The following is a 43,944-nucleotide window of genomic DNA, read 5'->3' as shown; positions in this document are numbered from 1 at the left end:
GGGGGGGGGGGGGGGGGGGGGGGGGGGGGGCGGGGGGGGGGGGGGGGGGGGGGGGGGGGGGGGGGGGGGGGGGGGGGCCCGGGCCGTACCGGGCGGGGCCGGAAAACCTGGCGGGTACTGTTCCGCGAGGAGCCCGCCGCCGGGCTCCCCGGACCACTCCCCGTATCGACCCGCGAGGCAGACCCCCGTGAATCTGGACGACTTCTCCGACCTGATCGAACGCCCCGACGGTGGCGTACGGCGCGACGCCGAGGAACGCCGGGAGCGGCTCGTCGTGCCCCCGGGCGCCCTCGGCCGGCTGGACGAGCTGGCCGAGTGGCTGTCGACCGCCCAGCAGGCCTCGCCGGTGCGGACGGTCGAGCAGCCGCGCGTGGTGCTGTTCGCGGGCGACCACGGGGTCGCCGGGCTCGGCGTGTCCGGCCGCGCGGCCTCCACCGCGCACGAGCTGGTCCGGGCCACGCTGGACGGCTCGACCCCGCTGGCGGTCCTGGCCCGCCGGTTCTCCGTTCCGGTGCGGATCGTGGACGCCGGTCTGGACTGCGACCCGGAGCTGCTGCCGGAGGCCGTCGTACGGACCCGGGTGCGGCGCGGCAGCGGCCGGATCGACGTCGAGGACGCGCTGACGGCCGAGGAGGCCGAGGCCGCGGTGCGGCTCGGGATCGCGGTGGCGGACGAGGAGGCCGACTCGGGCACCGATCTGGTGGTGCTCGGCGACCTGAGCGTGGGCGGCACGACGGCGGCGGCCACGCTGATCGCGGCGCTCTGCGGCACGGACGCCTCGGTGGTGACCGGGCGCGGCGGTGCCGGGATCGACGATCTGGCCTGGATGCGCAAGTGCGCGGCGATCCGCGACGCGCTGCGCCGGGCCCGGCCGGTCCTGGGCGACCAGCTGGAGCTGCTGGCCACCGTGGGCGGCGCGGACCTGGCGGCGATGACCGGCTTCCTGCTCCAGTGCGCGGTGCGGCGGCTGCCCGTGGTCCTGGACGGGGTGGTCGGCGCGGCAGCCGCGCTGGTCGGCCAGCGGGCCGCGTTCCGGGCGCCCGACTGGTGGCTGGCGGGCCAGCTGAGCGGTGAGCCGGCGCAGGCGAAGGCCCTCGACCGGATGGCCCTCAATCCGCTGCTCGACCACGGCGTCGTGGTGGGCGAGGGTTGCGGGGCGCTGCTCGCCCTTCCCTTCGTCCAGGCCGCCGCCGCGCTGGCCGCCGAGCTGCCCGAGCGGGAGCCGGAGGCGGCGGAGGACGGCGCGGACGGTGCGGACGGCGAGAAGGACGGCGCGACGGACTGACGCCGCCGCGCCGCGCGGGCCGCGGCGCGGTGGTCACGGCTTGGACGGCGGGAGCGGGACCCGGTCCGGCGCCCCGCCGATCAGGTCCTGGAATTTGCGGCGCGGGCCGACCCAGCGCACGTCGTGGTGGTAGGCCCGCAGCACCGCCCGGGAGCGGGCGCGGTGCCGGCCGCGGTAGAACCGCCTGGCCCACAGCGAGGCCGGCCGGGCCAGCCGGACCGCGCCGATCAGGGCCACGAACGGGACGAGCGTGCCGACCACCGCCATCCGGGCCTTGCCCTTGCAGAGGGCGATCAGCACGAAGCAGAAGTTGATGACGACGGTGAGCACGGCCCCCAGCCGGCCCTGCTCCTGATCGTCGCTCAGGTTGTCCACGCCCAGCGGTGAGAACCCGGCGAGCACCAGCAGCACCAGGGCCGCGGTGAGCACCACGGCCTCCACGCTCCGGCGCCCCTCCTCGGTCCAGTACACGTCGTCCAGGTAGAGGATCAGGGCGAACTCGTCCAGCACCAGGCCCGCACCGATGCCGAAGACGACCGCGCAGATCCCGGCCGTGACCCCGTGCCGCCCGCCGGCCACCGCGCCGAAGCCGCCGACGACGCTCAGCACCACGCCGGGCACCACGTGGTGGATGTGGACGCCGCCGGGCGTGATGTTGCGGAACGGCCCCTTCCCGGCCCGGATCATCCTGGTCACGATCCGGGTGATCGCGAAGGTCAGCACGAAGGCGGAGAGCGCCAGGAGCAGGGGGAGCTTGCCCGGCTCCACGAAGTTGCGATCGAACCAGTGACCCATGCCACCCACTCCCGCTCGTCCGCCTGTGCCCCGTTATGCGGCATTCGGTCAATCTAACGGTCGTCCCCACCGATTAGCCTGCGCGCCGTGACCTCCCTGAACAGCCACGGCCTGCGCTTCGCCTTCGGCACCCTGACCGTGCTCCCCGTCCGCGTCACCCGCTGGGACCGGGAGGCCGCCCGGGCCGGGATGCTGTGCGCCCCGGTGGCCGGGCTGGCCGTCGGCGTCCTCGCGGCGGTGCCGGGCAGCCTGCTGCTGTGGGGCGGGGCGGGCCCGCTGCTCGCCGCGGTCGCCTCGGCCGCCGTGCCCGCCGCGCTGACCCGGGGCCTCCACCTGGACGGTCTCGCGGACACCGCCGACGGCCTGGGCAGCGGCAAGCCGGCCGACGACGCGCTGCGGATCATGAAGCGGTCGGACATCGGCCCGTTCGGCGTGGTCACCCTGCTCTTCGTGCTGCTGGCCCAGGTGGCGGCCCTGCAGCGGCTGTACGCGGACGGCTGGGCGCAGGGCGCGGTGGCGGCCGTCGCCTCCGCCGTCGTCGCCCGGCTCGCGCTCACCCTGGCCTCCCGGCGCGGCGTCCCGGCGGCCCGCCCGGAGGGCCTGGGCGCGGCCGTCGCCGGTACGGTCCCGGTGGCCGGTGCCCGGGCGGTGGGGCTCGTGGTGGTGGCGGGGTGCGCGGGGGCGGGGGCGCTGCTGGGCGGGTACGGGGCGCTGCGCTACGCCCTGGCCGCCGTGGCCGCGCCGGTGGCGGCCGGGCTGCTGCTGCGGCACTGCGTGCGGCGGTTCGGCGGGGTGACCGGCGACGTGTTCGGGGCGCTGGCGGAGACGGCCGCGACGGTGACGCTGGTGGGCCTGGCGCTGGGCTGAGAAGCCCCTAGGCGCAGCTCTCGCGCTCCGCGCCCAACTCGTACTCCTTGCGCAGCGAGCTGAGCCCCAGCTCCCTGGACCGCGCGCAGAACTTCGCCGCCGGCAGCTCGTACTCCACGTGGAAGACCGCCTTGCCGGCCTTCACGAACGGGGTCAGCTCCTCGCACTCCTCGTACTGCGCGCACTGCTCGTTGACCGCGAAGTCGAAGTCCGCGACCAGTTCCGGGATCTGCGGGAGGTCGTTCTTGAGGCCGACGGACATGCCGTGCCGGTGGACCAGGCGGGCGATCAGGCGGTTGTAGCGCAGCTGGTCGGCCGCGGTGAGGGGGAAGCCGCTCCGGTTGCGGTAGCCGTCCATGTTGTCCGGTTCGACCGCGTCGAAGCCCTTCTTCGCGCACATCGCGATCCGGGTCTCCATCAGCGGTTCCAGGACCTCGGTGCGCCGGATGTCGAGCCAGCGCTCGCCCTTCCAGCCGTTGCCCTTCCCGAGGACGGCGGCGGGGAAACGGGACGCGTCCGGACGGAAGTCCTCCCAGGCGCCGGTGGACAGGTAGCAGATGACCTTGCGGCCCCGGCGGTGCAGCGCGGCCACCTCGGCCGCCGTCCGGTCGAAGCCGTCGATGTCGTACACCGGCGCGTCCACGGAGGTGTCGAGCTTCCCGGACAGCTGCCACTGCCAGTCCGTGCCCGGCGCCGGCCGCCAGCGCGCCGGCGAGGGCGGCGCGGAGCCGCCGGCCTTCCCCGCCGGGGCCTCGGCCCCCTCGGCGCATCCCGCCAGCATCGTGATCAGCGTCAGTGCGGTGGCGGCGAGAGCGCCGCGCGCTCCGCTCACCCGTGCGGCCGTGCGGTCGCGCATCGTTCTCCCATGTCCCCGGGCCCTCGCCAACAGCCCCGCGTCCGGGCCCCGTTCCCCCGGGCCGGTCCGCCCGGGGCCACTACCGTACGACGGCCGGGGCCCTCCGGAAGGCGCTACGGGCCCGCCGCCGTGAGCGGGCAGCAAAGGCGCGCGTAGGCTCATTCCCGGCACATTGCGGCCGCATTCACGATGCGCCGGGCCCGGTCGGCCACCCCTTCCGACCGGCACAGGCCGAACAGAACTCAAACGGAAGCGAGATTTCACCACCGTGACTGCTCTCACTCTCAGCACTGCCGGTGCGGCGACGCTGCGCGCCGACGCCCTTGTCGTGGGCGTCGCCAAGGGCGCTGGATCCAAGCCTGGGGACCTGGTCCTCGCACCGGGCGCCGAGGCCGTGGACAAGGCGTTCGGCGGGAAGCTCGCCGCCGTCCTGGCGACCCTGGGCGCCTCGGGTGCCGAGGGCGAGCTGACGAAGGTCCCCGCCCCGGAGGGGCTGAAGGCCCCCGTCGTGATCGCGGCCGGTCTCGGCAAGGCGCCCGGGAAGGACGGCGCGTACGACGCCGAGACGCTGCGCCGGGCCGCCGGTGCCGCCGCCCGTTCGCTGGCCGGGTCGAAGAAGGCCGGCTTCGCGCTGCCCGTCGGCTCCGTCGAGGACGCCGAGGCGATCGCGGAGGGCGCCCTGCTCGGCGCGTACGCCTTCACCGCCTACCAGGCCGGTGAGAACAAGCTGGCGCCGAAGGACGCGAAGCCCGCCGCCGCGAAGCAGGCGCTGGCCGAGGTCGCCGTGCTCGGCGCCAAGCCGCGCGACAAGGCGTTCAAGGCCGCCGCCGAGCGCGCGATCGCCCTCGCCGAGGAGATCAACCGCGCCCGCGACCTGGTCAACACCCCGCCCAACGACCTGTACCCCGAGTCCTTCGCCGCCGTGGCCACCGCCGCCGGCAAGGAGCACGGCATCAAGGTGCAGGTGCTGGACGAGAAGGCGCTCGTCAAGGGCGGCTACGGCGGCATCCTGGGCGTCGGCCAGGGCGCGGAGCGCGGTCCGCGCCTGGTGAAGCTCGCCTACACGCACCCGAAGGCGGAGAAGACCCTGGCCCTCGTCGGCAAGGGCATCACCTACGACTCGGGCGGCATCTCGCTGAAGCCGGCCGGTCACAACGAGACGATGAAGTGCGACATGGCCGGCGCCGCCGCCGTGTTCGCGACCGTCGTCTCGGCCGCCCGTCTGGGCCTGCGCGTCAACGTCACCGGCTGGCTGGCGCTCGCCGAGAACATGCCGTCGGGCAGCGCCACCCGCCCGGGTGACGTCCTGCGCATGTACAGCGGCAAGACCGTCGAGGTCCTGAACACCGACGCCGAGGGCCGGCTCGTCATGGCCGACGCGCTGACCCGCGCCTCGGAGGAGAACCCGGACGCGATCGTCGACGTGGCGACCCTGACCGGCGCGATGGTGCTGGCCCTGGGCAACCGCACCTTCGGCATCATGTCCAACGACGACGCCTTCCGCACCTCGATCCACGAGATCGCGGAGGAGGTCGGCGAGGCGTCCTGGCCGATGCCGCTCCCGGCCGACCTGCGCAAGGGCATGGACTCCTCGACCGCCGACATCGCCAACATGGGCGAGCGGATGGGCGGCGGCCTGGTGGCCGGCCTCTTCCTGAAGGAGTTCGTGGGCGAGGGCATCGCCTGGGCCCACCTGGACATCGCGGGCCCCGCCTTCCACGAGGGCGCCCCGTACGGCTACACGCCCAAGGGCGGCACCGGCTCCGCCGTCCGTACGCTGGTGAAGCTGGCGGAGCGCACCGCCGCCGGCGACCTCGGCTGACCGGCCGGAAACGGCCTCCTCCACGGCCCCGGGCATACGTCCGGGGCCGTAGGTGTTCCCCACCGGGACGGATGACCGACCGTCCCGGACACGGGCCCCGCGTCCCGCCCACCGTCAACAAGTGCGAAGATGGGTTCTCGGCAGGACAGGGCCCCCACCACAGGGCCGAAGACAAAGCGGCCGCACACCAGCCGACCGGCCGGTAACACCCCGAGGACGGGGCCCGGCGTACGGCGCACATGCATGGAGGACGTGACGTGGCGAACGACGCCAGCACCGTTTTCGACCTAGTGATCCTCGGCGGTGGTAGCGGCGGGTACGCCGCGGCCCTGCGCGGAGCGCAGCTGGGCCTGGACGTCGCTCTGATCGAGAAGGGCAAGGTCGGCGGCACCTGCCTGCACAACGGCTGTATTCCCACGAAGGCCCTGCTGCACGCCGGCGAGATCGCGGACCAGGCCCGCGAGTCCGCGCAGTTCGGCGTCAAGGCCACCTTCGAGGGCATCGACATGGCGGCCGTCCACAAGTACAAGGACGACGTGATCTCCGGCCTCTACAAGGGCCTGCAGGGTCTCGTCGCCTCCCGCAAGGTGCACTACATCGAGGGCGAGGGCCGGCTCTCCTCCCCCACCTCGGTGGACGTGAACGGCCAGCGCATCCAGGGCCGCCACGTGCTCCTCGCGACCGGCTCCGTGCCGAAGTCGCTGCCGGGCCTGGAGATCGACGGCAACCGCATCATCTCCTCGGACCACGCGCTGAAGCTGGACCGGGTCCCGAAGTCCGCGATCGTGCTGGGCGGCGGCGTCATCGGCGTCGAGTTCGCCTCGGCGTGGACCTCCTTCGGCACCGATGTGACGATCATCGAGGGCCTGAAGCACCTCGTCCCGGTCGAGGACGAGAACAGCTCGAAGCTTCTTGAGCGCGCCTTCCGCAAGCGCGGCATCAAGTTCAACCTCGGCACGTTCTTCCAGAGCGCCGAGTACACGCAGGACGGCGTCCGCGTGACCCTCGCCGACGGCAAGACCTTCGAGGCGGAGGTGCTGCTGGTCGCGATCGGCCGCGGCCCGGTCTCGCAGGGCCTCGGTTACGAGGAGGCCGGGGTCGCCATGGACCGCGGCTACGTCCTGGTGGACGAGTACATGCGCACCAACGTTCCGACGATCTCGGCCGTGGGCGACCTGGTCCCGACGCTCCAGCTGGCGCACGTCGGCTTCGCCGAGGGCATCCTCGTCGCGGAGCGGCTGGCCGGTCTCAAGACCGTCCCGATCGACTACGACGGTGTGCCCCGGGTCACGTACTGCCACCCGGAGGTCGCCTCCGTCGGCATCACCGAGGCCAAGGCCAAGGAGCTCTACGGCGCGGACAAGGTCGTCGCGCTGAAGTACAACCTCGCGGGCAACGGCAAGAGCAAGATCCTCAAGACCGCGGGCGAGATCAAGCTCGTCCAGGTCAAGGACGGTGCCGTGGTCGGCGTCCACATGGTCGGTGACCGTATGGGCGAGCAGGTCGGCGAAGCCCAGCTGATCTACAACTGGGAGGCGCTGCCCGCCGAGGTCGCGCAGCTCATCCACGCCCACCCGACGCAGAACGAGGCGATGGGCGAGGCGCACCTGGCGCTCGCCGGCAAGCCGCTGCACTCCCACGACTGACCCGTCGACCGGGCGCGACGACCGACCACTTCCGCATTTTCGTAAGGAGCAACTGAAACCATGTCGGTTTCCGTAACCCTTCCGGCGCTCGGCGAGAGCGTCACCGAGGGCACTGTCACCCGCTGGCTGAAGGCCGAGGGCGAGCGCGTCGAGGCCGACGAGCCGCTGCTCGAGGTCTCGACCGACAAGGTCGACACCGAGATCCCCGCCCCCGCCTCCGGCGTCCTGTCGTCCATCAAGGTCGCCGAGGACGAGACCGTCGAGGGCGGCGCCGAGCTGGCCGTCATCGACGACGGCGCGGGCGCCCCGGCCGCCGAGGCCGCTCCGGCCGCCGAGCCGGCCGCCACCCCGGCCCCGGCCGCCGCCGAGGCCCCGACCGCCCCGTCGACCGAGACCGAGGCCCCGGCCGAGGCGCCGAGCGCCGAGGCCGCCACCGGCGCCTCCTCCGCCTCCGGCACCGACGTCACCCTGCCGGCGCTCGGCGAGAGCGTCACCGAGGGCACCGTCACCCGCTGGCTGAAGGAGGTCGGCGAGGAGGTCGCGGAGGACGAGCCGCTGCTCGAGGTCTCCACGGACAAGGTCGACACCGAGATCCCCGCCCCGGTCGCCGGTGTGCTGCTGGAGATCGTGGTCGGCGAGGACGAGACCGCCGAGGTCGGCGCCAAGCTCGCCGTCATCGGCGCGCCCGGTGCCGCTCCGGCCCAGGCCCCGGCCCCGGCGGCGCCCGCCCCGGCCGCAGCCCCCGCGCCGGAACCGGCTCCGGCCGCCCCGGCGCAGGCTCCGGCCCCCGCCCCGGCCGCGACCTCCGGTGACGACGGCGCGTACGTCACGCCGCTGGTCCGCAAGCTCGCCGCCGAGAACGGCGTCGACCTGGGCGCGGTCAAGGGCACCGGCGTCGGTGGCCGCATCCGCAAGCAGGACGTCGTCGCCGCCGCGGAGGCCGCCAAGGCCGCCGCCGCTGCCCCGGCGCCCGCCGCCGCCGCTCCGGCCGCCGCCAAGGCGCCGAAGCTGGAGGCCAGCCCGCTGCGCGGCCAGACCGTCAAGATGACCCGCATGCGCAAGGTCATCGGCGACAACATGATGAAGGCGCTGCACTCGCAGGCCCAGCTGACCTCGGTCGTCGAGGTCGACGTCACCAAGCTGATGAAGCTGCGTGCCCGCGCGAAGGACGCCTTCGCGGCCCGGGAGGGCGTCAAGCTCTCCCCGATGCCGTTCTACGTGAAGGCCGCCGCCCAGGCGCTGAAGGCCCACCCGGTCATCAACGCCCGGATCAACGAGGACGAAGGCACCATCACGTACTTCGACTCGGAGAACATCGGCATCGCCGTGGACGCCGAGAAGGGCCTGATGACCCCGGTCATCAAGGGCGCGGGCGACCTCAACATCGCCGGCATCTCGAAGAAGACCGCCGAGCTGGCCGGCAAGGCCCGCGGTGGCGGCCTGACCCCGGACGACATGTCCGGTGCCACCTTCACCATCAGCAACACCGGCTCGCGCGGCGCGCTGTTCGACACCGTCATCGTGCCGCCGAACCAGGCGGCCATCCTGGGCATCGGTGCCACCGTGAAGCGTCCCGCGGTCATCGAGACCGAGGAGGGCACCGTGATCGGTGTCCGCGACATGACGTACCTGTCGCTCTCCTACGACCACCGTCTGGTGGACGGCGCGGACGCCGCCCGCTACCTGACCGCGGTCAAGGCGATCCTGGAGGCCGGCGAGTTCGAGGTCGAGCTCGGCCTGTAACCAGCCTCACGATCGGCGCCCCCGTCCGGAACACTTCCGGGCGGGGGCGCCGCCGTATTGTCTAGACACCACCGGTCGCCCCGGCCACCGTGCCCGGTGCAGGCGTACCGGTCTGTCCGAAGGAGCCCGTCATGACCCCGCCCGTCGTCCACTCGCTGCGCGAACAGATCCGCGAGCACATCGTGGAGGGGATCGTCAGCGGGCGCTGGAAGCCGGGCGAGCGGATCGTGGAGCGGCGCATCGCCACCGAGCTGGAGGTCAGCCAGACGCCCGTGCGCGAGGCGCTGCGGGAGCTGGAGACGCTGCGGCTGATCGAGTCGGCGCCCAACAAGGGCGTCCGGGTCCGCAACCTCACCGCCGCCGACCTGGAGGAGAGCTACCCCGTACGGGCGGGCCTGGAGCAGATCGCGGCCGAGCTGGCGGCCCCGGGGCTCGGCGAGGACTGCTCGCTCCTCGCCCCGCACGTGGCGGCGCTGTACGAGGCGGACCGGCTGGCGGACGGCGAGGCCCAGGTCCGGCACACGGTCGCCTTCCACCGCGCCATGGTGCGGGCGGCCGGGAACGCGGTGCTGCTGCACACCTGGGAGGGGCTGGGCATCGAGGTGTTCACGGCCCTGTCGATCCGCTGGCTGGGCACCGTCCAGAAGTCGTACGCGGAGGAGCACGAGGCCCTCATCGACGCCTTCCTGCGCAAGGACCCGGACATCGGGACGCTGGTCAAGGCCCACGTCCTGGGGTGCGCGCCGCGCGCCTGAGACGCCGCGCACGTGTCGCCCCCGCTGCTCTTACGTGCAGGTCGGCGCCCGTTTTGAGCGGGTAAATCCCGTCACTCGGTGCCCCATTTCATGGCACCGCATGCCACTTTCTTCATATCGAGAAGTTTTGCCGTTCATCCTTTGATCGATCATCGATCGGCGATTTACAGTTCACCTCGCGGGCCCACCGGCCCCATCGCCCTGTCCTGCCAGTCAGGGACTTCTCCACCCCCCTCCTCACCGGAAGGCGGCGATCATGACCGACCCCGTAGGAAAGCTTCCGAGCGAGCTCGACCAGCTCCCGGACCGCGACCCGGAGGAGACCGCTGAATGGGCGGCCTCCCTGGACGCCGTCACCAAGGCCGCGGGCCCGCACCGTGCCGCGTACCTGATGCGGCGCTCGCTCCAGCATGCCGAGGGCGCCGGTCTCGCGCTGCCCAAGCTGCTGGAGACCGACTACGTCAACTCCATCCCGACCGCCGCGGAGCCCGACTTCGCCGGTGACCTGGAGATGGAGTCGAAGATCACCGCGTGGAACCGCTGGAACGCGGCCGCGATGGTCACCCGTGGCGCGCGCTACGGCGTCGGCGGTCACATCGCCACCTTCGCCTCGGCGGCCTGGCTGTACGAGACCGGCTTCAACCACTTCTTCCGCGGCAAGGAGGGGGACGGCTCCGGCGACCAGCTGTACGTGCAGGGCCACGCCTCCCCCGGCATCTACGCCCGCGCCTTCCTCGACGGCCGGCTCAGCGAGCAGCAGCTCGACAACTTCCGCCAGGAGGCGGGCGGCAACGGCCTCCCGTCCTACCCGCACCCGCGGCGGCTGCCCTGGCTGTGGGAGTTCCCCACGGTCTCCATGGGCCTCGGCCCGCTCTCGGCGATCTACCAGGCGCGCTTCAACCGCTACCTCGCCAACCGCAACATCAAGGACACGTCGAACTCGCACGTCTGGGCCTTCCTGGGCGACGGCGAGATGGACGAGCCCGAGTCGACCGCCGCCCTCGCGCTGGCGGCCCGCGAGAAGCTCGACAACCTGACCTTCGTCATCAACTGCAACCTGCAGCGCCTCGACGGTCCGGTCCGCGCCAACTTCCGCGTCGTGCAGGAGCTGGAGGGCGCCTTCCGGGGCGCCGGCTGGAACGTCATCAAGACGCTCTGGGGCAACGCCTGGGACGAGCTGTTCCAGCTCGACACCACGGGCGCGCTGGTGCGCCGCCTCCGCGAGGTCCCGGACGCGCAGTTCCAGACGTACGCCACCCGCGACGTCGCGTACATCCGCGAGCACTTCTTCGGCGCCGAGCCCGCCCTCGCCGAGCTGGCGAAGCTGCTCACCGACGCGAAGATCGCCGAGTGCTTCTACACCTCGCGCGGCGGCCACGAGGCCCGCAAGGTGTACGCGGCCTACCGCGCCGCCGTCGAGCACAAGGGCGCGCCGACCGTGATCCTCGCCCAGACGGTGAAGGGCTACACGCTCGGCAAGGGCTTCGAGTCCAAGAACGCCAACCACCAGATGAAGAAGCTGACGATCGACGAGTTCAAGGGCATGCGCGAGCTGCTCGGCCTCCCGATCCCGGACAGCGCCTTCGCCGACGGCCTGGTGCCCTACGCCCACCCGGGCGCCGACTCCCCCGAGGTCCGCTACCTCCAGGAGCGCCGTGCCGCCCTCGGCGGCCCCGCCCCGGCCCGCCGGGTGCACGCGGTGGCGCTGCCGCAGCCCGAGGAGCGCGCGTTCGCCGCGCTCAAGAAGGGCTCCGGCAAGCAGGAGATGGCCACCACCATGGCCTTCGTCCGCCTGGTCAAGGACCTGATGCGGGACAAGCAGACCGGCAGGCGCTGGGTGCCGATCGTCCCCGACGAGGCCCGCACCTTCGGCATGGAGTCGCTGTTCCCCTCCGCCGGCATCTACTCCCCGCTGGGCCAGACGTACGAGCCGGTCGACCGCGACCAGCTGATGTACTACAAGGAGGCCAAGGACGGCCAGATCCTCAACGAGGGGATCACCGAGGCCGGCGCCATGGCCGACTTCATCGCCGCCGCCACGTCCTACGCGACGCACGGCGAGACGATGATCCCGTTCTACATCTTCTACTCGATGTTCGGCTGGCAGCGGACCGGCGACCAGTTCTGGCAGCTCGCCGACCAGCTCGGCAAGGGCTTCATCGTGGGTGCCACCGCCGGCCGTACGACCCTGACCGGCGAGGGCCTCCAGCACGCGGACGGCCACTCGCACCTGATCGCCGCCACCAACCCGGCGTCGCTCAACTACGACCCGGCGTTCGCGTACGAGATCGCGGTGATCGTCAAGGACGGTCTGCGCCGGATGTACGGCCCCGACGCCGAGGACGTCTTCTACTACCTGACGGTCTACAACGAGCCGAAGCCGCAGCCCGCGATGCCGGAAGGCGTCGAGGAGGGCATCGTCAAGGGCCTCTACCGCTTCAAGGAGGGCGCGCCCGCCGCGGCGAACGGCCCGCGCGCCCAGCTGCTGGCCTCCGGCACGGCGATCCACTGGGCCCTGGAGGCCCAGGAGCTCCTCGCCGCCGACTGGGGTGTCACGGCCGACGTCTGGTCCGCGACCTCCTGGGGCGAGCTGCGCCGCGAGGCGCTGGAGTGCGACGAGGCGCTGCTCCGCGGTGAGCAGCGGGTGCCGTACGTGACGCAGGCGCTGGAGGGCGCTCCGGGCCCGGTCGTCGCGGTCAGCGACTGGATGCGCGCGGTACCGGACCAGATCAGCCAGTGGGTCGAGCAGGACTGGACCTCGCTCGGCACGGACGGCTTCGGGCTCTCCGACACCCGTGACGCGGCCCGCCGCCACTTCGGCGTCGACGCCCAGTCCGTCGTCGTCGCGACCCTGGCCCAGCTGGCCCGGCGCGGCGAGGTGCCGGCGACCGCCGTCAAGGAGGCGCGGGACCGGTACGGTCTCTGACGGTCCCCACCGGGCCCGTCCGGCGCTCGAGGTCTTGTCCTCGATCGCCGGACGGGCCCGGTCTGCGTCCACAATGGCCGCATGCGTGCTGCCCGGCTGATCCGAATGGTGCTGCTCCTCCAGGCCCGCCCCGGCATGACCGCCGCCGAGCTGGCCCGGGAGCTGGAGGTGTCCGAGCGGACCGTCACCCGGGACGCGCAGGCCCTCTCCGAGGCCGGTGTCCCGGTCTACGCGGAGCGCGGCCGGGCCGGCGGCTACCGGCTCGTCGGCGGGTACCGCACCGGGCTGACCGGTCTCGCCCGTGACGAGGCGGAGGCGCTCTTCCTGTCCGGGCTGCCCTCCGCGCTGCGCGAGATGGGGCTCGCGGACGCCGCCTCGGCCGCCCGGCTGAAGGTGTCGGCGGCCCTGACGCCCGCGCTGCGGGACGCCCCGGCGGGGGCGGGGCGGCGCTTCCACCTGGACGCGCCCGGCTGGTACCAGGAGCCGGTCACGCCGGAGCTGCTGCCCGCCGTGGCCGAGGCGGTGTGGCGCGACCGGCTGCTCCTGGCCCGGTACCGCCCGGCCGGCCGGGATTCCGACGCCGAACGGGAGCTGGCCCCGTACGGGCTCGTCCTGAAGGCGGGCGTCTGGTACCTGTGCGCCCGCGCGGGCGACGACACGCGGGTGTACCGCATCGACCGGTTCACCGCCGCCACCGTTTCGGACACTCCTTTCGTCCGGGACGAGGGTTTCGACCTGCCCGCCTTCTGGGAAGAGCGGTCCGCCGCGTTCGCCCGCTCCCTGCTGCGTACGGAGGTGACGCTGCGGCTCTCGGAGGCGGCCGCGCACCGGCTGCCGCACGTCGTGGACCGGGCCGCCGCCACCCGGGCGCTGGAGGCGGCGGGGCCGCCCTCCGCCGACGGCTGGGTCTCGGTCACCCTGCCGGTGGAGTCCCTGGACGTCGCCTACGGCCAGCTGCTGGGCCTCGGACCGGAGTTGGAGGTGCTGGGGCCGGCCGTGCTGCGGGAGAGGTTCGCGACCGCCGCCGCCCGGCTGCACGCGCTCTACGGGGGCGCGCCCTGACGGCTTCGTAGCGGTGTCTGGGCGTGCGTCGGCCGCGCTCAGGGCAGATGCTGGACCCGTGATGGACGAGACCGAGTTCTGGGAGCTGATCGACAGCACGCGCGAGGCCGCCGACGGCGACCCCGAGGACCATGCCGACCTGCTGGTCGACAAGCTGGTGCTGCTCGACCCCGAAGCGGTGCTGGACTTCGCCCGGCACTTCGAGGCCCGCTTCAACCGGGCCTACCGCTGGGACCTGTGGGGCGCCGCCGCCATCCTGCTCGGCGGCGCGGACGACGACGCCTTCGACTACTTCCGCTGCTGGCTGATCGGCCGGGGCCGGGAGGTCTTCGAGGGCGCCGTGCAGGACCCGGACGCCCTGGCCGAGCTGCTCGACTCCTTCGACGAGGAGCTGGACGGCGACGGCGAGGAGCTGGGCTACGCGGCCGACGAGGCGTACGAACAGCTCACCGGCGTGGTCGCGCCCGGCCTCGGACTGCCGCCGCAGCCCGACGAGCCGGAGGGCACCCCGCTCGACCCGGACGACGACGCGGCCCTGGCGGCCCGGCTGCCCGCCCTGTGGGAGCGGTTCGGCGGCTGAGCGCGCCCCCGTCACGGGGTGAGCGCGCGGCCCATCAGCACGTCGTCCACGTAACTCCCGGCCAGGAAGAACTCGCCCCGCAGCACGCCCTCGACGGTGAAGCCCTCCGCCTCGTACAGCGCGCGGGCGGGCGCGTTGTGGCCGAGGACCCGCAGGGTGATCCGGCTCGCCCCCTCGACCCGTGCCGCCGCGCAGGCCGCACGGACCAGGGCGCGCCCGACGCCCCGGCCGCGCGCCCAGTGGGCCACGGCCAGGCCCTGGATCTGCCGGACGTGCGCGTTGCAGGCCAGCGGGGTCGGCGGCACGACGCGTATGTAACCGGCCGGCACCCGCTCCCCCGCCTCGTTCACCGCTTCCGCCACCAGGATGTCCCGGGGCGGGTGCCGCTCGTCGAAGAACGGCTCGTACGGGGGCTGCGGGCGCGGCTGCACCGCGTGCAGGGTCGACCAGGTGGCGCGGTCCAGCTCGCCGAGCGCGGACTCGTCCGCGAGAACGGCACGGCGGACGAGGGGCGGGGCGGGGGCAGCGGGTTCGGTCATGGCCGCCACTGTGCCACGGCCGCGTACGACGGCCCCGGTGGGGCAGGATGGACGCCATGCCGCACTCCCGTATCGCCGTCAGCGGATCGACCGGACTCATCGGAGCGGCGCTGGTGCGCTCGCTGCGGGCCGACGGGCACGAGGTGGTCCGCCTGGTGCGCCACCCGGCCAGGGACGGCGACGAGGTGGAGTGGGACCCGAAGCGGGGTCACGTGGACGTGGCCGGTCTGGTGGGCTGCGACGCGGTCGTCCACCTCGCCGGGGCGGGGGTCGGGGACCACCGGTGGACCGAGGCGTACAAGAAGGAGATCCGGGACAGCCGGGTGCTGGGCACCGCCGCGATCGCGGACGCCGTCGCCTCGCTCGACACCCCGCCCGCCGTGCTGCTGTCCGGCTCCGCGATCGGCTTCTACGGGGACACCGGCGACCGCCCGGTCGACGAGGAGGCGCCGCCCGGGGACGGGTTCCTGCCGTCGGTCTGCGTGGAGTGGGAGGAGGCCACGGCGGCGGCCGAGGAGGCGGGGGTGCGTACGGTGCACGCCCGCACCGGCCTGGTGGTCGCCCGGGAGGGCGGGGCCTGGGGCAAGCTCTTCCCGCTGTTCCGGGCGGGGCTCGGCGGCCGGATGGGCGACGGGCGGCAGTACTGGAGCTTCATCGCGCTGCACGACCACATCGCGGCGCTGCGGCACATCCTCGACACCCCGGAGCTGTCCGGGCCGGTGAACCTGACCGCCCCGACGCCCGTCACCAACGCCGAGGTGACCGCCGCGATGGGCCGGGTGCTGCGGCGGCCCACCCTCTTCACGGCGCCCGCACCGGCCCTGCGGCTCGCGCTCGGCGAGTTCGCCGGGGACGTGCTGGGCAGTCAGCGGGTGCTGCCGACGCGGCTGCTCGGCTCCGGGTTCTCGTTCGCCTTCCCGTCCGTCGACGCCGCCGTCCGGGCCGCCCTGCGCTGACCCCCGGGGTGCCCCGGCCCTTTTCGGACAGGCGTGCGACCCCGTGCATCGGTGCACCGGCCCGCGCGCGACTGCGCAGGATCGGGCCACTCGCCTAGCCTCCTGCCGAACTCACGCATTCCGGTGGTCGGTTGAGGGCATGAGCCCCCCACCACTCGCGCCGAACCGGGGAGGGCACGTGCTCAGCACGGCACACCACGCGGACGTCGTCATCATCGGGGCCGGGATCGCCGGCCTGTCGGCGGCCCACCGACTGACCAGCGCCGGGGTCAGTGTCAGCGTCCTGGAGGCCGGCCCCGGCGTCGGCGGCCGGATGGCCACCGACGAGGTGGACGGGTTCCGCCTCGACCGCGTCGGCCCGCTGCTCAACACCGCGTATCCGGAGCTCCGCACCACACCGGGGCTCGACGGACTCGTCCTGCGCACCTTCGATCCCGGGGTCCTCGTACACAGCGGGGGCCGCCGCCACCGCACCGGCGAGACCCCCCGCGTGCCGGGCGCACGGGGTGCGTTCAAGGCGGCGCGCGCCCTCGCGCACGCCCCCCGGCCGCCGCGCGCGAGCGCCCTCACCGGGGCCATGGGCGGCGCGATCGACCACGCCCGGCTCGGCGTGGCCCTGGCCCGCCTCGCCGCCACGCCGCCGGCCCGCCTCCTCGCCCGGCCCGAACGCGCCGCGCTCGACGCCCTGGCCGGCCGGCTCTCCTCCCGGACGCTCGACGGCTTCGTACGCCCGTTGCTCACCGCGCTGCTCGGCGACCCGGACCTCACCACGTCCAGCCGGTGCGCCGACCTCGCCCTGCGGACCTACGCGAGCGGACGGCTGTGCGTGCCCGAGGGCGGGGCGGGTGCGCTGCCCGCGCTCCTCGCCGCTTCCCTGCCGCCCGGCACCGTACGCACCGGGGTGCACGTCACCTCCGCCGACATCACCTCCGTACGCACCAAGGAGCACGGTGAACTGGGCTGCCGGTCCCTGCTGGTGGCCACCGGAGCGAGCGCCGCCGCCGAACTGCTGCCGGGCCTGCGGCTGCCGTCCTTCCACCCGGTCACGGTGCTCCACCACACCGCCCCCGCTCCCCCGCCCACCGGCGCCTCGCTCCTCCTGGACGCCGACCGGGCGGGCCCCGTCTCCCACACCGCCGTGATGAGCGAGGTCGACCCGGCCCGCGCCCCGCTCGGCCGGACCCTGATCACCTCCACGGTCCTCGGCACCCCGCCCGACGACCTGGACCGCACGGTCCGCGCCCACCTCGCCACGCTCTACGGCGTGCCCACCGACGACTGGGAGCTGCTGGCCGCCCGCCACGACCCTGAGGCCGTCCCCGCGATGCCCGCCCCGCACGACCCGCGCCGCCCGGTCCGGGTCCTCGCCGGGCTCTACGTGTGCGGCGACCACCGCGACACCGGCACGGTCCAGGGCGCGCTGGCCTCGGGCGCCCGCGCCGCCGCCTCGATCCTCCACGACCTCGGCATCCGCCCGGCCGCCGAAAACGCCCCCGCGCTCCCCGAGGCGGCCTGAAGCGGAGCCTCAGCCCAGCGCGGCGACCCGCTCCCGGTAGCCGCGCACGGCGGCGGCGTCCCGGAAGGGCTCCAGCCGCCGTTCGAAGTCCCGTACGTACTCCGTGGCCCGCACCGAGCGCATCTCGGCCGCCTGCTGGGCGGCCTCCGCGCCCAGCAGGCACGCCTGGTCCAGCTCCCCCAGGCCCAGCCGGGCGGACGCCAGCACCACCCGGCAGAACAGCCTGCTCCGGGCGTACGCGGGGGCGCGCAGCTGGAGCGCGCGCTCCGCGTACTGCGCGGCGGACCGGTACTGCTGGAGGTCGCGGTGGCAGTGCCCGAACTCGTCGGCGAGCTGCGCCTCGTCGAAGTGACGCGCCCAGTGCGGCACCTCGTCGCCGGGACGGGCCGCCTCCAGCGCGCGTTCGGCCCGGGCGAGCGAGGCGGTGCACGCCTTGGAGTCCCCCAGCACCGCGTGCCCGCGCGCTTCCACCGCGTGCAGCATGGCCATGACGGCGTGGGGCGCGGCCGAGCCGATGCCCTGCTGTGCCACCCGGGCCAGCTGGACCGCTTCCCGGCCATGGGTGAGATAGACCGCCTGGCGGCTCATGGTGATCAGCACATAGCTGCCGTAGGCCCGGTCGGCAGCGGCCTGGGAGAGGCGGAGCGCCTGGACGAAGTAGCGCTGGGCGAGCCCGTGCGCCGCGATGTCGTACGAGGTCCAGCCCGCCAGCCTGGTCAGGTCGGCGGCGGCCCCGAACAGCCGCCGGCCGGTCGCCTCCCCGTACGTGCCGCGCAGCATCGGCTCCGTCTCGTGCTCCAGGTACCGCACGAGGGCCTGCCGGGCGTGCCCGCCGCCGTAGGCGTGGTCGAGCGTGCCGAAGAGCTCGGCCACCGAGCGCAGTGCCGCCACGTCCCCCTCGCCGACCCGCAGCCCCGAGCCCCGTTCGGTCTGCCGCTGCCGGGGCACCCCCGGGCCGGCCGTCGCGCCGCCGGCCGGGGCGCCGGGCGGTGCGGGCACTCCGCCGGGCCGCGAGGGCACCGGCCCCCGCACGCTGTGCCGTCCGCTCTGCTCGGGCACGGCGGCGAGGGCCCCGGCGGGGAACTGGGCGCCGGCCGGCCGGGCCGCTCCGGGCCTGGCCCCGCCGGGCGTGGGGCGGCCGACCCACTCGTCGGCGCGGCCGATCAGCCAGTCCCGGCTGGGCACGACGAGACCGGCCGGGGTGAACGCGATCTTCCGCAGCTCGGTGTGGCTGCCGGAGTCCTTGCGCCAGAGCCCGCTGACGATGTCCACGGCCTCGGCGGGCGTGGCGGCGAACTCCAGGCCCGCGTAGACCGGGGCGCAGGCGTCGAGCCCGAGGTCCTGCGCGGAGAGCCGGCGGCCGAGGCGCCGCGTGAAGACCTCGGCGATCAGCGCGGGGGTGGTGCCCCGGGGCTGCTGGCCGCGCAGCCAGCGGGTGACGGAGGTCTTGTCGTACCGCAGGTCGAGTCCGTGTTCGAGGCCGAGCTGGTCCACCCGGCGGGCGAGGCCGGCGTTGGAGAACCCGGCCTCGGTGATGAGCGAGGCGAGCCGGCGGTTGGGCGTGCGCTGCGGAGGTCGTTCGGACATCAGCTGTAGGGTCTCCTGCCTTCGGGGCCGGGCAGCCCTCTGACGAACGGCGCGAATTTAACTGCCCGCGGGGCGGCCTCAGCACCCTTCGCTCCACATTCATCCGATCGTGTGAGGATTGTCGGCGGCGCTGACGGGAAGACCTGCCCGGCCCCCGCGCCGACGCCGGTCGTACAGTGGCTAGGGCCTTTCGTCCGGCCTGATCCGCACGAAAGGCCCTGAGCGCGATTCGTGCAGGGTGACGCGGTTCCGGGAAACCCCCGGCTCCACGGCACCGCGAGGAGAGAGGCTGCTGCCGTGAGTGAGCTCCGGTTCGTCCGCATGGGATTCGGCGAGAACGCCGTCGACTACCGGGAGGCGTGGCAGAAGCAGCGCGAGGTGCACGCGGCGCGGTTCGAGGACACCGTCCCGGACACCTGCCTGCTCCTGGAACACCCGCCCGTCTACACCGCGGGCAGGCGCACGGAGGACAGCGAGCGCCCCCTCGACGGCACCCCCGTCATCGACGTGGACCGCGGCGGCAAGATCACCTGGCACGGCCCCGGCCAACTCGTCGGCTACCCGATCCAGAAGCTCCCGCGCCCGGTCGACGTCGTCGCCCATGTGCGCCGCCTGGAGGAGGCGCTGATCCGCACCGCCGCCGAGTTCGGCGTCGAGACCAGCCGGGTCGAGGGCCGCAGCGGCGTCTGGGTCCTGGGCGACCCGGTCGAACAGCGCCCCGCCCTCGGCGGCCTCACGCTCGACTTCGACCCGCGCCTGGCGGACGAGGAGTTCGACCCGCGGCTCAACGGCCCCGAGTACGCCCCGTCCAACGCCGGCCAGCGCCGCGAGGACCGCAAGCTCGCCGCCATCGGCATCCGCGTCGCCAAGGGCGTCACCATGCACGGCTTCTCGTTCAACGTGAACCCCGACAACACCTGGTTCGACCGCATCGTGCCCTGCGGCATCCGGGACGCCGGCGTCACCTCGCTCAGCTACGAGCTGGGCCGCGACGTCACCATCGACGAGGTCCTGCCGGTCGTCGAGAAGCACCTCCGGGACATCCTGGAGAACGCCGAGCTCGCCCCCCGTACGATCGAGCGCTCCGGCGACGCCGTGGCCACGGCGTGACCCACGGAACACGCTGCCGGGAATAGGCCCTGCCTGCCCCAGGTTGGGCAGACGTACAACCGAATGAACTACGGGCGTACCCTGGTGTTCGCCGAAGAATCCAATGCAGTGAAAGCAAAGGGGAGTGCCGGAGTGTCTGTCGCACCCGACGGGCGCAAGATGCTGCGCCTTGAGGTCCGGAACAGCCAGACCCCCATCGAGCGCAAGCCCGAGTGGATCAAGACCCGGGCGAAGATGGGCCCCGAGTACAACCAGCTGCAGAAACTCGTCAAGAGCGAGGGCCTGCACACCGTGTGCCAGGAGGCCGGCTGCCCCAACATCTTCGAGTGCTGGGAGGACCGCGAGGCCACGTTCCTCATCGGCGGTGACCAGTGCACCCGGCGCTGTGACTTCTGCCAGATCGACACGGGCAAGCCGCAGGCGCTGGACCGGGACGAGCCCCGCCGCGTCGGCGAGTCCGTCGTCACGATGGACCTGAACTACGCCACCATCACCGGCGTCGCCCGCGACGACCTGGAGGACGGCGGCGCCTGGCTGTACGCGGAGACCGTGCGCCAGATCCACGCCCAGACGGCGGACCGGGCGGCCGGCCGCACCAAGGTCGAGCTGCTGATCCCCGACTTCAACGCCGAGCCAGCCCAGCTCGCGGAGGTCTTCTCCGCGCGCCCCGAGGTGCTCGCGCACAACGTGGAGACGGTGCCGCGCATCTTCAAGCGCATCCGCCCCGGCTTCCGCTACGAGCGGTCCCTGGAGGTCATCACCCGCGCCCGCGAGGCCGGCCTGGTCACCAAGTCCAACCTGATCCTGGGCATGGGCGAGACCCGCGAGGAGGTCAGCGAGGCGCTCCAGGACCTGTACGACGCGGGCTGCGAGCTCATCACGATCACGCAGTACCTGCGGCCGTCGGTGCGCCACCACCCGGTCGAGCGCTGGGTGAAGCCGCACGAGTTCGTGGAGCTCAAGGACGAGGCCGACGCGATCGGGTACTCCGGCGTCATGTCCGGACCGCTCGTCCGCTCCTCGTACCGCGCCGGCCGCCTCTTCCAGCAGGCGATGGACCGGCGCGAGGCCCAGGCCCCGGTGCCGTCCGCGTAACCGGCACCCCTCCCGACGCGGTCCGTCCCGTCCCCGCAGGCCCGAGCGGCCCGGGGCGCGGACGGACCGCGTCGGCGTGCGCGGGGCCCGTATCGAGGTTTCATTGGTGTTTGACCGACCGGTCACGCGCTGGTAACACCGAACGGTGACGCTGGACGCACGCGCGGCGCGGTGACGCACACCGCCACCGCCGTTCCCGCGCACCGTCTCCAGTCCGCGCAGCACACGTACATCGTTTCCGAGGGGACTTGCCACGATGCAGGCCGCGCCGGTACGCGCCACCGTCATCCCGACCGTCACCAACACCCTCCGCGCCGTGGAGTCGCTGCTGCTCGGGGGCGGCCAGCGCACCGCCCGCCGCAACGCCTGGACGGCCGTCCTGGAGGACCGCCGCCGGGCCAGGGACCGGGCCGATTCCGGCTACGTGCCGGAACGGGAGGCCGTGGCCGCCCGTCGTTCGAAGGCCACGTAAACTTCATTGCATGGCGAGGAAGGCAAACACCACTGAAGGCGCGGACAGCGCCGAGAACGCGGGGCGGCTCAAGCAGATCGCTCTGACCTACAAGATGACCAAGCGGACCGACTCCAAGATCGGTCTCGTGGTCGCGGGTGTGGGAATCGTCACCTTCGGTGTCATCCTCGCGATCGGTTTCCTGATCGATCACCCGATCTACCTGGGCATCCTGGGCTTCGTGCTCGCGCTCCTCGCGATGGCGATCGTCTTCGGACGCCGCGCCGAGCGCGCCGCCTTCGGGCAGATGGAGGGCCAGCCGGGCGCCGCGGCGGCGGTGCTGGACCGGGTGGGCCGCGGCTGGACGACGACCCCGGCGGTCGCGATGAACCGCAACCAGGACGTCGTGCACCGCGCCGTCGGCAAGGCGGGCATCGTGCTGGTCGCCGAGGGCAACCCGAACCGGGTGAAGAGCCTGCTCGCGGCCGAGAAGAAGAAGATGGCCCGCATCGTGGTGGACGTCCCCGTCCACGACATCATCGTCGGCAACGGCGAGGGCCAGGTGCCCCTGAAGAAGGTCCGCACCAAGATGCTGAAGATGCCCCGCGTCCTGACCGGCCCCCAGGTGACGGCCGCGAACGACCGGCTGCGCGCGATGGGTGACCTGATGAGCAACATGCCCCTGCCGAAGGGCCCCATGCCGAAGGGCACGCGGATGCCTCGCGGCGGCAAGATGCGCTGACGCACCCGGAAGCCCGAGAGGGCGGGCCGTGCACCACGAAGGTGCACGGCCCGCCCTCTTCGCATGTCGTACTTCTTCGCGTGTCGTACTTCGCGTGTCGTACGCCTCAGACGCGGATCTGCACCGCGCGGGACAGGCGGTCGTGGAGGCCGCGGCCGTCGCGGTCCCAGACGAGGGCCGGGATCGCCAGGCAGAGCAGGACGCTGCGGACGAGGACCCGGACGAAGCCCAGGCGGCCACCGTCCTCGGCGACGACCCTGGTGCCCATGAGGCGCTTGCCGGGGGTGCAGCCGATCGTGCCGACGGTGAGGACGCTCATGACGAGGAAGATGCCGAGCGCCCAGTTCCCGGACGCCTGCTGGTCACCGCGAGCGAACAGTCCGTATGCGATCAGCATGCACAGGGCCCAGTCGATGAAGAGGGCCCCGAAGCGCCGACCGAGCGGGGCGATGGCCCCGGGGCCCTGCTCGGGGAGGCCGAGCCGCTTGCCCCGGTAGCCGAAGTCGGCGCCCATCTCCTCGGCCGCCGCGCGCGGCCCGGAGAGCCACGATCCGATTGCTTGCCTGTTGTCCACCCGACCACGGTACTGCGCCCGGCCGCGCGCCTTCCCCGGCGGGTGCCGTCCCACGCGTCGTCCCACTCCTCGGACGGCCCTTCGATACGGCCGGGAGGCCCGTAGGTCCACGGCGTGGGGGCGGCCCGGGACCCGCACCACCGCTCCTCGCACCCGCGCCGGTTAACTTCGGCGAAACAAATGGGTCATGCTTGAGAAATCCCGTCTACCTATGGTCGGGTCCAGCGTGTGCCACCGCACTGGTCACACAAGGAGCTGCAACCCCGTCCCTCCCGGGCCGGGAGTAGGAGGAGTTGGATGTTCCAGAACGCCGACGACGCGAAGAAGTTCATCGCCGACAACGACGTCAAGTTCATCGATGTCCGGTTCTGTGACCTGCCCGGTGTGATGCAGCACGTCACCGTGCCGGCGGCGACCTTCAACCCGGCCGACGAACTCGCCTTCGACGGCTCGTCGATCCGCGGCTTCCAGGCCATCCACGAGTCCGACATGTCGCTCCGCGCGGACCTGTCGACCGCCCGGGTCGACCCCTTCCGCCGTGACAAGACCGTCAACATCAACTTCTTCATCCACGACCCGATCACCGGCGAGCAGTACAGCCGCGACCCGCGCAACGTGGCCAAGAAGGCGGAGGCGTACCTCGCCTCCACCGGCATCGCCGACACCGCGTATTTCGGCCCCGAGGCCGAGTTCTACGTCTTCGACAACGTCCGCTTCCAGACGTCGGCGAACGAGAGCTTCTACCACATCGACTCCGAGGCCGGCGCCTGGAACACCGGGGCGATCGAGAACAACCGCGGTTACAAGGTCCGCTACAAGGGCGGCTACTTCCCGGTCTCCCCGGTCGACCACTTCGCGGACCTGCGCGCCGAGATGTCCCTGGAGCTGCAGAAGAGCGGCCTGGAGATCGAGCGCCAGCACCACGAGGTCGGCACCGGCGGCCAGGCGGAGATCAACTACAAGTTCAACACGCTGCTCGCCGCGGCCGACGACCTGATGCTCTTCAAGTACATCGTGAAGAACGTCGCCTGGCGCAACGGCAAGACCGCGACCTTCATGCCGAAGCCGATCTTCGGCGACAACGGCTCGGGCATGCACGTCCACCAGTCCCTGTGGTCCGGCGGCGACCCGCTGTTCTACGACGAGCAGGGCTACGCGGGCCTCTCGGACACCGCCCGCTACTACATCGGCGGCATCCTGAAGCACGCCCCGTCGCTGCTGGCCTTCACCAACCCGACGGTGAACTCCTACCACCGCCTGGTCCCGGGCTTCGAGGCCCCGGTCAACATGGTGTACTCGCAGCGCAACCGCTCCGCCGCGATGCGCATCCCGATCACCGGCTCCAACCCGAAGGCCAAGCGCGTCGAGTTCCGCGCCCCGGACCCGTCGTCCAACCCGTACCTCGCCTTCTCGGCGCTCCTGATGGCCGGCCTGGACGGCATCAAGAACAAGATCGAGCCCGCCGAGCCGATCGACAAGGACCTGTACGAGCTGGCCCCCGAGGAGCACGCCAACGTCCAGCAGGTCCCGACGTCCCTCCCGGCCGTCCTGGACGCCCTCGAGGCCGACAACGAGTACCTCCAGGCCGGCGGCGTCTTCACGTCCGACCTGATCGAGACGTGGATCGACTACAAGCGCACCCACGAGATCGCCCCGATCCAGCTGCGCCCGCACCCGCACGAGTTCGAGCTGTACTTCGACCTGTAAGAAACAGGAGGAACCGGGACATACCCACACCTGCGGCAATGCGCCCCGGAATGCCCTCCTGACCTGCGGAAACACCTCCGGACGACTCCGGTGGTTTCCAGTTGGTCCCTGTCGTCTCGTGCAAGGTCTGCGCAATCGGACGGTCAGAGTCTGACGGTGCGCCAGACATGGCTTCGCCAGAGTAAGAGCCCTGCCACTCTCTACGGAGAGTGACAGGGCTCTTAGTTTTTCCTCGACGTAGCTCTGAGTGGACCCATACGGTCCCGTCCGTAACTGCGCGATGTCTTCGCCTGCCCCGGCCGACCGAGTCGGCCTGCTGGCCAAGCTCCCCGCCCTGTCTGCCAGAATGCACCGCCTCCTGGTCGAGGGGGACACCGGTGGCGTCTACGCCCGGTGGTCCCGCCAGCGGGGCGGCAAGGGCTCTGCGGCGGCCGATCACGCCTGGACCGTCACACACGCCCTGGCCGCTACCGCCGCCCGCGCCGGATGGTCCCGGACCGACTTCATCCAGGTCATGCTCGACGGCCCAAACTGGTTGAGCCGCGTGGAATCCCCATACACCGGGGTGCCGTACTTCTCGCGGTACGTGTCATCCACGTACGCCGGCATCGACCGTGCCTTGACGGCTCTCTCGCCGTACTCGGGTGTCTGTCACCTGAACTCACTGGGTCAGCGGGGGGATTCCGCGTTTCCGGAGGTCAGACAGCGGCGTCCCGGAGCATGGCCGGTTCCCCCTCTTGACGGCCCGGCGGACGTGGACGAGCTTCACACGCAAATACGCGCAACTCACTGGACAGGGGAGAACGTCATGCCACTACGGTTCATCGGGATAGACCCCAACACCGGTGAGGAGGGGTCCCCAACGGTGTGGGTGGAGGAGGAATCCGCCGATCTGATCTTCCAGGGAGTCACCGCCGAGGAAGCCCTCCGGATGAAGATCGACGGGACCCAGTGGGTACCCGGACACGCCCCGGGGGTCCCGGCGCACGAGACAGTGATCCGTATCCCGGCCCGCATGGTGCCGATCTTGAGGAAGGCGTGCGATGAAGCAGAACGTGCCGAGCTTCGCCGAGCTGCTGGAGCAGACGCAGACGTCAGCGGTCCACCTGGAGATGCGTGACAGTTACGGGGTGCCCAGCGAGGCCGACACCTTCGCGTCCTTCCTGCGCGGGGAGTGGAGCGAGGAGGCACAGCGGGCGGAACGCGGCAACTGGCTGCGCATGATCTCGGCCGCCACCGCCCGCGGCGTCGTCATCCGCCGGGCCCGCATCGTCTCCGAGCCGGTCACCGACTACATCCGCTACGAACACGCCGGCACCCAGATGAACATCGACGCCGGGGAGCAGGTCCGCTGGCTGCCCCGCCGCCGCGCTTTCGACATCGCCTTGCCGGGCACGGACTTCTGGCTGTTCGACGGCCGCCTGGTACAGCAGCACAACTGGACGGGTACCGGCGACTGGCACGCCGATGAGCCCAAGGTGTGGAGCGAGGACCCCGCTGTGGTGAAACTGTGCGCGTCGGCGTTCGAGACGGTATGGGAGCGCGGCATCCCCCACGCCCAGTACACCGTCTGACCCCACCGCACCCCCCGATGCCCGCATCCCCGTCCTCCAGCGCACAGGCGGCCCGTGAAGCCCTCGCCGTGCGCCTGTCACACCTCCGCAAAGACGCCGGTCTCACCGGGCGGGAACTCTCCTCCCGGTGTGGCTGGCACCCCGCGAAGACCACCCGCATCCAGAAGGCCGAAGCGCCGCCCTCCGACGCGGATATCCGCGCCTGGTGCGCCGCCTGCGAGGCCGAAGATCAGGTGGAGGATCTGATCGCCACCTCCCGCGCCGTCGACTCCATGTACCAGGAGTGGCGCAGGATCCACAGGAACGGGCTGCGCCAGTCCCAGGAGAACGCCTACACGTCCAACGCGCAGGCATCCCTCCAGCGCGTCTACGTCTCCAACGTCATGCCCGGGTTCCTTCAGACCCCCGCATACGCCACCGCGCTGCTGGCGAACATCACCCGCTTCCAGGGCACCCCCGACGACGTGACCGAGGCCGTGGCCGCCCGCGTCGCACGGTCCCGCTTCCTCTACGAGGGCACCCACCGGTACGCGGTGCTCATGGAGGAGTGGGTGCTGCGCTCCCGGATCGGGGATTCTCAGGCGATGGCCGGCCAGCTCCGCCATCTGCTCACCGTGATGCCGCTCGCCTCGGTCTCCCTCGGGATCATCCCCTTCACCGCCGAGCGCACCGTATGGCCTCTTGAGGCGTTCTACCTGTACGACGACCGTCGGGTGGCCGTCGAAACCCTCACCGCGAAGATCGGTGTCACCCAGCCCCGCGAACTCGCTGACTATGCGAAAGCGTTCGAGGAACTCGCGAAGATGGCCGTCTACGGCGACAACGCCCGCGCGCTGATCACGGCCGCGATCGACGCACTCGGGTGAGTTTCCGCAATTGGCCGCAACTTCGTTGAGGCGCTGACGCGTTCAGCCGTTCACTGGTCCCACGCCCCCGGAGGTGGAAGGACCCTTCGGGCGGCTCCCCCGAAAGCAGCGGGTCGCGGTGTCCCGCCCGTCGCACCTGCGGCCCGCTGCTGCCCCGTGCGTGAGGAGCGACCGCGTGACGACCTCCGAACTGCCTCGTAGGGCCCCCGGCGCGACCGGCCGGACGTACACGCCGGCGGAGCCTCGGCCGGGTGCGCCGAGCCGGGCCCTGCGTCTGCGAGCGGCCGAAGGCTGGGAGAAGTTCGTGCGCCGCGCCGAGAGCCGGCCGGAGGCGGGGACGTGAACCCGGTCGACCCGGACGGGTACGAGCAGCGCCCGCTCCTGAACAAGAACGTCCGCGACGTCGCCTCACGCGGGGAGGGCGGTCTCGTCGCCGTGAGACAGCGCTTAGCCGTCCTCGCCTACATCATCTGCGCCACCGTCGCCGTCGTCGCCCTGGCCGTCGCCGGCACGCCCGACGGATAACCCGCAGACTTCCGCCCGGAACAACCCTGGACAGGTCGAGCCGGACGGAACCGGCGCCGGGACTTCTCTTGAGGCCCCGGCGCCACCCACCTGCACCACTCGAACACGACCGAGAGGAGCACCACCATGTCCGACACCAGCATCGAGACCGCTTCCACCGAAGATGAAGCGACGACCATCGACCTGGGCGACGCGGCCGAGCTGACGAAGGGCAACACGTCCAGCTCTGTCGAGAACAAGCAGACGCCGTACTGCGGCTGACGCCCCGGCACCACTGATGCACAAGGCGGCGGCCCTCATGATCGGGGGCCGCCGTTCTCCGTTCCTGCACACCGAGCAGAGAGGGGAAGGCGATGCGTTGGTATGGAGGGTCCGCGCCCGGCGGGCCCGCGCGGGCACCGGAAGGCGCGCGGCTGCTGCGGCACGACCCGCCGTTGTGGACCGTGGGGACATGGCCCGAGCGGCTGGTGCGGACGGCCGAGGTCAGCGGGGTCCGGCTGACCGTTTTCGGACCGTGCTCGGCAGAAACGACCGCGCTGTCCCGGGTGGTCGAAGCGTCGGATCTCGCGCGCGCAACGGCCGGTTGGGCAGGGTCGTTCACTGTCGTACGGCAGGGACCGGGTGGCGAAACGGAAGTGATCGCCGACGCGGTGGGCGCGTGCCCGGTCTACGTGGCGCGGACGGCCGAGGGCGTGGTGTGGGGCTCGTCGTCGCTGGCTCTCGCCGAAGTGGCCGGCCGGGACGTGGACGCCGAATGGCTGCGGTCGTATCTGGCAGACCGGCAGACCCCGCTCCCTGGACGGTCGGCATGGTGCGGTGTGGAGCCGGTGCCACCCGGCCACCGGCTGGTTCTCCGTCCGGACGGCAGCGTGACCATGCCGTCCTGGTGGTCACAGTCGCAGCGCTCGTACGGCGAAGCGGTGCCGCTCGTGGCGAAGGCACTGGGCGATGGGGTGAGGGCCCGGGTGGAGGCGGCGGGGCCGGTGTCCGCGGATCTGGCGGGCATGGACTCCACGTCGGTGGCAGTGCTCGCCGCTCGGGACGCCCAGGTGCTCGGGTTGACCGCTCACCCGGAGGGGGTCACGTCTGGCGGGGACATGCGGTACGCGCGGGCCCTGGACGTGCCCAACCTGGAACGGATCGAGTTCCCCCTGCACCGTGAGTACCTGCCGTTCACCCCGGCGCCGGGCACCGCCCTGCCCACGACGGACGAGCCGTTCCCGTCGTCGGTGCTGTGGTCCCAATTCTCCGCCGAACTGCTCACCGTGGCCGGGCGGGGGTCGGTGGTGCACCTGACCGGAGACGGCGGTGACAACGTATTCATGGCGCCGCCCACCCACCTCGCAGACCTCGTGCGGCGGGGGCGGCTGCTGCGTATGGGGCGGGACCTACTGGCGTGGTCACAGCTGCGGCGGACGAGTCCGTGGCCGCTTGCGCGGGCGGCCCTGGCGCGGGACGTGCCGGGGCCGTACCGCCCGTGGATGGCATGGCCCGCGTGGCTGCGTGGCACGGTCGGCCCGGGACTGGAGCCCCCGGCGGACGCGGACGGAGCGCTGATCGCGGACGTACGCGCGGCGGCCCGCATGGCGCACGCCGACGTCCAGGCGGCCGGAGCGCTCGGTGTCCAGTTGGAGAACCCGTACTTCGACGCCGCTCTCCTGGACGCCGTGGTGTCCGTTCCTGCGCGGGACCGGTTCACGGTCCACCGCTACAAGCCACTGCTGGTGGACGCGATGTACGGGACGCTGCCCGAGAAGCACCGGGCCCGCGCGACCAAGGGCGTCTTCGCCGGGGACTTCCACCGGGGCGCCCGTCTCAACAAGAACATCCTGCTGCCGATGGCGGACGGGCGTCTCGCCGAGCTCGGCCTGGTCGAGCCGCGTCCTCTGCGCACCGCGCTGCACGCCGTGACTGCCGGGGTCGAGTCGGTGTGGCCGCCGATCCTCGCCGCGCTTGTCGCGGAAATGTGGCTGGAGGCGATCGAGCGGCACAAGTCCGCCCGCTGGGTGCCGGTCGCGGCGGTGGCCCGATGAGCCGGAGTGAGAAGGTGGTGGTACTGCTGCCCGCCGTCTGTGTGGCCATCGACTACCGCACCGGCCGCACCCGGCTCCACACCGGCCGACCCGATGCCCTGCCCGCCGACGCCGTGGTGGTGGACCATCAGGAGGAAGCCCCGTCGTGGGGGACCACCGAGGTGTCGGCGGTCCTCATGCCGTCGCCCACGGCCCCATGGGCATGGAGGCTGATCGCACTGCCCGCGCTGCTCGCGACAGCCGCAGCCGGAGCGGCAGGCCCCCGCTCAGGCAAGTTCCACCGGCTCATCCGCCTCGCGTGCGCCGGGCGGTCCCTGCCCGAGGCCGGGGAGCTGGAGGTACGCAACGCGGTACGCGCCGTCAGGTGGGCGTCGCGGGCGATGCCTGCGAGGTGGGCGTGCCTGGAGCAGTCGACAGCCGCGGCCCTCCTGCTCGCCGCGATCGGACGGCGGGCAGAGTGGCGTCACGGAGTGGCCGGCGACCCTGTACGCCTGCACGCGTGGATCGTTGACCAGCAAGGGCGGTCGGTCGAAGAACCGCCCGACACCGCCCTGTACGGCGTCACGTACACGCCCGACGGACCAGGCCCCGCACGACGGGGACGAGGGAGGAGTACGACATGAACCAATCGACGCCGCAGATCTTGCTGCGCGGCGACCAGCTCGCGCTGGGGCAGCCCCGGCGCGAGCACCTGGAGAAATACCACCGGTGGGAGAACGACCCCGGCACCGTTCTCGGGTACGGCAACCAGTGGCCACAGGCGAGGGAGGTCCGCGAAGGCGGGTGGGGCGGTCAGCGCGCGAACCACAACTTCCCCCAGTTCGAGGTCATCCGGCTCGACGACATGGCGCCGGTCGGCGTCACCACCTTGCAGGTCAACACCTTCGCCCGAACCGCCGAATTCGTGATCGTGCTGGCGCCCGAGGAGCGCGGGAAGGGCTATGCAACCGAAGCCACCCGCCTGACGCTCGACTGGGCGTTCCACCTCGGCGCCCTGCGCATGGTGCACCTGAAAGTACTGGAGCCAAACATCGCCGGGATCAAGGCGTACGAGCGCGCCGGGTTCCAGCAGGCGGGCCGCCTTCGCGAATCCGGGTACTGGCTCGGCCAGGTCTGCGACGAGGTGCTGATGGACGCCCTGGTGCAGGACTTCACCGGGTCTTCGGCGGTGCGGGCGCTCCTGGGGCGGGGTTGACGAAGGGCCTCGGGGCAGGGCGGAGTGAGTGCTCACTCATTGACGGAGTGAGCACTCACTCCGTATGGTTGGGGCATGACCGAATCCAAGGAGAACCCCGCCCGCCGTCGCGCCCCCGCCATGTCGCCGGAGCAGCGGCGCGTGATGATCATCCAGACCGCGATCCCGCTGATCGCCGAGTACGGCTCCGCCGTCACGACCGCGAAGATCGCCCGCGCCGCGGGCATCGGGGAGGGCACGATCTTCCGGGTCTTCGCCGACAAGGACGAACTGATGCGGGCATGTGTGGCCGAGGCGCTCTCCCCCGAGCACGCGATCCGTGAACTCGACGCGATCGATCTGACCCAGCCGCTGCCCGACCGGCTCGTGGAGGCGGCCGAGGCGCTTCAGGCGCACCTGTCCAGAATGGGCGCGATCCTCGGGTCTCTGGGGCACGGCGGCGGCAAGCATCCCGGACCGGTGCGCGGGGCGGGGCGACACGAGTCGTCGGTCCTCGTCCGCGGGGCCGTGGCGGAGTTGCTGGAGCCCGACCGGGCCGCCCTGCGCCGGCCGCCGGAGCAGATCGCGGCGCTCTTCTTCGGGCTGCTGTTCACGCAGCCGCGTACGGAGGACGAGCCGGACCTGACCCCGCGGGAGCTGGTCGACGTCTTCCTCAACGGGGCCGTCGCGGGGTAACCGGGCGCGGTCGCCCCTCAACGGGGCCGTCGCGGGGTACCCGGCGCGGCAGCCCCCTCGGCGGCCGCCCGCTCGGCGGCCGCCCCCCTCGGTGGCCGCGCTCTCAGTGGCCGCCCGTCACGCCGCTCAGCGTGCGGTGCAGGGCCTCGCTCTGCTGGTTCAGGCCCACGATCTCGACCGTCTTGCCGCGCTGGGCGTACTTCGTCTCGATCGCGTCCAGGGCCGCGACCGACGAGGCGTCCCAGATGTGGGTGGCCGTGAGGTCGATGACGACCTTGTCGGGGTCGGTGGCGTACGCGAAGCGGGTCACCAGGTCGTTGGAGGAGGCGAAGAAGAGCTCGCCGGTGACGGAGTAGACGACCTGGCCGCCGTCCGGGTCGACGACCGCCGTGACGTCGGCCAGGTGCGCGACGCGGCGGGCGAAGATCACCATCGCGGTGACCGAGCCGACGACGACGCCGATCGCCAGGTTGGACGTGGCGACGACGATGGCGACGGTGATGACCATGACCACCGTCTCGCCCACCGGCATGCGGCGCAGGGTCTTCGGGGCGATGGAGTGCCAGTCGAACGTGGCGAAGGAGACCATCACCATCACCGCGACCAGCGCCGCCATCGGGATGTCGGAGACGACCGGGCCGAAGACGATGCAGAGGACCATCAGGAACGCCCCCGCGAGGAACGTGGAGAGGCGGGTGCGGGCTCCGGAGACGCGGACGTTGATCATCGTCTGGCCGATCATGGCGCAGCCGCCCATGCCGCCGAAGAAGCCGGTGACGATGTTGGCGATGCCCTGGCCGACCGACTCACGGGTCTTGTTGGAGCGGGTGTCCGTGATGTCGTCGACCAGCTGGGCGGTCATGAGCGATTCCATGAGGCCGACCAGCGCCATCGCCAGGGCGTAGGGCGCGATGGTCGTCAGTGTGTCCAGGGTGAACGGCACGTCGGGCAGGCCGGGCACGGGGAGCGAGGAGGGCAGATCGCCCTTGTCGCCCACGGTCGGGACCGCGATGCCGGCCGCCACGGTGATGACGGTCAGGATCACGATGGAGACCAGGGGCGCCGGGATCACCCGGGTGACCTTCGGGAAGAAGACCATCAGGAGCAGCCCGCCGGCGATCAGCGGGTAGACCGCCCAGGGCACGTCGTGCATCTCGGGCACCTGGGCGATGAAGATCAGGATCGCCAGGGCGTTGACGAAGCCGGTCATCACGGAGCGCGGCACGAACCGCATCAGCTTGGCGACGCCCAGGGCGCCCAGGACGATCTGGAAGGCACCCGCCAGGATCACGGTGGCGACCAGGTAGCCGAAGCCGTGTTCGCGGTTGACCGGGGCGATCACCAGCGCGACCGCTCCGGTCGCGGCGGAGATCATCGCGCGGCGCCCGCCGACGATCGAGATCGTGACCGCCATCGTGAAGGCGGCGAAGAGGCCGATCGCGGGGTCCACCCCGGCGATGATCGAGAAGGAGATCGCCTCCGGGATCAGGGCGAGGGCGACGACCAGTCCGGCCAGGATCTCGGTGCGCCACACCTTGGGGTCGGAGATCCAGTCGGGTTTGAGGGCGCGCAGCCAGAAGGAGGGAGCGGGCGCGGTCGAGGGCGGTGCAGAGGACAAGAGGGCATACCTGTCGGTCGGGCGCGCCCGTGGGAGGGGGCGCGCGGGGGTAGACAGCGGGGAAGGCGGGGTCCGGCGGGCGCGTGGGCACGCGCGGTGTCCCGGGGGACGGCCGGGGGTGGGTCCGGCGGATCGGCGCGCGGACGGGCCCGGAGGCTCAGGGCTGAGGGGTCACGGCGGGCAGGCGGCGGTGCGGGGCGTCGTCATGCGCATCCGCTCGCTCGCTCTCTGTCCACCGGAATCCGGGGCGCTCCCCGGCTCGCACTCCGTGTGCGCGCAACCCGTGCGCGCGTGCGCGCGCTGCGGGTGCCGAAACCACTGTACCTTCCCGGCCGGCCCCCGTAGGGTCGTGCCCGTGAACACCGGACCGGCTCCACGCCATGCACGGAACGGCTATCCGGTGGTGGGCTGAGCCCCCGCCGTAGCCCCGCCGGGTGTTCCGTATGCCTGGCGCGAGGGCCTCCCTCGGCTCGTACACCGTACGAATTCCCTGTGTCGAGCCGAAGAGATCACGAGGTCGTCAGCCATGTCCGTTTCGTTCAACCACACCATCATCGCCGCTGTGGACCGCCATGCGTCCGCGCGGTTCTTCCGGGAGCTGCTGGAGCTGGACGAGGCCCCCTCCTGGGGGCCGTTCGTCAATATCCAACTGGAGGACGGCGTGCTGCTCCAGTTCGCGGAGCCGCCGGTGGAGATCCAGATGCAGCATTACGCGTTCCTCGTGGACGAGGAGCTGTTCGACCGGGCCTACGGGCGGCTGGTCGAGGGCGGGGTCGATCACTGGGCCGATCCGCAGATGAAGCGGCCCGGCGAGACCAACACCGGGCACGGCGGCCGGGGCGTCTACTTCAAGGACCCGGCCGGGCACGCGATCGAGCTGATCACCCGGCCGTATCTGTAGCCGGGCAGCCGGACGGCCCCCGAGGGGTCGCGGTGCGGGGCCGGAGCGCGGAGGCTGGGGGGATGAGTGAGCAGGCTCCGCCCGGCGGCCCGGTCCCGCCGCCGCCCCGGCGGCGGATGTGGCCGTGGGTGCTGCTGCTGGTCGCCGTGGTGCTGGCCCTCGCCGCGGGCGCGGTCATGGCGGTGCTGTCGGACGTGCTCCACTCGGAGGGCTCGCGGAAGGTGCACATCCGGTACGAGGTCACGGGGACCGCGCGCGACGTGGTGCTGACGTACAGCACCTGGCGGGGCGAGGAGCTGTCGACCGGGCGGCTGGCGCTGCGGTCGCTGCCGTGGGCCGGGGAGCTGGACACCAGGGGCTTCATGAGCGGCGGCTCGTTCGTGGTGAGCGTGGGCCGGGGCGGCGGCGATGTGTCGTGCTCGGTGACCGTGGACGGTGGCACGCGGCGTACGGACTCGGCCTCGGGTGCGTACGCGACGGCGACCTGCGACGGGTACTGAGGGGGCGGGGCGGGGCGCGGACGGATCGGTCCGGGCCCCCGCCCCGCGTCGGTCAGGCGGTCAGGCGGTCAGCGGCCGTAGCGGATGAGGGCGCGGACCATCCGGCAGGTGATGTCGGACGGCGGGTGGATGCCGAGGCGCGCGGCGGTCGCGCGTATGCGGGCGTTGTTCGCGCTGGACGGGAGGTAGACGCCGGTGTCGAGCAGGGCGATCGCGAGGCGCATCGCCTTCAGCCGGCGGTTGTGCGAGACGTACCACTCGCGGGGGCGTCCGGCGGGGAGCGGCTTCTTGGTCAGGGGCTGGTGCAGGGGCTTGTCGAGCGGCTTGGTCGTGGCTGCGGCAACGGCCATGGGCTACCTCCTGGCACGGTGGCGGAACTCTTCGGAAACCCTCACGAACTGACTCCCATTCTACCGGCCCGCACTGACAATCGGCCCTGGCCAAAGGGGCTTTCGGCCGTTCCGGCGAGGTCCGTCCCGTACCTTTGGCCCCATGGAGATCTGGATCAATCCCGCGTGTTCCAAGTGCCGCAGCGCGGTGCGGCTGCTCGACGCGGAAGGGGCCGATTACACGGTCCGCCGCTACCTGGAGGAGGTGCCGTCGCCGGACGAGATCCGGGCGGTGCTCGACCGGCTCGGCCTCGAACCGTGGGACATCACGCGGACCCAGGAGGCGGAAGCGAAGGAGCTGGGCCTGAAGGACTGGCCGCGCGAGGCGGGTGCCCGGGAGCGCTGGATCACCGCGCTCGCCGAGCACCCGAAGCTGATCCAGCGGCCGATCATCACGGCGGAGGACGGCACGGCGGTCGTGGGCCGCACGGAGGAGGCGGTCCGGGACGCGCTGGGACGCAGCTCCTAAGCCAGGAACTTGCCCATCCTGCGGTTGAGTTCCGGGGCCGTCGGGGCGTGCAGCGGCAGCGCGTGGTGGGAGACGTCCGGGAGGACGGCCGTCTCCGCCCCCGGCAGCAGCCGGTGCGCGGTGGCGGCGGCCTTCTCCGCGTCGTGGGCGCGGCTGTCCCCGGCGAGCAGGATCAGCGTCGGTACGGCGAGGGCGCGCAGGGCCTGCGGCTTCGGGCGGGGTCCGGTGACCGGGCGGGCCGCGGGGAAGCCGGCCGCCGCCTCCCGCAGCCGCAGCCAGTGGGGGTCGAGGCCGGCGCCGCCGGTCTCCCAGGCCAGGAAGGCGCGGGTGCGGGCGGCGTTCGGGCGGAGCAGCATGGGCAGGGCGCGCAGCAGGTAGCCCGGGCGGAATCCGCTGAAGCAGCCGGTGGGGTCGAGGAGGATCAGCCTCCGCAGCCGGTCGGGCGCGTGCAGGGCGTAGTGCAGGGCGATCCAGCCGCCGTACGAGTGGCCGGCGAGGGCGACCGGCCCGGTGACGCCCAGGCCGTCCAGCAGGGCGTCGAGCCAGCCGCGGAGGTCTTCGACGCTGCGGACGGGGCGCTCCCCCGCCGTGCTGCGGCCCGGTTCGCCGATGAGGTCGGCGGCGTGGACGCGGTGGGTGCGGCCGAGGGCGGCGGCCTGGGCGTACCAGGCGGTGGAGGTCGCGCCGCCGCCGGGCAGCAGGAGCAGGGGCGGGGCGTCCCGGGGGCCGTAGCTGTTGAGGTGGGTGGTGCCGTAGGGGGTGGGGACCGTGGTCGGCGTGGTGCCGGGCGGCCAGGTGGCGGCGACGGTCGCGTCGTAGGCGGCGAAGAAGGCCGCGTCGGCGGTCGTCGCGGGCGGGGTGGGTGTCACGGGGCCTCCCTGGACTCCGTACGCCTGGATATTATCTCGCTGAGCGAGACAATAGCGGGAGGGGCCGGGGATGAGCGAGCAGGGTCCGGAGTTGGAGATCGTCCATCTGCTGCGGAAGGTGACGACCGCATTCGGGCTGCGCCAGGCGGAGTTCGCGGCCCGCAACGGAATGCATCCGACGGATGTGCGTGCCCTGGTGTGCCTGCTCGACGCGGAGCGCGAGGGGTCCGGGGTCACCGCCGGGCGGCTGGGGGCGGAGCTGGGGCTGAACTCGGCGGGCACCACGTCGCTCATCGACCGGCTGGAACGGCTGGGGCATCTGACGCGGACGCGGGACGAGCGGGACCGGCGGCGAGTGCTGCTGCGGGTGACACCGCGGGCGGTGGAGCTGGGGTGGGCGGCGTTCGGCCCGGCGATCGGGAGCGCGGTGGCGCTGCTGCGGGAGTTCGACGCGGGAGAGGTCGCGGCGGTGCGGCGGTTCCTGGGCGGGTTCCTGGCGGCCGTGTCGGAGGAAGAGGAGGGGGGCGGCGGGGGGGGGGGGGGGGGGGGGGGGGGGGGGGGGGCGGCGGGGGGGGGGGGGGGGGGCGCCGGCCCCCCCCCCCCCCCCCCCCCCCCCCCCCCCCCCCCCCCCCCCCCCCCCGTTTTTTTTAATGATCCGGCCACCCGCCGGGCACCGATCGGTGCCCGGCCCCTTCCCCGTGCGCTGCCGGCCGCTCCTACCTGAGGCCGAGGGCCGGTTCGTCCGCCGGCCGCTCCAGCTCCTTCTCCATGAGCCGGTAGCCGAGGATCGAGTCGGCGATCTCACCGCTGCGGACGGCGAGGTTCGACAGCAGGGACGAGGTCAGGCCGTGCGTGTGCTCGGTGCCGCCCTGCAGGTAGACCCGGCCCGGGGTGCCCGCGGAGGCCGCCACCAGGCGGTAGTCGCGGGTGACCTGGTGCGTGCCGCGCGCATCGCGCAGGAACTCCCGGTCGAAGTCGCCGAGCAGTCCCGCCGGGTCCAGGGCGTGGTACCCGGTGGCGAACACGACGGCGTCGACGTCGAGTTCCTTGGGGTCGCCCTGTGCCAGGGTGAGCCGCCGGCGCTCCCCCACCCGCTCGACGGAGCAGACGCGGGTCAGGTTGAGGAAGTGCAGCCGGTGCTGACCGCTGACGTCCTCGTCGTAGCAGCGCCGGTACAGGTCGCGGATGACGTCGTCGTCCACCACGGAGTAGTTGGTGTTCTTGTGGTAGTCCCAGAACGCCTGCCGGGTGGTCTCGGTGCCGAAGTAGTAGTCGTCCACGGCCGCGGGATCGAAGACCTGGTTGGCGAAGGGGGTGTCGTCGGCGAGCACGTACCCGTACGAGGGGATGACGGAGTACACCTGGGCGTGCGGTAGTTCGTCGTGGAAGAAGCGGGTTATCTCCGCGGCGCTCTGCCCTGCCCCGACGACGGCGACCGAGGTGAGGCTCGCGGGGTCGACAGAGCGGTACTGGCCGAGGAACGCCGAGCTGTGCCAGACCCGTTCGTCGGACGCGACGCCGTCGGGCATGCGCGAGGCGAGGCCGGTGGAGACGACGACGTTGCGCGCGTACACCCGCCGTACGGACCCGTCCGCCGTGTGCCGCACTTCGACCTCCAGGCAGTCACGCGGGCCCGCGCCACCGGTCACCGGACGGATCGCGGTGACCTCGTGGGAGTAGCGCACCTGGTGGCGGAAGTTGGCGGCCACCCACTCCAGGTACTGGTGGAACTCCCGGCGGGTGGGGAAGAAGTCCTGGTTGTTGACGAATCTGGCCAGGCGGCCCGCGTCGTGGAGGTAGGAGACGAAGCTGTACTTGGAGGTGGGATTGCGGAAGGTCGCGAGATCCTTGAGGAAGGATATCTGCATCGTCGCGGACGGAAGCAGCATGTTGCGGTGCCAGCCGAAGTCGTCCTGCCGCTCGAAGAAGAGAGCGGACATCTGGTGGTCGGCCGGGCCCTGACCGAGTTCCTCGAGCGCGACGGCGAGAGACAGATTGGACGGGCCGAATCCGATTCCGATGACGTCGTGAACATCCGACGAACTTGCATCCATGGAAACTTCTCCCGATTCAGGTGGGTAGCTCGATGGCGTATCGAGTCAGGGTTGCCGCAAAATACGCGCACAGATTTCGCATTCGCTCCCATTCTGCTGCAGCACACCGGGCCTCACGCTAAGGATGCACCGCCAGGCATTGCAAGCCGTGGCCCACGGACGCGCATGTCCTGTCGACAGGACGCGGCGCACTCTTTGCGCGGGGACCTGTTATCGGTAAGTTCCGAAGTGCCGCTATCTTCGGCCGGTTACACACATTGTTTTGTCGGGCAGCAAAGGACAGATCCGTCATGCGTGATCCCCGCGCCAGTGAATGGGTGAAGCGGCACCCCTCGGTCCGCCCGCCCCGGCTCAGGCTGCTGTGCCTGCCGCACGCGGGGGGTTCACCGGCCTTCTTCCACGAGTGGGGACGCCGCTTCGGCGACGACGTCGAGGTGCTGGTCGCCCGCTACCCGGGCCGGCACGAGCGGATCAACGACCCGCTGGTGACCAGCATGGACCAGCTGGCCGACGAACTCACACTCGCGCTGGGGCAGTTCACCGATCTTCCGTTGGCCGTCTTCGGCCACAGCATGGGGGCCTCGCTCGGCTACGAGGTGGCGCTGCGTCTGCTGCGACAGCGCGGGGTGCGGCTGGCGGCCCTGATGGTGTCCGGGCGCACCCCGCCGCACCTGGCGGACGACACACTTCCGGACGCGGATGACGTCGACGCGGTGGTGGCCGAGGTGCGTCGGCTCGGCGGGACCGACGCGGCACTCCTGGACGACCCGGATCTGCGCGAGCTCGTCCTGCCCGCGCTTCTCGCCGACTTCAAGGCCGTCAGAGGCTACACACCGCGGGCCAGCGTCGCGCTGCCGTTCCCGGTCATCGCGTACGTGGGCGATGTCGACCCGGACGTCGACGCGGCTTGCATGGGCGAGTGGGCCAGGGCCTCGTCGGTCGATTTCGCGCTCACCGTCCTGCCCGGCGACCACTTCTATCTCGTCGGCCGGCGGGCGGAGTTGATCCGTGACATCAGGACGCGACTCGCCGCCTTGGGCCTGGCGGAGAAGCCGGGCGCCGGCGGCGGCGAGACCGCGCCGCGGGGCGCGGCCTCGCTGCCGCGGTGACCTTGCGGGACACCTCTCAGTGGCCCGAGTCGGAGGGCGGCTCGGGCGCTGCCGGCTCATGGCTGAACTGACTCCAGGCACAGGCAGCGGAGACCAGCGTCACGTAGTGGTGCCAGCCGGGGTAGGACCTGCCCTCGAAGTCCGCGAGCCCGAAGTCCGCCGTCAGGCGCTCTATGAGCCGGGCGGAGTCGTCGAGCCGTCCCGCCAGCAGGAACATGCGCCGGCGGTCCCGGATGTTGCTGAGCCACAGCTGCGGCATGCGGCCCTCGCCGGGCGGCCGGACGGTCATGAGCTGCAACTCGGGGCTGGTGACCTGCGACAGCGGCAGCCGGACGGCGGCGGTCGCCATCGTCGGTGTGCGCCAGTCGTCGACGGATTCGCTTCGGGTGCGGCGGACCGGCCCCCAGAGCCGGCCGGCGGGCAGGGTCGCGCCGCGCTCCGTCTGCACCAGGGCCGTCGCCGGCACGGCGATGACGAAGTCCCTGTTGCGCAGGGTGAGCCCCATGACCAGGGAGGTGACTTCTTCGGCGTCGGCCAGGTCGGCCACGACCGGCAGGGCGGAGGTGAGGGCGTGGTCCTGTGCGTCGACCAAGTCGAGCGCCTGCTGGCCGGTCGTCCTGGCACCCACCGAAAGGGGGACGCGGGTGCGGGCCCGGCCGGCCTCGTCCTCGATCCACGTGCGCGGCAGATGCAGGCTCCAGTCGACCGGGGAGATGTGTCCGCGGCCCGCGAGCGTGGCGACGACGCCGAGCTGGCAGGAGCCGATGCCCTGACCGGGGATGTAGCGGGTGTGGACGCCGCAGGACTGGCTGCCGCGCTTAGGCAGGTAGGCCATGTCGATGACGAGACTGTCGGGGGCGCCGTGCCGGGCCGTCCATCGCGCGAGCTGGTCGCGGACCGGGCCCCAGTCCCAGGGGCTGCCGTTGACGAACTGGTGCAGGCTCTGCGACGCGCTGGGCGAGGCGCCGAGCGCGTCGGTCATGCGACGCAGCGTCTTCTTGCCCGGTGTGCTCAGCAGGCCCTCCAGGTAGGTGCCGGCCCAGCGACGCTGATCCGCCCGAGGCAGCTCGACGAACACCTCCGCGGCGAACGCGCGAAGTTGCTGCTGACGGTGCGACAGGAGCTCGTACACGTGAAGATCCTCCCCCTTCTCCAGCGGATCAGGTCCACTCCAACGAGCAGAAGGATAACGATCGCCCGTTTTTTTTGTTAGTTCCACGTCCCCCTGTCAAGCAACTTCGTGAAGTCGCCACGCAATCACGACACTTAGGGTAATTTTTCGCCCACTCGCCCTACCCCTCCGCTCCGGGGCCGCAGACGCGCAGAAAGTGCCCTCATCTTCGGCAACTGTGCATTGCTGTGTGCTTCACCAGGTCTACACACTGCAGTCCCCGCAGTTCGCGGGAGGGGGGTGGGACCCCGCGTGCCAGTCGGCCGACGGGCCCACCCAGTTACCACTCGACGCCGGAGAAGGCATGGTCAAGCGACAGAATCGGGCTACCAGGACACGGTCGAGCTTGCTCGAAGCGGCAGCACACCACTTCGACGAAACCGGTTACAGCTCCACGTCCCTGGCCCAGGTCTGCGGCACCGCACAGATGTCCGTCGGGGCGATCACGTTCCACTTCGCGAACAAGGCGGATCTCGCGGAGGCGGTGGAGCAGGAGGGCAGGCAAAGGGCGGCAGCCGCCCTGGAGGCCATCATGACGAATGGCGCTCCCCTGCGGACGGTGACCGAGCTGATCGTGGCCTTCGCGGACCTGTTGAAGCGGGACGTCATGACCCGGGCGGCGCTGCGCCTCGCGCACGAGCGCTCGACGGCGGACATGCTCACGGAGGTGTGGCTCCCCGAGGTCGCCGACCTGGCCCGACGGGCCAGCGCCGACGGTCAGTTGTACCCCGAGGTGTCGGCGCAGGACGTGGTGGACCTCGCCGAGTACCTGGCCCGCGGCGCGGAGGCACGGCGCCGCTCGGCCCCGAACGGCTCGGGCAACGCCGACCGCCTGGCGGAAGTGTGCGAACTGGCCTTCCGGGGTGCCCGGCGCAGCCGGCCCTAGCCGGCGGTCACGAGGTCGCGGTACCAGGCGGCGGACGGCTCCAGGTCCTGCTGGGGCGGGGGGCCGGGGTCCTGGGCCGCGGCCTTCCAGATGGTGTCGCTGCGGTACCAGTGGTCCTGGGCGAGCAGATGGAACTGCCGCTCGCTGCGGGTGCCATGGGTGGCGTGGAAGGCGGTGAGGCACCGGTCCCACGGCCACGGCTCGGTGACGGGGGGCAGCACGCCGAGACCGGCCAGGGCAGTCAGCAGTTGCCCGACGGTGACCGGTTGCGGATGGCTGGCGTGGAAGACACCGGCGGGCGTCGGGCCGGGGCGCAGCGCCAGGGCCGTGACGAGCGCGGCAAGGCGCTCGACGACGACCGCCGACAGCCGCGCGCGGCCGCCTCCCCATAACGCCGGTACGCGCGCCGTGAGTTCATGGAGCGCGGGGATGACCCAGCGGTCGCCCCTGCCGAGGACGAGCCCGGGGCGCAGCACGGTCGCCCCCGCGTCGAGTGCGTAACGCTCGGCCTGAAGGCGCGTGGCACTGGCGGCCGACACCGGGGCCGGCTCGACCTCGCCGATGTCCGGGCCGTGGTGCGGCCCCTTGCCGTACACGGCGGCCGTGGACAGGTGGACGATGCGCCCGACCCGGGCGCGCCGGGCCTCCCGCATCAGGGCCGCGGTGCCGGCGACGTTGACGGTGTGGCAGGTCTGCGGGTCCGGGCCGAGTGTGCCGCCGAGGTGGAGGAGGACGTCGGCGCCCTCGCAGGAGCGGCTGAGCGAATCGGGGTCCGCGAGGTCGGCGTGGTGCCAGTCGTCGCAGGGCGTGGTGGCCGCTCGGCCCGAGCTGCGTCCGATGGCGGTGAGGTGGAGGTGGTCCGCCGCCGCGTCGCGCGTCCGGGCCAGGCTGTTCACTACGGCAGAGCCGATGAATCCGGTGGCTCCGGTGATCACGACGCGCATGGAGCTCTCACGCCTCCTTCGCGGCAGCGAGCGAACCGGGCGGTGAGATGCGCAGCCGGTTGATGACGTCCTCGTGCGCGAGGGCGGGCAGGAGGTAGCGCCACAGCGAGGCGATGCGGTCGACCAGGTCCTCCCGGCCGGTGGAGATGTTGGAGAATATCTGCACGCCGGTGTAGGAGGCCATCAGAAGGGTGGCGAACTCCAGCTCGTTCACCCCGAAGCGCAGCTCGTTCCGGTCACGTGCGGCGAGCAGCTGGCGGTGGAACTGCTCGGCCCACTCCATGTACGCGGTGGCGTCGCGGCCCCCGAACTCCTCCTGCTCCACGGCCAGTCGGACGCTGGCGCGGAAGCGCGCGTTGGTTTGCAGTTCGCTCGCCAGGTGGAAGGTGATGTCGACGAGCCGCTGCAGACCGTCCTCACCCTCGGGCAGCGAGACGAACCTCTGCTGGCTGGCGACGACGGCCTCGGCGATGCCCTGCTTGGACTTGAAGTGGAAGTACATGCCACCTTGCGTGACCTGCGCGCGCTCCATGATGAGCCGGATGCTGGCCTTGGAGTAGCCGACCTCGTCGAAGACCTCGGCCGCCGCTTGCAGGATCGCTTCGCGCGTCCTCACCGCACGTTCTTGACGAATCCTTGACTTCACAGATCCACCACTCCCTCGACAACGAAAACGAACAACCTTTATTTTACAGACCTCAGCGGGTTCACAGAGACCAGGCACGGCCTCAATCACAGGGGGATAGCGACCATGCTGGCTACAACCGCACGTCCTGAACAGCCTGAGATAACCCTGACCACCACCGTGGCCAGAGAGCACGTACACCGGGCAGCACTCGCAGAGGTCTTCCTCACCGGATGGCAGGAGACGGCGACAGACACCTTCCGCGTCACGGCACAGTGGCCGCGCTTCCACAGCTTCTACGCCGACGACATCGCGACCTACGACCCGATGCTCCTGTGCGAGACGGTTCGGCAGACGTTTCCCCTGCTCGCCCACGCGGCCTACGGGATGCCGATGGGATACGCGCTGAGCTGGAGCCGTTTCCAGTACTCGGTCAATCCGCAGGAGATGGACATCCGCGCCCGGCCCGCCGAACTCGAACTGCGCGTGCGCTGCCACGACATCAAACTGCAACGCTCCGTGCCCACCCGTATGTCGATGAACATCGAGGTCTTCCGCGACGGGCAGCTGATGGCGGTGGCGGAGACCGGCTTCGGCTGCCACTCCCCCGCCGTCTACCAGCGACTGCGCCGGGGCCGCACCGACACCACCGCGCTCATGGAGGCGGCTGCGGCCTCCATGCGTCCGCAGGCGGCGCTGCCCAGGCAGACCGGCCGGACCCGGGCGCGCGATGTCGTCCTGTCGCCGACCGACGCGTCCGCGCAGTGGCAGTTGCGGGTCGACACCGCCCACCCCATCCTCTTCGACCACCCGCTCGACCACGCACCCGGGATGCTCATCCTCGAGGCCGTCCGGCAGTGCGCGCACGCGTCGCTGGACCAGGCGGTCCCCGCGATGGTGACCGGGATGGACATCACGTTCAACCAG

General features: G+C 72.1%; 43 protein-coding genes and 1 pseudogene (1 of these 44 cut by a window edge). 32 read left to right on the top strand and 12 right to left on the bottom strand.

Annotated elements, in window-relative coordinates:
• The first annotated feature begins 187 nt into the window (after positions 1–187).
• A complete protein-coding gene (gene cobT / locus FKN01_RS21395) occupies positions 188–1,285 on the top strand; it encodes a nicotinate-nucleotide--dimethylbenzimidazole phosphoribosyltransferase (protein WP_143623013.1) in 1,098 nt (365 codons plus the stop codon).
• Positions 1,286–1,318: 33 nt separating this feature from the next.
• Here cobT and FKN01_RS21390 read toward each other — a convergent pair whose 3' ends face one another.
• Positions 1,319–2,080 (bottom strand): hypothetical protein, encoded by a 762-nt coding sequence (locus tag FKN01_RS21390; protein ID WP_143623011.1) that lies wholly within the window; start codon positions 2,078–2,080, stop codon positions 1,319–1,321.
• A gap of 87 nt (positions 2,081–2,167) precedes the next feature.
• Between FKN01_RS21390 and FKN01_RS21385 the strand changes: the two genes are divergently transcribed.
• Positions 2,168–2,947 carry an adenosylcobinamide-GDP ribazoletransferase gene (locus FKN01_RS21385; RefSeq protein WP_143623008.1) on the top strand — a complete coding sequence of 260 codons (780 nt, stop codon included), beginning with the start codon at positions 2,168–2,170 and terminating at the stop codon, positions 2,945–2,947.
• 7 nt (positions 2,948–2,954) lie between these two features.
• On the opposite strand, the gene FKN01_RS21380 is transcribed toward FKN01_RS21385, so the two are convergent.
• Positions 2,955–3,803 (bottom strand): endo alpha-1,4 polygalactosaminidase, encoded by an 849-nt coding sequence (locus tag FKN01_RS21380; protein ID WP_143623006.1) that lies wholly within the window; start codon positions 3,801–3,803, stop codon positions 2,955–2,957.
• Between the two features lie 268 nt (positions 3,804–4,071).
• On the opposite strand from FKN01_RS21380, the gene FKN01_RS21375 reads away from it, so the two are divergent.
• The 7 genes from FKN01_RS21375 (at position 4,072) to FKN01_RS21345 (ending at position 14,337) form a co-directional block, all read left to right on the top strand.
• Complete coding sequence (locus FKN01_RS21375; protein ID WP_143623004.1) at positions 4,072–5,625, top strand: leucyl aminopeptidase; 1,554 nt, start codon at positions 4,072–4,074, stop codon at positions 5,623–5,625.
• A gap of 257 nt (positions 5,626–5,882) precedes the next feature.
• Positions 5,883–7,271, top strand: a complete 1,389-nt coding sequence (gene lpdA / locus FKN01_RS21370; RefSeq protein WP_185992930.1) for a dihydrolipoyl dehydrogenase — start codon at positions 5,883–5,885, stop codon at positions 7,269–7,271.
• A gap of 60 nt (positions 7,272–7,331) precedes the next feature.
• Entirely contained in the window at positions 7,332–9,014 is a 1,683-nt protein-coding gene (gene sucB / locus FKN01_RS21365) for a 2-oxoglutarate dehydrogenase, E2 component, dihydrolipoamide succinyltransferase (protein ID WP_143623000.1), read from the top strand.
• Positions 9,015–9,145: 131 nt separating this feature from the next.
• A complete protein-coding gene (locus tag FKN01_RS21360; RefSeq protein WP_143622999.1) occupies positions 9,146–9,769 on the top strand; it encodes a GntR family transcriptional regulator in 624 nt (207 codons plus the stop codon).
• A 256-nt stretch (positions 9,770–10,025) separates the two neighbouring features.
• Positions 10,026–12,695: a pyruvate dehydrogenase (acetyl-transferring), homodimeric type gene (aceE, locus tag FKN01_RS21355; protein ID WP_143622997.1), complete on the top strand. Its 2,670-nt coding sequence runs from the start codon at positions 10,026–10,028 to the stop codon at positions 12,693–12,695.
• An 81-nt stretch (positions 12,696–12,776) separates the two neighbouring features.
• The gene (locus FKN01_RS21350) at positions 12,777–13,757 is read left to right on the top strand and encodes a YafY family protein (RefSeq protein WP_185992929.1); all 981 of its coding nucleotides are present in this window, start codon (positions 12,777–12,779) and stop codon (positions 13,755–13,757) included.
• A 61-nt stretch (positions 13,758–13,818) separates the two neighbouring features.
• Positions 13,819–14,337, top strand: a complete 519-nt coding sequence (locus tag FKN01_RS21345; protein WP_143623037.1) for a DUF4240 domain-containing protein — start codon at positions 13,819–13,821, stop codon at positions 14,335–14,337.
• 11 nt (positions 14,338–14,348) lie between these two features.
• On the opposite strand, the gene FKN01_RS21340 is transcribed toward FKN01_RS21345, so the two are convergent.
• Complete coding sequence (locus FKN01_RS21340) at positions 14,349–14,876, bottom strand: GNAT family N-acetyltransferase (protein WP_143622995.1); 528 nt, start codon at positions 14,874–14,876, stop codon at positions 14,349–14,351.
• A gap of 56 nt (positions 14,877–14,932) precedes the next feature.
• Between FKN01_RS21340 and FKN01_RS21335 the strand changes: the two genes are divergently transcribed.
• Positions 14,933–15,832, top strand: coding sequence for a TIGR01777 family oxidoreductase (locus FKN01_RS21335; protein ID WP_143622993.1), 900 nt, complete (start codon positions 14,933–14,935; stop codon positions 15,830–15,832).
• A gap of 178 nt (positions 15,833–16,010) precedes the next feature.
• Positions 16,011–17,348 carry an FAD-dependent oxidoreductase gene (locus FKN01_RS21330; protein WP_143622991.1) on the top strand — a complete coding sequence of 446 codons (1,338 nt, stop codon included), beginning with the start codon at positions 16,011–16,013 and terminating at the stop codon, positions 17,346–17,348.
• A 9-nt stretch (positions 17,349–17,357) separates the two neighbouring features.
• Here the strand turns inward: FKN01_RS21330 and FKN01_RS21325 are convergent, their stop codons facing one another.
• Positions 17,358–18,935, bottom strand: coding sequence for a regulator (locus tag FKN01_RS21325; RefSeq protein ID WP_143622989.1), 1,578 nt, complete (start codon positions 18,933–18,935; stop codon positions 17,358–17,360).
• A gap of 297 nt (positions 18,936–19,232) precedes the next feature.
• Here FKN01_RS21325 and lipB point away from each other — a divergent pair, with 297 nt between their 5' ends.
• The 4 genes from lipB to FKN01_RS21305 all read left to right on the top strand — a co-directional run bounded on the left by lipB (position 19,233) and on the right by FKN01_RS21305 (position 22,333).
• Positions 19,233–20,045, top strand: coding sequence for a lipoyl(octanoyl) transferase LipB (lipB, locus tag FKN01_RS21320; protein WP_143622987.1), 813 nt, complete (start codon positions 19,233–19,235; stop codon positions 20,043–20,045).
• 159 nt (positions 20,046–20,204) lie between these two features.
• Positions 20,205–21,140: a lipoyl synthase gene (gene lipA / locus FKN01_RS21315; RefSeq protein ID WP_143623035.1), complete on the top strand. Its 936-nt coding sequence runs from the start codon at positions 20,205–20,207 to the stop codon at positions 21,138–21,140.
• Positions 21,141–21,396: 256 nt separating this feature from the next.
• On the top strand, positions 21,397–21,612 hold the full coding sequence (locus FKN01_RS21310; RefSeq protein WP_143622985.1) for a hypothetical protein: 216 nt from the start codon (positions 21,397–21,399) through the stop codon (positions 21,610–21,612).
• A 10-nt stretch (positions 21,613–21,622) separates the two neighbouring features.
• On the top strand, positions 21,623–22,333 hold the full coding sequence (locus FKN01_RS21305) for a DUF4191 domain-containing protein (protein ID WP_143622983.1): 711 nt from the start codon (positions 21,623–21,625) through the stop codon (positions 22,331–22,333).
• Positions 22,334–22,439: 106 nt separating this feature from the next.
• Here FKN01_RS21305 and FKN01_RS21300 read toward each other — a convergent pair whose 3' ends face one another.
• Complete coding sequence (locus FKN01_RS21300) at positions 22,440–22,907, bottom strand: RDD family protein (protein WP_185992928.1); 468 nt, start codon at positions 22,905–22,907, stop codon at positions 22,440–22,442.
• Positions 22,908–23,204: 297 nt separating this feature from the next.
• Between FKN01_RS21300 and glnA the strand changes: the two genes are divergently transcribed.
• The 10 genes from glnA to FKN01_RS21245 all read left to right on the top strand — a co-directional run bounded on the left by glnA (position 23,205) and on the right by FKN01_RS21245 (position 31,482).
• Positions 23,205–24,614, top strand: coding sequence for a type I glutamate--ammonia ligase (gene glnA, locus FKN01_RS21295; protein WP_073965523.1), 1,410 nt, complete (start codon positions 23,205–23,207; stop codon positions 24,612–24,614).
• Positions 24,615–25,422: 808 nt separating this feature from the next.
• Positions 25,423–25,734, top strand: coding sequence for a hypothetical protein (locus FKN01_RS33300; protein WP_143623031.1), 312 nt, complete (start codon positions 25,423–25,425; stop codon positions 25,732–25,734).
• On the top strand, positions 25,658–26,188 hold the full coding sequence (locus tag FKN01_RS21280) for a DUF6879 family protein (protein ID WP_143622981.1): 531 nt from the start codon (positions 25,658–25,660) through the stop codon (positions 26,186–26,188). Before FKN01_RS33300 ends, FKN01_RS21280 begins: the two co-directional genes overlap by 77 nt.
• A gap of 17 nt (positions 26,189–26,205) precedes the next feature.
• Positions 26,206–27,054 carry a helix-turn-helix transcriptional regulator gene (locus FKN01_RS21275; RefSeq protein ID WP_143622979.1) on the top strand — a complete coding sequence of 283 codons (849 nt, stop codon included), beginning with the start codon at positions 26,206–26,208 and terminating at the stop codon, positions 27,052–27,054.
• 339 nt (positions 27,055–27,393) lie between these two features.
• Positions 27,394–27,579, top strand: a complete 186-nt coding sequence (locus FKN01_RS21270) for a hypothetical protein (RefSeq protein WP_143622977.1) — start codon at positions 27,394–27,396, stop codon at positions 27,577–27,579.
• A 126-nt stretch (positions 27,580–27,705) separates the two neighbouring features.
• A complete protein-coding gene (locus FKN01_RS21265; RefSeq protein WP_143622975.1) occupies positions 27,706–27,840 on the top strand; it encodes an albusnodin family lasso peptide in 135 nt (44 codons plus the stop codon).
• A gap of 92 nt (positions 27,841–27,932) precedes the next feature.
• Entirely contained in the window at positions 27,933–29,612 is a 1,680-nt protein-coding gene (locus FKN01_RS21260) for an albusnodin/ikarugamycin family macrolactam cyclase (protein WP_143622973.1), read from the top strand.
• Positions 29,609–30,235 carry a lasso peptide biosynthesis B2 protein gene (locus tag FKN01_RS21255; protein WP_143622971.1) on the top strand — a complete coding sequence of 209 codons (627 nt, stop codon included), beginning with the start codon at positions 29,609–29,611 and terminating at the stop codon, positions 30,233–30,235. The genes FKN01_RS21260 and FKN01_RS21255 overlap by 4 nt, the downstream gene beginning before the upstream one ends.
• Positions 30,232–30,807, top strand: a complete 576-nt coding sequence (locus FKN01_RS21250; RefSeq protein WP_143622970.1) for a GNAT family N-acetyltransferase — start codon at positions 30,232–30,234, stop codon at positions 30,805–30,807. The genes FKN01_RS21255 and FKN01_RS21250 overlap by 4 nt, the downstream gene beginning before the upstream one ends.
• 75 nt (positions 30,808–30,882) lie before the next feature.
• Positions 30,883–31,482: a TetR/AcrR family transcriptional regulator gene (locus FKN01_RS21245; protein ID WP_143622968.1), complete on the top strand. Its 600-nt coding sequence runs from the start codon at positions 30,883–30,885 to the stop codon at positions 31,480–31,482.
• 103 nt (positions 31,483–31,585) lie between these two features.
• Here FKN01_RS21245 and FKN01_RS21240 read toward each other — a convergent pair whose 3' ends face one another.
• Positions 31,586–33,100, bottom strand: coding sequence for a SulP family inorganic anion transporter (locus FKN01_RS21240; protein ID WP_143622966.1), 1,515 nt, complete (start codon positions 33,098–33,100; stop codon positions 31,586–31,588).
• Positions 33,101–33,626: 526 nt separating this feature from the next.
• Here FKN01_RS21240 and FKN01_RS21235 point away from each other — a divergent pair.
• Together FKN01_RS21235 and FKN01_RS21230 are read left to right on the top strand one after the other, a co-directional pair.
• Positions 33,627–34,001, top strand: coding sequence for a VOC family protein (locus FKN01_RS21235; RefSeq protein ID WP_143622964.1), 375 nt, complete (start codon positions 33,627–33,629; stop codon positions 33,999–34,001).
• A gap of 62 nt (positions 34,002–34,063) precedes the next feature.
• Positions 34,064–34,501, top strand: a complete 438-nt coding sequence (locus FKN01_RS21230) for a hypothetical protein (RefSeq protein WP_143622962.1) — start codon at positions 34,064–34,066, stop codon at positions 34,499–34,501.
• Between the two features lie 68 nt (positions 34,502–34,569).
• Here the strand turns inward: FKN01_RS21230 and FKN01_RS21225 are convergent, their stop codons facing one another.
• Positions 34,570–34,851 carry a hypothetical protein gene (locus FKN01_RS21225; RefSeq protein WP_143622961.1) on the bottom strand — a complete coding sequence of 94 codons (282 nt, stop codon included), beginning with the start codon at positions 34,849–34,851 and terminating at the stop codon, positions 34,570–34,572.
• Between the two features lie 142 nt (positions 34,852–34,993).
• On the opposite strand from FKN01_RS21225, the gene FKN01_RS21220 reads away from it, so the two are divergent.
• Positions 34,994–35,359, top strand: a complete 366-nt coding sequence (locus tag FKN01_RS21220) for an arsenate reductase family protein (protein ID WP_143622959.1) — start codon at positions 34,994–34,996, stop codon at positions 35,357–35,359.
• Here FKN01_RS21220 and FKN01_RS21215 read toward each other — a convergent pair.
• Positions 35,356–36,228, bottom strand: a complete 873-nt coding sequence (locus FKN01_RS21215) for an alpha/beta fold hydrolase (protein ID WP_143622957.1) — start codon at positions 36,226–36,228, stop codon at positions 35,356–35,358. The genes FKN01_RS21220 and FKN01_RS21215 overlap by 4 nt on opposite strands.
• 70 nt (positions 36,229–36,298) lie before the next feature.
• Here FKN01_RS21215 and FKN01_RS21210 point away from each other — a divergent pair.
• Positions 36,299–36,751: pseudogene (locus tag FKN01_RS21210) on the top strand (MarR family transcriptional regulator); the annotation flags it as partial.
• Positions 36,752–36,944: 193 nt separating this feature from the next.
• On the opposite strand, the gene FKN01_RS21200 reads toward FKN01_RS21210, so the two are convergent.
• Positions 36,945–38,282 (bottom strand): lysine N(6)-hydroxylase/L-ornithine N(5)-oxygenase family protein, encoded by a 1,338-nt coding sequence (locus FKN01_RS21200; protein ID WP_143622955.1) that lies wholly within the window; start codon positions 38,280–38,282, stop codon positions 36,945–36,947.
• Positions 38,283–38,572: 290 nt separating this feature from the next.
• Between FKN01_RS21200 and FKN01_RS21195 the strand changes: the two genes are divergently transcribed.
• Positions 38,573–39,391 carry a thioesterase II family protein gene (locus tag FKN01_RS21195; protein WP_185992927.1) on the top strand — a complete coding sequence of 273 codons (819 nt, stop codon included), beginning with the start codon at positions 38,573–38,575 and terminating at the stop codon, positions 39,389–39,391.
• A 16-nt stretch (positions 39,392–39,407) separates the two neighbouring features.
• On the opposite strand, the gene FKN01_RS21190 is transcribed toward FKN01_RS21195, so the two are convergent.
• Positions 39,408–40,523 (bottom strand): transposase, encoded by a 1,116-nt coding sequence (locus FKN01_RS21190; protein ID WP_143622953.1) that lies wholly within the window; start codon positions 40,521–40,523, stop codon positions 39,408–39,410.
• 385 nt (positions 40,524–40,908) lie between these two features.
• Between FKN01_RS21190 and FKN01_RS21185 the strand changes: the two genes are divergently transcribed.
• A complete protein-coding gene (locus tag FKN01_RS21185; RefSeq protein ID WP_185992926.1) occupies positions 40,909–41,448 on the top strand; it encodes a TetR family transcriptional regulator in 540 nt (179 codons plus the stop codon).
• Here the strand turns inward: FKN01_RS21185 and FKN01_RS21180 are convergent.
• Together FKN01_RS21180 and FKN01_RS21175 are read right to left on the bottom strand one after the other, a co-directional pair.
• Complete coding sequence (locus tag FKN01_RS21180; RefSeq protein ID WP_143622948.1) at positions 41,445–42,392, bottom strand: NAD(P)-dependent oxidoreductase; 948 nt, start codon at positions 42,390–42,392, stop codon at positions 41,445–41,447. The two genes, FKN01_RS21185 and FKN01_RS21180, sit on opposite strands and share 4 nt — an antisense overlap.
• A gap of 7 nt (positions 42,393–42,399) precedes the next feature.
• Complete coding sequence (locus FKN01_RS21175; RefSeq protein WP_260696966.1) at positions 42,400–43,008, bottom strand: ScbR family autoregulator-binding transcription factor; 609 nt, start codon at positions 43,006–43,008, stop codon at positions 42,400–42,402.
• Positions 43,009–43,143: 135 nt separating this feature from the next.
• Here FKN01_RS21175 and FKN01_RS21170 point away from each other — a divergent pair, with 135 nt between their 5' ends.
• Positions 43,144–43,944: the 5' portion of a ScbA/BarX family gamma-butyrolactone biosynthesis protein gene (locus tag FKN01_RS21170; protein ID WP_143622944.1), read on the top strand. Its footprint extends 162 nt past the window's final position; 801 of the gene's 963 nt are visible here — the first part of the coding sequence; the start codon lies at positions 43,144–43,146; the stop codon falls past the right edge of the window.

Origin of the sequence: Streptomyces sp. 130 (assembly GCF_007096885.1) — a bacterium.
Classification (GTDB): domain Bacteria; phylum Actinomycetota; class Actinomycetes; order Streptomycetales; family Streptomycetaceae; genus Streptomyces.
Note: the sequence above shows the minus strand (reverse complement) of the source record. Positions and strands in the feature narration are given on the sequence as shown.

Excerpts from the sequence above, each read along its gene's own strand:
- FKN01_RS21220 (WP_143622959.1), top strand. The coding sequence starts at position 34,994 with ATGGAGATCTGGATCAATCCCGCGTGTTCCAAGTGCCGCAGCGCGGTG.
- glnA (WP_073965523.1), top strand. The coding sequence starts at position 23,205 with ATGTTCCAGAACGCCGACGACGCGAAGAAGTTCATCGCCGACAACGAC.
- FKN01_RS21345 (WP_143623037.1), top strand. The coding sequence starts at position 13,819 with ATGGACGAGACCGAGTTCTGGGAGCTGATCGACAGCACGCGCGAGGCC.
- FKN01_RS21310 (WP_143622985.1), top strand. The coding sequence starts at position 21,397 with ATGCAGGCCGCGCCGGTACGCGCCACCGTCATCCCGACCGTCACCAAC.
- FKN01_RS21225 (WP_143622961.1), bottom strand. The coding sequence starts at position 34,851 with ATGGCCGTTGCCGCAGCCACGACCAAGCCGCTCGACAAGCCCCTGCAC.
- FKN01_RS21255 (WP_143622971.1), top strand. The coding sequence starts at position 29,609 with ATGAGCCGGAGTGAGAAGGTGGTGGTACTGCTGCCCGCCGTCTGTGTG.
- FKN01_RS21250 (WP_143622970.1), top strand. The coding sequence starts at position 30,232 with ATGAACCAATCGACGCCGCAGATCTTGCTGCGCGGCGACCAGCTCGCG.
- FKN01_RS21350 (WP_185992929.1), top strand. The coding sequence starts at position 12,777 with ATGCGTGCTGCCCGGCTGATCCGAATGGTGCTGCTCCTCCAGGCCCGC.
- FKN01_RS21245 (WP_143622968.1), top strand. The coding sequence starts at position 30,883 with ATGACCGAATCCAAGGAGAACCCCGCCCGCCGTCGCGCCCCCGCCATG.
- FKN01_RS21265 (WP_143622975.1), top strand. The coding sequence starts at position 27,706 with ATGTCCGACACCAGCATCGAGACCGCTTCCACCGAAGATGAAGCGACG.
- FKN01_RS21260 (WP_143622973.1), top strand. The coding sequence starts at position 27,933 with ATGCGTTGGTATGGAGGGTCCGCGCCCGGCGGGCCCGCGCGGGCACCG.
- FKN01_RS21390 (WP_143623011.1), bottom strand. The coding sequence starts at position 2,080 with ATGGGTCACTGGTTCGATCGCAACTTCGTGGAGCCGGGCAAGCTCCCC.
- FKN01_RS21380 (WP_143623006.1), bottom strand. The coding sequence starts at position 3,803 with ATGCGCGACCGCACGGCCGCACGGGTGAGCGGAGCGCGCGGCGCTCTC.
- FKN01_RS21195 (WP_185992927.1), top strand. The coding sequence starts at position 38,573 with ATGCGTGATCCCCGCGCCAGTGAATGGGTGAAGCGGCACCCCTCGGTC.
- FKN01_RS21235 (WP_143622964.1), top strand. The coding sequence starts at position 33,627 with ATGTCCGTTTCGTTCAACCACACCATCATCGCCGCTGTGGACCGCCAT.
- aceE (WP_143622997.1), top strand. The coding sequence starts at position 10,026 with ATGACCGACCCCGTAGGAAAGCTTCCGAGCGAGCTCGACCAGCTCCCG.
- FKN01_RS21200 (WP_143622955.1), bottom strand. The coding sequence starts at position 38,282 with ATGGATGCAAGTTCGTCGGATGTTCACGACGTCATCGGAATCGGATTC.
- FKN01_RS21280 (WP_143622981.1), top strand. The coding sequence starts at position 25,658 with ATGAAGCAGAACGTGCCGAGCTTCGCCGAGCTGCTGGAGCAGACGCAG.
- FKN01_RS21335 (WP_143622993.1), top strand. The coding sequence starts at position 14,933 with ATGCCGCACTCCCGTATCGCCGTCAGCGGATCGACCGGACTCATCGGA.
- FKN01_RS21230 (WP_143622962.1), top strand. The coding sequence starts at position 34,064 with ATGAGTGAGCAGGCTCCGCCCGGCGGCCCGGTCCCGCCGCCGCCCCGG.
- FKN01_RS33300 (WP_143623031.1), top strand. The coding sequence starts at position 25,423 with ATGCCACTACGGTTCATCGGGATAGACCCCAACACCGGTGAGGAGGGG.
- FKN01_RS21360 (WP_143622999.1), top strand. The coding sequence starts at position 9,146 with ATGACCCCGCCCGTCGTCCACTCGCTGCGCGAACAGATCCGCGAGCAC.
- lipA (WP_143623035.1), top strand. The coding sequence starts at position 20,205 with ATGCTGCGCCTTGAGGTCCGGAACAGCCAGACCCCCATCGAGCGCAAG.
- FKN01_RS21340 (WP_143622995.1), bottom strand. The coding sequence starts at position 14,876 with ATGACCGAACCCGCTGCCCCCGCCCCGCCCCTCGTCCGCCGTGCCGTT.
- FKN01_RS21325 (WP_143622989.1), bottom strand. The coding sequence starts at position 18,935 with ATGTCCGAACGACCTCCGCAGCGCACGCCCAACCGCCGGCTCGCCTCG.
- FKN01_RS21275 (WP_143622979.1), top strand. The coding sequence starts at position 26,206 with ATGCCCGCATCCCCGTCCTCCAGCGCACAGGCGGCCCGTGAAGCCCTC.
- sucB (WP_143623000.1), top strand. The coding sequence starts at position 7,332 with ATGTCGGTTTCCGTAACCCTTCCGGCGCTCGGCGAGAGCGTCACCGAG.
- FKN01_RS21180 (WP_143622948.1), bottom strand. The coding sequence starts at position 42,392 with ATGCGCGTCGTGATCACCGGAGCCACCGGATTCATCGGCTCTGCCGTA.
- FKN01_RS21305 (WP_143622983.1), top strand. The coding sequence starts at position 21,623 with ATGGCGAGGAAGGCAAACACCACTGAAGGCGCGGACAGCGCCGAGAAC.